The following is a 55,639-nucleotide window of genomic DNA, read 5'->3' as shown; positions in this document are numbered from 1 at the left end:
GCGCTCTCGGTGACCGACCGCTTCGTCGTCATCGAGCGCGGACAGATCGTGCTCAGCGGAGATGCCGAGGACGAGTCCGACCGCACGCGCTTGCTGACGGCCCTGGCGGTCTGACGCCACGGCCAGGACCGCCAAGCCCGCTCCGCAACCCGGACGTCCGGCCGAAGGTGGCGAGCCCGCCCGAGGCCGGCGGCGTGGCCGCATGCAAATCCTGCAGGTCAGGCAAGGCGTGCCCGGCCCTCGACCACGCCGGCAGATTCGCGGAAGACCAGAGCAAGCCGGGATCGCGCGCGGCGCTGCCGAAAGGTGGCTCACTGGCCTGCGGATACGGCGACGGCGCTGGGAGGGGATCGCGTTGAAGCTGCCTTTGTGGGGGAGCGCCTTGAGCGCCACGCTCCTCGTGCAGGTCGTGAGCTCCTTCGCTGCCGCAGCCGTTCCTCTTCTCGGTCCGATCCTGACACAGCGCTGGAATCTGCCGCCGGAAAGCATCGGCTATGTTTCCTCCGCCGTCTCGATCGGCATCTGCTGGTGCCTGGCCTGCGGCGGCCCGATGCTCGACCATCACGGCCCGATCCGGACCTTGCAGATCGGCCTGGCGGCGATGTGCGTCGGCCTGATCCTGCTGTCGCAACCGGTCGCCATGCTCGGCTTCGCCGGCGCGCTCGTGCTCGGCCTCGGTACCGCGCCGAACAATCCGGCGGGCAGCACGATGTTGATGCGCACCGCGCCGCCCACGCATCGCAACCTGATCTTCTCGATCCGGCAAGCCGGCGTCCCGCTTGGCGGAACGATCGCCGGCCTCTCTGTGGCCCCGGCTGTCGTCGGACTCGGCTTTGTCCATACGATCTGGCTGATCGCGGCCATCGTCCTGCTCAGCCTGCTGGCGGTGCAGCCGTTCCAGAAGCGGCTCGATGTGGAGAGGGGGCCTGCGAACCGGCGCTGGGTCCGGATGTTCCTGTCGCCTTCGGCCGTGCGCCGCGCGGCCGACGTCATCCGCTCGCACCCGACCTTGCCGCTGCTCACCGGCATGGGCATCTCGTTCTCGGTCGCCCAGACCAGCGTCCAGGCCTTCACCGCCACTTATCTGGTGACACAGCACGGCAAGAGCCTGGCGGAAGCCGGTTACTTCATGGCCGTCCTGCTCGCCGCCAGCACGGTCTCGCGGATCGCCCTGGGCTGGCTGGCGGATCGCTGGCGCCGCGGCCTGCTCCTGCTCGGCCTGCTCCTGCTCGCCGCGAGCGCCGCGGTCGTCCTGCTCGTCTGGTCGGCGACGGGACCATCATGGGCCCTGTACTGCTCGGTCGCCTGCATCGGCGCGACGTCGCTGGGATGGAACGGGGTCTACATGGCCGAGCTGGCGCGGCTGGCACCGCCCACGCAGATCGGCGATGTCACTTCCGCGGCGAACCTCTTCGGCTTCACCGGTTCGTTCTGCGGCCCCCTGATCTTCGCCTTCATCGCCAGCCGGACGGCGAGCTTCGATTGGCCCTATCTACTGGTCGCGGCCCAACTGGCCGCCTGCGGCGTCTTCGTGCTCTGGCGGCGCAACTGGCGCTGAGGCTCCAGCGACGTCAACTGACCTGGACGCTCTCGCTCGTCCCGCTGCTAGAGCAGTTTCGCAATTCTCCGAATCGCGGAACTGCTCTAGGCCTTTGTTTTATCGCATTTTCTTCACGCGAACCGGTGTCCACTTCGCTCGAAAATGCTCTAGGCCTCGCCATGGTCAAGGGCGACTATCGCATGGACATCTGGAGCGGACGGCCGACGCAGCTTATCGACATATAGGCGTCGTCTTGGCGCCCTACCGGGTGAATGGCTTCGCCAAGCTCGGTTAGGAGGATTCCAGTAGCCGCGACGTGCACTTCGGCGCCGAGCTGATCGGGTTCCTGGGCTCGGGATTCGCCTTCCAGAGCGCCAGGCCCGAGCGCAATGTGGCGCTGATCTCTGTCGGTCCCGACATCCGCATTGCCCCTGTCGCCACGCTCGGAGCCGGCTTCGATGGCGAGATCTCCGCCAGGGCGGAGTGCAATGCCGGCCCTGCGACATTCGAGATCGTGTTCCGAGGGCGCATGCGCCTGAAGACGGCAAACCTTCTGAGCAGGGGTCATTGCCAAGGCTTACGCTAAGCCGTGGTCATTCCCCGAAATTTTCTCACAGTACGATGAGATTTTGTTGGTGTAACATGTCATCGAATGTGAATTATATCACTTCCGAATAGTGAAGAATATCACATGTGTTCAGATTGCAACATGAAGTGACTCTATTAGATCGTGTGAATAACTTCACCGTCGAGAATTTCTGAAAACAATACCAATCGTGTGGGTTGATTCAAACGGACTCAGCCAAGGCGTAAAGCCAATTCAATTGGAGGTATTGATGAAGAGCTTCGTTTCAGCATTGGGCATGGTTACGGCGGCCTTCGCCGTTGCCACCAGTGCCGGCGCTGCCGATCTTCCGTCGCGAAAGGCCGCTCCGGTCGAGTACGTTCGCGTTTGCTCCGCCTACGGCGCGGGCTTCTTCTACATCCCGGGCACCGACACCTGCTTGCGCGTTGGTGGTCGTGTCCGTGCTGAGTACACGGTCGGCTCGCGCTTCGGCAACAGCCAGGACTCCTACGGCACCCGCGCTCGCGGTCGCTTGAACGTCGACGCCCGCACCGCGACCGCCTACGGCACGCTGCGTACGTTCTTCCGGTACGAGCTGACCAACAGCTCGAACTTCTACAACGGCGCGCTCGACGGCAACCAGGGCATCATCGCCCCGGGCACGGTCCGCACCTCGCAGACCTCGACCGCTTCGAACCTCGATCTGGCCTTCATCCAGTTCGGCCCGATCACCGCTGGTCGCGCTCAGTCGTTCTTCGACTTCTATGCGAACGACTTCGGCTTCTCGACGATCCGTACGGCTGACTCGCGCCTCAACCTGTTGGCTTACACCGCCACCTTCGGTTCGGGCTTCTCGGCCACCGTGTCGCTCGAAGACCGCACCACCGGCACCGGCTCGCGTGACAGCTTCGCCGTCACGACCCGCACGATTGCCGGCGCTCGTGTCCGCACGGAAGCCGATGGCACGGCCACTCTTCAGTCCCTCGACTTCGGTCGTGCGGTTGCGATCGGCGGTCAGGACTTCCCGGACATCGTTGCTTCGCTCCGCGTCGATCAGGGTTGGGGTTCGGCTCAGCTGTCGGGTGCCTTCCGTCAGAACCGCGTCGGCGCTCTGACCGTGACGCTTCCGGGTCAGGATCCGTTCGTTGTCGGCGGCACCCGTGGTGGTGACGACTATGCCTGGGCCATCCAGGGTGGCGTGAAGATCAACCTGCCGATGCTTGCGGCTGGCGATCACCTGTTCCTGCAGGCCGCCTATGCTGACGGCGCTCTCGGCTACATCGGCTACGGTGGCGCTGCCGGCACTGGTCGTCTGACCCGCATCACGGTTGCCGACATCGGCTTCGATCCGGTCACGGGCAACGTCAAGAACTCGACCGGCTGGTCGGTTGTTGCCGGTCTGCGTCACTTCTGGACCCCGCAGCTGCGTTCGGAGCTCTACGGTTCGTACAGCCAGCTCAGCCTCGGCCACACCGCTCGTGCGGCCTTCTACGCTCCGGGTGAGGTTGTCCGCGCTCTGGATCCGAAGGAAATCCTGGTCGCTGGCAACCTGATCTGGTCGCCGGTCTCGGGTCTCGACATCGGTGTCGAGGTTCTCTACGCCCGCACCGAGTACAAGGCTCGCGTTGTTCCGACCAACGATCTCGGTGTTCGCGCCGGCGCTGGCATCAAGAGCGACGACGCTTGGGCTGGGCGCCTCCGCATCCAGCGCGACTTCTGATCAAGACGGGTCCTCGGCTTCGGCCGGGGACCCTTTCGTTTTGCGGCTTGCCGCTCGGAGAGCTGGCCGACAGCCGTCCACGCTTCACCTGGAAGCGCAGACCGTTTCGTTCGGGGTCGGAAGATGAACGGCGAACAATGTCGCAGTGCACGCGCGATGATGGGCTGGTCGATCAAGCAGCTCAGCCGCCAGATTCGCGTGAATGAGAGCACGATCAGCGATTTCGAGAACAAGGATCGTGTCCGGCTCGAAACGAAAAACAGAATTCGATCGCTGTTCGTGACAAATGGGATCGAGTTCATCGAGGACGACAGTGGCATCGGCCTTAAGCGCCGGCTCAAGCTGGATGAATATCTCACTCGAAACGAAGAGCGAGTGTCGCGCCGCGTGTTTGCGGAGCTGGAGTCGTTCAGCATCGACGCCACCGGCTGATCGCGCTGGCCATACCCCCCATTTGGGTGGTTCGCGGACACCAGCTTCATTGGATAAGCCGGAGCGAAATCGAAGGCTGCGGGACTGAAATGCACGTCGCACCCGCCGGGTTTGCAAGCCGGCGAGGGCGTAAGCCGGGGGAATTCGTCGTCGGGTGCGCGATCCGCAGCGCGACGTCTGGATGTGTCGGAAGGGGAGGGCGTCATAATCGTGGGTGCGCAAGAGAAGAGCCGGGACGGCGGGGCCACCCACACGATGCCTATGGGGTCTGCCATGTTCGCGGCTGCGCCTCGGGGGACGGCCATGTCGATGGCAAGTCGGACAGCGGCGCTGGTTCCGCTGCCAGGCTTGTCGCTGGGAGGGCGCTTTCCCAAGCGACAGTTCGCCAAGGGTTCCTTCATCAAGCAGCCAGAGGACAAGACGAACGCCGTCTACCTGATCGAGGCAGGAAAGGTGGCGGCCTTCTTTCTGGGCCCCCAGGGACACGACGTTCCGTTCCCGGAGCTGGAAGCGGGGGATTTCGTCGGCGATCTATCGGCATTCGACGGCGACGAACCAGCAACCTATTTCCAGGCCGTCGAGGACACCACTGTCCTTGTGATGAGCCAGGGGCAATTCCGCGAAACGGTGCGGAACCTGCCGGAATTCGCCGAGCTCGTGACGAAGACATTGTCCCGTCGCTTGCGGACGATGCGGCGTCTCTACCTTGAGAATAGATTGCTGCCGATGAAGATGCGGCTCTATTCGGAACTGCTCCGTTACGGTGTCCGGGACGAGCGGGGGCGGCTGCGCATTTCGCCGATGCCGACGCACGCTGAACTGGCTCGCAAGATCGCGTCGCAACGCGAGACGGTCACGAAGCAGATGAGCCAGTTGATGAAGATGGGGATCATCGATAGCTCCGATGGGCTCATCACGATCGCGGACGAAGCGTATCTACGTGCGGAGATCAGCAAGGCTCTGGGGGGCAGCGATGCTCAATAGGAACTCCTGCTGTGATTTTATTCACAGATTTTAGTGCCCAATTCGTTAGTATCCTGCTTGGTTGGTAGCCGAATTGGTTCTCAACCTCCAAAAGAGTAGACTTGAGGGAGGCGGACCAGGAATCCGTCTCCCTCTTTTACCTCAAGCATTGGCGGACAAGGGCGGGTGCCGCACTTCACGGACGGTAACGCGATCGCCATTGATCTCCTCGTCGCCGCGGCTGGCATTGCCGATGAGGGTTTTTCCTAATGACTGCTAGCTTCGAACAATCCAGCCCGCCGGGCATGGTCGCGAACGAGCTCCAGTCCGAATGCCGTCGGTCGCATGGCAGGCGCACGATCGTGGATCTCGATGCCTGCACGCGCCCCGAAGAGGCGCTTGCCGTAGCAGATCAGGCTTTCCAATGACTGCATGATGAAGACGATCGTCGGCAGCACCTCGCGATAGCTTGCCTCGGCCGTGATCTCGTCACCCGAGACGAAGCTCTCATAGATCGCCACCGTGAGGTCGATCAGCTCGGGCGCGAGGATCATGCCGACGCAGCCGGCGCGCAGGTTCTCGATCAGCTCGAGCCCGCCGCGCCCGTTCATCACCGGCAGCCTGCCTTCGGTCGTCTCGATCAGCTGCCGGATCTCGGTCGCCGGCCCCTCGCCCTTCACCAGCCTGATGTTCGGATGCTGCGCGACGAGGCTGCGAATATCCTCCGCCGACAGGCCGCGGCCTATATAGGCCGGCGCGTTCTGGATCGCGACCGGCAGGCTCGTCGCATCCGCGATCCGGCCGAAGAAGCGGATGTATTCAGTTGCAGCGAAACTGCCGACCATCGGCGGCTGCAGGATAACCCAGTCGGCCTTGGCCGCCTCGGCTGCCCTGACCAGCTCGACCTGCTCGGCGACCGAAGTGCCGTAGATGGTGAAGCCGAGCGGCTTCAAGCCCCCGACATCCTCCGAGGTCCATTCCATCACCGTGCGCCGCTCCGGCACGGTCAGCTTGGAGACTTCCGTCGCAAGGCCGAGCGCCGCGACGCCATGGGCGCCATGCTCCAGGCAGATCTCGACCTGCCGTCGCATCGCTTCTCGGTCGAGGCGCTCCTGTGCGTCGAACAGCGCATAGAGGATCGCATGGATGCCGGTGAACGCGGTCTGAGTGGTCATGGCCGGGCCTCGCTTCAATGATCAGATGTTAAACATCAGATGAATGCTTGCACGCAAGCCCCGGACATGACAGTTTCCCGCCACGGGAGAGAAAACGGGCCATGGCGCGAGGCAGCAAGCCAGGAAAGATCGGTATGATGGTCGCAGCGCTCGGCGCCGCGATCGTGCGCGGCGAGATCGCCTCGGGTACCGTGCTGCCAGCCGAACCGGAGCTCGCCGAGCGCTATGGCGCCGGCCGTAGCGTCGTCCGCGAGGCCGTGAAGATCCTCGTCGCCAAGGGCTTGCTCAGCGTGCGCCCGCGCCATGGCACGCAGGTTCGCCCGCAGCATGACTGGACCCTGCTCGACCGCGAGGTGCTTGGCTGGATGCGCAGCGAGGACGGGCTCGACCGTGCGCTGCTGCTCGCTCTGGAAGAGACGCGCGAGATCATCGAGCCGGAGGCTGCGGCCCTGGCAGCGATCCGCGCGACGCCCGCGGACCTCGCCAGCATCCGCGCGGCGCTGGCCGCCATGCAGGCCGACCAGGACGATCCGCAGGCGGCCATCGCTGCCGACAAGCGCTTCCACCTGGCGATCCTCGACGCCACCAACAACCCGATCCTGCGCAGCTTCCGTGGCGCGATCGACACGATCCTGAGCACGATGTTCGATTTCACCGTCGACGTCTTCGCCGGCAACCTCGCCAACCATGCCGCAGTGGTCGACGCGATCGCCGATGGCGATGCCGAGCGAGCGAACCAGGCGATGCGGCGGGTCCTCGGCTACACGCGCCGCCACATGCTCTCCAACCCTGCTTTGGCGGGTGGAACCGATCCAAACAAAAAAACTGCACCAGGAGAAACGCCATGAAACTCGCAAAATTGCTGCTCGCTGCCGCCGTCGCGGCGGTGTCGCTGCCCGCCTTTGCCGCCTGGCCCGAGCGCCCGATCACCCTGGTTGTGCCCTGGGCCGCCGGCGGTGGCACCGATGCGGTCGCCCGCGTCCTCGCGGCCGGGCTGGAGAAAGAGCTCGGCAAGCCGGTCAATGTCGTCAACCGCACCGGCGGCGGCGGCGTGGTCGGCCATACCGAGATGGTCAACGCCAAGCCCGACGGCTACACGATCGGCCTCGCGACGGCAGAGGTCACGACCTATTACTGGTCGAACACTGCTCCCTTCACCTATGAGAAGCTCACCCCGGTCGCGTTGGTGAACTTCGACTCGGCCGCCTTCAACGTCGCCACGAACTCGCCCTGGGCGGACCTGCGTGCCGCGCTCGACGACATCAAGAAGCAGCCTGTCGGTCACTACAAGCTCTCCGGCATGGCAGCTGGCGCCGCCTATCACCTCGCCTTCGCCGGCCTGCTCCAGCTCGAGGGCATCAATCCCAAGAGCGTCACGGTCGTGCCGAGCCAGGGCGCGGCGCCCGGCTTCCAGGAACTGGCTTCCGGCGGCGTCCAGATCGTCCCGTCCTCCCTGCCCGAGGGCAAGCCGATGTTCGATGCCGGCCGCGTCAAGTCGCTGGCGGTGATGTCGAAGGAGAAGATCGGCGCGTTTCCGAGCGTGCCGACCGTCAAGGACGCGATCGGCAAGGAGTACGAGGGCGGCACCTGGCGCGGGCTCGCCGCCCCGGCCGGCCTGCCGGCCGATGTGACGGCCCGCCTCGTCGAAGCCACCGAGAAGGTCGCAAATTCCGAGGCCTACAAGTCGTTCCTCGCCGAGCGCGGCTTCGGCTACGCCTTCGCCAAGGGCCCGGCTTTCGGCAGCTTCCTCGCTACCCAGCACAAGAACAACGGCGAGATCATGGGCGCGCTCGGCCTGCGTCTGCGCCAGTAGTCGATCGCTCTTCGGACTGTTTCAGGGCGCGGCGGCTTCGCCGCGTCCCGTTTCCATCGCGCACACCGAGCACGCCATGAAGTTCAACGATCTCTTCGGAGGCCTCGTCTTCCTTGTCCTGTCGGGCCTGGTGGCGGCTGCGTCCTGGAACCTGCCGAATCCGTCCGAGCAACCGCTGGGGCCCTCGGCCTTCCCGCTGATCCTGTCCGGACTGCTGGCGCTCTGCGCTGCGATCCTCGCCGTCAACGGTGCCCGCGCGACGCAGGCCGGTCCGCTGGTCGGCCTTGCCGACTGGGCCCGCAGCGGCAGTGCGCTCGCGCGCCTGCTGCTGGTGCCCGCGGCGGTGATCTTCTACATGCTCGGCGCCGAGACGCTCGGCTTCCTGATCTGCGCGCCGCTGATCCTCGTCGTCCTTTTCCTCGCGGGTGGCACCAGGCCGTTGCAGGCCATCTGGCTTTCTCTCGCGGCCGCTCTCGTCATCCACTCGATCTTCTATCTGGCCCTCGGCGTGCAATTGCCCTGGGGACCGCTCGAACCCTTGCGCTGGTAAGCCGCCATGCTCGACGCCTATGTCACCGCGCTGGGGATGGTGCTCGATCCCTATGTGCTCTTCGTCATCACCGCCTCGGCGATCTACGGTCTCGTCGTCGGCTGCATCCCCGGCCTCTCGGCGACGATGGCCACTGCGCTGCTGGTGCCGCTGACCTTCTTCATGCCGCCGGTGCCGGCGATCGCTGCGATCGTCACCACCTCGACCATGGCGATCTTCTCCGGCGATATTCCAGGCTGCCTCCTGCGCATCCCCGGCACGCCGGCCTCGGCGGCCTATGTCGACGATTCCTATCAGATGACGCTGAAGGGCAAGCCGGAACTCGCGCTCGGCATCGGCCTCTGGTTCTCGGTCCTGGGCGGGCTGTTCGGTACGGCGGTGATGATGGTGGCTTCTCCGGCCATCGCCGATTTCGCGCTCGGCTTCGGCTCGGTCGAGTTTTTCTGGATCGTCATGCTCGGCCTCGGCGGCGCCGTCTTCATCGGCTCCTCGACGCCGCTGAAAGCCTGCATCTCGCTTCTGATCGGCCTGCTGATCGCGATGGTCGGCATGAACAACCCGGCTGGCCAGCCACGCTTCACCTTCGAATCCACCGAGATGCTCGGCGGCGTCTCGCTGATCCCGATGATGGTCGGCATGTTCGCCTGTTCGGAGGTGATGCGCCACATGGTCTCCGACGGCAGCGCCCCGCATGCCGTGGTCCAGAAGATCGGGCCGATCTTCGCCAATATGTGGCGCCTGACCAAGCAGTATCCCTGGCAGCTCATCCGCGGCAGCGCGCTCGGCACCATCATCGGGATCCAGCCGGGCAGCGGCGCCGACATGGCGGCCTGGATGTCCTATGCGATGAGCAAGCGCTTCTCGAAGGAGCCGGAGAAGTTCGGTACCGGCCATCCGGAAGGGCTGATCGAGGCCGGCGCCTCCAACAACTCCTCGCTGGCGGGCGCCTGGATCCCGGCCCTGGTCTTCGGCATCCCCGGCGACTCGATCACCGCGATCGCCATCGGCGTGCTGATGATGAAGAACATGGCGCCGGGGCCGACGATCTTCGTCAACAACCCCGAGAACGTCTACGCGCTCTTCCTGGTCTTCGTCATCGCCAACCTTTTGATGCTGCCACTCGGCTGGGCGATCATCAAGGTTGCGACGCGCGTGCTCTCGGTTCCACGGCGCGTGCTGATGCCGATCATCCTGCTCTTCGCCATCGTCGGCTCCTACGCGATCAACAACTCGCTGTTCGACGTCGGTGTCATGCTCGCTTTCGGCGTGCTGGCCTTCGTGCTCGAAGAAAACGACTTCCCGGTCGCGCCGGTGATCCTCGGCGTCGTGCTTGGACCGCTCTTGGAGGAGTATTTCATCAACTCGATGATCAAGTCAGACGGCAAGCTGATCGGCCTGGTCGACCGGCCGATCGCCGCCGTCCTCGCTGCCATCACCATCGGCATCATCGGCTGGACGATCATCGCCTCGGTGCGCGCGTCCGGCCGAACGGAAAAACTCGCCGGCGAATGAGCTGCGCGCCTGGCGCGGACACTGAAGGGAACTCTCTAGCGGGTTTGAGCCGGGAGCATTGCCAGCCTAAAGACTGTTCGCCAGGGCTACGAAAAAGGCGTCGTCGTTGATTTCCAGGCGACGCCGGTAGCCTGGCTTGGAGCGGGCGCTCAGCACCACGACCACCAGGCGCTTGCGCGGGTTGATGTGGATGAACTGCCCGTAGATGCCTTCGGCCTGGAAGGTGCCCTTCAAGGCGGGATCGTTGAGCACGGGGATCCACCACATGTAGCCATAGGGGATCAGCGTCTCGCCGATCCGGTAGGGCGCCCCGGCTTCGTCCCGCCAGCCTTCTGGCAGCAAATCTTGCGAGCCGGTCCGCCCCTGGTCGAGGACGAACTGGCCGAAGCGGGCATAGTCGCGCAGCGTCGCATGCAGGCCGCTCCCGGCGATGCCCATGCCGCCGGGGCTCTCGCACCACCACGACGCGTCGGCCTCCATGCCGATCTTCGACCAGACCTTCGTCGAGAGGTAATCGGCGAGAGTGGTGCCGGTCGCATGTTCCAGCACCAGGCCGGCGAGATAGGAATCGCCGGTGTTGTACTTCCAGGAACCGCCCGGCGGCGTCTCGGCGGGCAGGCTCTCCATATGCCTGACGATGCCGCCCGGCTCCCAGTTCATCTGGGTGTCCATCAGCAGGCGCCGGTCGGAGGTCGGGTCGGCATAATCCTCGTTCCAGCGCACCCCGGTCGCCATGCGCAAGAGCTGGCGCACCGAGACCGCGGCATAGAGCCCGCCGAGCGGCACGTAGCGTGTCACGGGATCGTCGAGGTTTTCGATCGCGCCCTCGCGCAGCGCGATGCCATAGAGCGTGGCGGTGACCGATTTCGCCAGCGAGCAGGACTTCCACTGCGTCTGCGGCCCGATGCCGAGCGAATAGCTCTCCTCGATGACGGCGCCGTCCTGGAGCACCATCAGCCCAGCGACGCGGTTGACCGAGAGATAATCGTAGAAATCGAAGGTTCGGCCGTGATCGCGGATTTCCAGCGGCGGCAACCCGCGGCCGGCATCGGGGAGCGACGAGACGGTAGCCCCCCGCTGCACCACACGCGACGGAAACCAGCCGGCCTCCTGCGACATCGCCGCGACCATCTCGTCGGGCCGCAGCGTGCCGTCGTAATAGCGGCGGATGTGCTCGCGCGCGGCAGCGTCCATGCCCGTTCCCTGGGTCATCTTCGATCCTCTCGAAACCCGTTCCGCTCTGCCATCGTCGTCATCAGAGCGGGGCATGCGGTGCCGAATAGGTGCCGCGGACGAAACGGTCCAGCCTGAGCGGCGCCAGGATCGCGGCCGGGGTCTCGCCTCTGGCCAACCCGGCGACATGTCGGCCAACCGTAGGAGCGAGCCCGAAGCCATGGCCGGAGAAGCCGGTGGCGACGATGAGTCCACCGATTTCGGCTGGTGCATCGAGCACCGGCAGCGCATCCGGCAGGACGTCGATGCGGCCTGCCCAGGATTTGACGATCTCGAGGCTGGCAGCTCCGGCGAAGAGCTCGCGGACGGTTGCTCCCGTCTGCGCTGCGAGCGTGGCGTTGGGCAGGATGCGCGGGCGCCGCGCTATGGCGCACTCACGATCCGGCACGGCCAGGCGTTGGTGGAGATCGTCGACGAAAGGACGCCCCAGTCGCAGCGAGAAGCCACCGCCATGGCGCAGCAGCCCTGGCAGGAAGAAGCGGGCGGCCCGGAAGGAATCGAGGGACAGGTCGATATCGGAGGTCGAATCGGCCGCAATGATGCAGGAGCCGTCGGCCCGTTGGCGCAGGCCGATGCCGAAACCGCAGAAGCAGGCCTCGCTCAGCGGCGGCAGCGGCGCAGTCAGGGAGACGGTGCTGCGCACGCTCTGCTGCGGCAGCGACAGTCCGAGCGGGGCGAGGAGCCGGTGGCTCTGGGCGCCGGCAGCGCAGACCACGGCGCCACAGCGGATCAGGCCGTGCTCGGTCTGAACACCGCTGACAGCCCCGCCGGAGGTTTCGATGGCGAGTGCACCGCAATCCTCGATGATGCGGACGCCGCGCCTTGCCGCGGCCCGGGCGAAGGCCAAGGTCGCCAGCACCGGCTCGGCCTGCCCGTCAGTTGCGGTGTAGAGCGCGCCTTCCGCCCTGCCGTCCAGCGACGGCAGCAAAGCGGTGACCTCGCCGGCGGAGAGCAGCCGGGCATCGCGAGCGGTATCGCGCGTTTTCTCGTGCCAGCCGGCGAAGGCGGCCATTTCCTTCTGCGTCGCGGCGACGAAGACGCAGCCGGTCCGGCGCCAGCCGACGGTGGTCTCGAGCTCGCGCTCCAGGTCCGGCCACAACGCGAGCGCCTCAACGGCGAGCGGCAGCTCCATTGGATCGCGGTACTGCGTCCTGACGAAACCCCAGTTCCGGCCGGATTGCTGCGAAGAGACCTTGTCGGCATCGAGCAGCACCGTGCTCAGCCCGGCGCCGGCGAGATGGAAAGCGGCGGCGGCACCGATGATGCCGCCGCCGATGACGACGACATCGGCCTGCCCAGGGAGGGAATCGGCAGCCGCGATGACGTCATCGGGAACGTGCGAGCGCAGGCTAAGCATCGACATCGACGATGGCGTCCATGTCCATCTCGACCAGGATGTCGGGATCGAAGAGGCCAGCCTCGACCGTGGTGCAGGCCGGCTTCACCTCCCTGAAGGTCTCGGCGAACACGGCCATCACCGCCTCGTAATCGGCCGCGCGGGCGATGAACATGCGCACGCGGACGACATCGGTGAGCCCTGCTCCGGCCTGGGCGAAGGCGGCCGCGGCGTTGCGGAAGAGCTGGCGGGTCTGCTCCGCCGCACCCTCGGCCAGCGTGCTCGTCGCATAATCGTAGCCGGTCGTGCCCGACAGCATTATATGCGCGCCGACGACGACGGCGCGGCTGTAGCTGTACTGCGCCTCGAAGGCGCTGCCGGATGAGATGTTGCGCCGGCGCGGCGCTTGCAAACCGGTCCCGCTCATGGGTGTTGCTCCGCTGATCTGTTCGGGCCAAGGCAAGCCCCGACGCGGCGGCGATGTCGATTTCAATAATTGGGGGCGGGGCTCAGGGAATTCGGCCCGTCCGCGTGCTGCCCAGCGACCCAGCTTTTGAGGTGCCGGCCCCCAATTATTGAAATCGACTGCGGGTCGGCGCGGTGCTGTCGTTGATCCTGCCGGTGGGTGGCTGCCGGTGGCCGATGACCGGAAAGCTGGTGCGGGGACGATGCGGGTCGACGTGATCATTGTAGGCGGCGGGATCGCGGGAGCATCCGCGGCCTATTTCCTGTCCCGGCACGGATCGGTCGCGCTGATCGAGCGCGAGGAGCAGGCCGGCTATCACAGCTCGGGCCGCTCGGCCGCGCAGTTCACTGTCGGGATCACCGCTCCGACTATGCGGCGCATGGCGCAGGCGAGCCGCGCTTTCCTCGAAGCGCCGCCGGTCGGCTTCTGCGCCCATCCGATCATGACGCCGCGCGGCTGCCTGACGGTCGCCGCCGCCGGCAAGGAAGACAGATTGGCGCGGCTGGAGGAGCGCATCCTCTCTGTCGGCGCCAGGGCTGAACGATTGGACGGCCCTTCGGCGCTCGCGCTCTTTCCGGCGCTTCGGCCGGAGAGGGTCCATGCTGGTATCAACGAGCCCGATGCCATGGACATCGATGTCGACATGCTGCTGCAGGGTTATCTGCGCGGCGCCAGGGCGAACGGCGCGACGATCGTGCTGAAGGCGGGCGTCGAGGTCATCCGTCGCGACGTAGCCGGCTGGACGGTAGCATGGCCCGGCGGCGCGGCGCAGGCGCCGCTGCTGGTCAATGCCGCCGGCGCCTGGGCCGACGAGATCGCCGGCATGGCCGGCGTCGCCCCGCTCGGTATCGTGCCCAAGCGCCGCACCGCTTTTACCTTCGCGCACCAGGCCGACTACGACGCCCGCGCCTGGCCGCATGTCAGCACTGTCGATTACCGCTGGTATGTGAAGCCCGAGCCCGGCTGCCTGATGGGCAGCCTCGCCGATGCGACGCCGACCACGCCGGGCGATGCCTATGCCGACGATCTCGATGTCGCGCAGGCGATCGATAATATCGAACAGGACACCAGCTTCCGGATCGGCCGGCCGCTGAGCCAATGGGCCGGCCTGCGCAGCTTCGTCGCCGATGCGGAACCGGTCGCCGGCGCGCGGCCGTCGGAACCGGGCTTCTTCTGGCTGGTGGGGCAAGGCGGCTGCGGCATCCTGACTTCGCCGGCGATGGGAGAGGTGACGGCGGCCCTGCTCGCCGGGCGCGCGTTGCCGGCCGTCATGACCGAGCTCGGTGTCACGGCCGCAGAGCTGTCGCCGACCCGAAGCAGCCTGGAACGGTCCGGCTGAACCATCAGCCGAGCAGACATGACCGAGGCTGAACACAGCCCGGACACAATGAGGGGAGATCGACATGACGGACCCTGACAACCGCAGGACATATCAGAGCCGGCGCGAGGTGCTGGCGCTCGGCCTCGGTGCTACCGCGCTGGTCGCAGGAGGTGCGCAGGCGCAGCCGCGTCCGCCGCAGCAGCCGAAGGGCCAGGTCGTCGCGGGCCTCTCGCAAGAGCCGACGGTCTTCAATCCGCTGATGCCGGGCAGCGAGGTCGACCAGGGCGTCTGGTGGCAGCTCTTCAGCCCGCTCTGGTTCGTCGATCCCGACGGCAGGCTCGTGCCCGATCTCGCCAGCGAAGTGCCTAGCATCGGCAATGGCGGCCTCTCGGCCGACGGACTGAGCTGGAAGATCAAGCTGCGGCGGGACGCGAAATGGCATGACGGCACGCCGTTCACCGCCGAGGACGTCAAGTACACGTTCGACCTGATCAACACGCCCGGCTTTCGCGTGCGTAACCGGGTCGGGCACAGTCTGGTGCGCGACATCAAGGTGGTCGCGCCCGACGAGATCCACTGGCGCATGGAGAGCGCCTATTCGCCCTATCTTTCGATCCTGGCGCTGACCTTCATCGTGCCCAGGCACATCCTGGAGAAGGCGCCCGACCCGAATACGGCGCCGTTCAACGGGGCGCCGGTCGGCACCGGCCCATTCCGCTGGGGCGAGCGCGCCGCGGGCGACCATCTGCTGCTGCGGGCCAGCACCACCTATCATGGCGACGGCCCATATCTGGAGCGCATCGTCTTCAAGTACATTCCGGACCTGACTGTGCTCTACACGCAGTTCCGCACCGGTCAGGTCGACTATCTCGGCATCGGCGGCATTGCGGCGCATTTCGTCAAGGAGGCGCAGGGTCTGCGCGGCCGACGGATCTCGCGCTCGCCGACGCCGTTCATCGAGCATATCGCGCTCAATCTCGAATTCGGCCCCTTCGCCGACAAGGCGGTGCGCGAGGCGCTCTATCTCGCCATGAACAAGGCGGCGCGGATCGACGCGCTCTATTACGGCCTGCCGGTGCCGACCGAATCCTTCCTGCCGCGCGAGTCCTGGGCCTATGACGACGGCCTGCCGGCGCATCGCCACGATCCGGTCAGGGCCAACGCCATCCTCGACGCGGCCGGCTGGGTGCACGGCGCCGACGGCATCCGCCAGAAGAATGGCATGCGCCTCGAATTCTCCAACTCGACCACGGTCGGCAATCCCGGTCGCGAGCAGTCGCAGCAATTGCTGATGCAGGATTGGCGCGCGATCGGCGCGAGCTTGCGCATCAACAACATGCCGGGCGCCGTGATCTGGGGGGATTTCTGGCAGAAGTCGAAGTTCGAGTCGGTGATGGTCGGCTCGAACTTCATGATCGGCAACGATCCCGACGTGACGCCGCGCTTCGCCTCGACCGCGATCCCGGCCAAGGCCGGCGCGGGGCTCAACACCTCCCAGTACAGCAATCCCGAGATGGACCGATTGCTCGCCGCCGGCGCCAGCCAGTTCGACCCGCAGGAACGCAAGACAATCTACGGCCAGATCCAGCGTATCATCCGCGACGACCTCGTCCTTTTGCCGATCTACCAGACCGTGCTGGCCGAGGGCATCAAGGAAGGTCTGCAGGGCTTTGCGCCGAACATCAACTGCTCCTCGAGCTGCTGGAACATGCGGCGCTGGTACTGGGCGGCGTGACCGGCTGAGATGGGGCCGTTCCTCGCAAGGCGACTCTGGCAGTCGCTGCTCCTCCTCACGATCGTCTCGGCGATCGGCTTTGCCATCCTGCACCTGGCGCCCGGCGGGCCGATGTCGCAATTCGCCCAATCGGCCCAGATGACGCAGGAAGATCTCGACCGGATCAGCCGCGAGCTCGGTCTCGATCGGCCGCTGCCGGTGCAGTATCTCGATTGGCTGCGGCGCATGCTGACCGGCGACTGGGGCCGCTCCTATCGCGACAATGCCCCGGTCTGGAGCGTCATCGCCTCGCATCTGCGCGCGACCTTCGAATTGATGGCGGCCTCGACCTTGATCGCCATGCTGCTCGGCTGCGCCATCGGCATCCTCGGCGCGATCCGACGCTATTCGATCTTCGACATGGCGGCGACGGTCGGCGCCATGATCGGCCTGTCGATCCCGACCTTCTGGTTCGGCCTGATCGCGATCTATTTCTTTTCGGTCGAGCTCGGCTGGCTGCCGGCCGGCAACCGCCAGACGATCGGCGACGGCTCGCTCGCCGACGTGCTGCACCATATGATCGCGCCGGTCCTGGTCCTGGCCCTGGTCGAGACGGCGATCTGGGCGCGCTTTACGCGCTCGGCCGTGCTCGACGTGGTCGGCCAGGATTACATCCGCACCGCCCGCGCCAAGGGCCTGCCGGAGCAGGCGGTGCTGCGCCGTCATGCCCTGCGTAATGCCTTGCTGCCGCTGATCACGCTCGCCGGCCTGCAGTTTCCGACCCTGCTCGGCGGGGCGCTCGTAACCGAGACCGTATTCACCTGGCCGGGCATGGGCCGGCTCTTCCTCGATTCGATCGAGTACCGCGACTATCCGGTGGTGATGGGCATCCTGATGCTGTCGGCGCTGATGGTGCTGATCGGCTCGCTGATCGCCGACATGCTCTACGCGGTCGCCGATCCACGCATCAGGCTGGGCTGACCATGAGCGCAGACGTATTCCAGTTGCCGATCGATTCCGAAAGCCTTGCCCGGAAAAGCGGCTGGAGCCGCTTCCGGCGGCACCGGCTCGCCATGGCGGGCTCGGCGGTGATCCTCATCCTGGCGCTTACCTGCTTCCTCGGCCCGTTTCTGCTGCCGTTCGACGAGACCCATATCGACGTGATGAACCGGTTCGCGCCGCCGCTGGCGGGCGCGCATCTGCTCGGCACCGACGAACTCGGCCGCGACATGCTGGCTCGCCTGATGATGGGCGGGCGCATCTCGCTCGGCATCGGCTTTACCGCGATGGCGATCGCGATCGCCATCGGCACCGGTGTCGGCATGATCGCCGGCTATCACGGCGGCGCCGTGGGCTCGCTGCTGATGCGCTTCGTCGACGCGATCCTGTGCTTTCCGACGATCTTCCTGCTGCTGGCGCTGGCGGCGCTGGTCAAGCCGGGTCTGACCTCGATGGTCCTCCTGATCGCCGCGACCTCCTGGATGAATGTCGCGCGCATCGTCGAGGCGCAGATCAAGTCCCTGCGCGACCAGGACTATGCCATGGCGGCGCGCTCCTTCGGCGCCTCGCATCTGCGGGTGATGCTCCGCGAGCTCCTGCCCAACGCCACGGCGCCGATCGTCGTCGCGGCGACGCTGAACGTCGCCCGCGCCATCCTGCTCGAATCCTATGTCAGTTTCCTCGGCTACGGCATCCAGCCGCCGGCCGCGAGCTGGGGAAACATGCTCAATAACGCCCAGATCTACCTGACGAGCGCGCCATGGCTTGCGATCCTGCCCGGGATCGCCATTACACTGGCGGTGACGAGCTTCAACTTCACAGGAGACGGGCTGAGGGATGCGCTCGACCCGCGCATGGACATCCGATGAGACGGGCGGCCGCGACAGCACCGCGCCCGAGCCCGCAGCCATGACCCGCCGGCTGCCCTCGCTCAATGCCTTGCGCTGCTTCGAGATCGTCGCCGCCCAGCTCAGCATCAAGAAGGCCGCAGCGGCGCTCAATGTCAGCGAGAGCGCGGTCAGCCGGCAGGTCAAGATCCTCGAGGACCAGCTTGGCACGCCGCTGTTCCAGCGCACCCACAACGGGCTCGAGATCACCGATGCCGGCCAGCGCCTTGCGCTCAGCGTTAAGGAGGCGTTCGATCACATCGCCGAGGCGATCACGCCGTTCCGCGCCGAGCAGGAGACGGTCACGATCAAATGCCTGCCGACCTTCGCGCTGCGCTGGCTGCTGCCGCGCCTGAAGGCGTTCCAGGAACGGCACCCGCTGGTGAAGGTCAGCGTCCAGACCCGGCTGAACGACATGACGCTCAACGATGCCGACGCCGATCTCGGCATCCGCTACGGCATGGGCAACTGGCCGCTCGATTGCGTCACCGAGCTCTATCCGGAATGGATCCTGCCGGTCTGCGCGCCATCCTATGGTGGCGGCCGCTTCTCCGGCGCGGACCTGCCTGAGGCGACGTTGCTCCATCCGCTGCCCGACCGGCGCGACTGGCGGACCTGGTCCGAGAAATCGGGAATGCAGATCGAGACCCGGCATGGGCTCGATTTCGATGCGCTCGACATGGCGCTGAGCGCCGCCGAGGCCGGGCTGGGTGTCGCCATGACTGATGTCGTCCTCGCCCATGAGGCGATCCAGGACGGCAGGCTCATCGTGCCGCTGCGCAAGGCCGTTCCGACCGGCATTTCCTATTACCTCGTCCGGCCGCCGGGCATGCGCCGGCGCCGCGAGGTTAAGCTGGTCGACGAGTGGATCTGCGACGAGATCTCTGCCGCACGCGAACTGGTCAGGCGCTACGCCGCCTGAAGGCGCCTGCCTCTAATTTTCAGAAGCCCCCCACGAATAAACGCGGTCGACGGTCGAGGCCGCACCGCGCTACCGCATCGCTCGATCATGAGATGACGTCGCGCGAGCGTTCGTGCGGCGCTGTCGGTGTGCTCGCGAAAATGCATTGATTGAAGTAATTATAAAGTATTCGTTGCAAAATTGGCACGTAGATCTGCGATCTATTGATCGTATTGCATTACAACGTCCGCGTGCTTTTCTTTTTCGCCCGTGACGAACAGGGTCCCCCGCCAGCTGGAATCAACTCCGGCGGCGGTCCCGGGGTCTCGTTATGCCGAAAATTCGTCTCGCAATGTTGCCATCTCGGTCGGTTCCCTGCGGTGCTGCCGGGCGCGCAAGGCTCGCGCTGTCCTTGCTGGCGGGCACGGCCCTTGCCGTCCTCGCCGCTTCGGCAGCAAGTGCCCAGGAGCGCAATGACGGTCAGGTACGGCTCGACGAGATCGTGGTCGAAGGTCCGGCCCGCGCCTCCGGCGTGCCGGCGCCCTTCGCTGGCGGCCAGGTCGCCCAGGGCAGCCGGCTCGGCCTGCTCGGCAATGCCGAGACGCTGAAATCCCCGTTCAGCACGACGAGCTACACCGGCGAACTCGCCCGCAATCTCCAGGCCTCGACGGTCGCCGACGCGCTGATCCTCGATCCGTCGGTGCGCAGCTCGCATCCCACGGGTGGCACCGTCGATTCCTTCAATATCCGCGGCTTTCCGGTCGGCGAGGGCAATAGCGGCGAGATCGCCTTCGACGGCGTCTATGGCGTCGCGCCGAACTATCGCGTCTTCACCGACTATGCCGAGCGCATCGAGGTGCTGAAGGGCCCGGCGGCGGCGCTGACCGGCATCGCGCCCAATGGCGGCGTTGGCGGCGTGATCAACGTCGTGCCCAAGCGCGCCGAGGGCAATCTCACCCGCGTCGGCGCCGAGTTCTCGTCGCGGGCCTATGGCGGCGCGACCTTTGACGTCGCTCGCCGTTTCGGTGCTGGCCGCGAGTTCGGCGTGCGCGTCAACGGTTCGCTGCGCGGTGGCGATACGGCGGTGAACCGGCAATCCGAGACGACCGGCATCGGCTCGCTGGCGCTTGATTATCAGGGCGCGCGCTTCCGCAGCTGGCTCTATGCGCTTGCGCAGCGGGACGAGCTCGACGCGCCGAACCGTCCGTTCCTGATGACGCGGGGCCTGCGCGTCCCCTCGGCCCCAAGCGGGCGCGAGAACGTCATCCAGCCTTGGGAATGGTCGCGCATCGATGATCGCTCGGTGCTGTGGAAGAACGAATTCGACCTCACCGACAACATCACCGTCTTCGGCAATGCCGGCGGCTCGCAGACCCGGGTCGAGCGCTTCTTCGGCCTGCCGACCATCCTTAACGCCCGTGGCGATACCAGCCACACGCCGCAATATTTCGATCTCGGTGTCAGCCGACAGAGTTACGAAGCCGGCATCCGCGCCCGCTTCGAGACCGGCTTCGTCAAGCATTCGCTGACGCTGCAGGCCTCCTATTATCGCGAGACGCTCGAACGGGCCCTGACGAACGGCACGGCCGTCCTCTCGAACATCTATGCGCCGAGCTGGAGCGCCACGCAGTTTGCGAGCCGCGCCCCGCGCACGCGCCTCTCCGACAGCGACCTGACCAGCTTCGCGCTGGCCGACACGATGTCGGCCTTCGACGACCGCGTCATGCTGACGCTCGGTCTCCGGCGCCAGTCGGTCGCGACCAACAATTATGCGGCGGGGACTGGCATCCTGACCTCGGCCTATGACGAGAGCGCCACCACGCCGATGGTCGGCCTCGTGCTGCGGCCGCTGGATTACCTCTCGGTCTACGCGAATTACGTGGAGGGCCTGAGCCGCGGCGACGTCGCCCCGACCACAGCGAGCAATGCCGGCGAGACCTTCGCACCTTACCGCACCAAGCAGTACGAGGCGGGCGTCAAGCTGCAGTATGGCAGCTTCGGTGCCTCGCTCGCCGGCTTCCAGATCAGCAAGCCCAGCGGCGAACTGAATGGCGGCCTGTTCTCCGTGACCGGCGAGCAGCGCGTGCGCGGGCTCGAGCTCAGCGTCTATGGCGAGGTCACGCCGCAGCTGCGCCTGTTGGGTGGCGCCTCCCTACTCGACGGAAAGCTGACCAAGACCGCGGTTGCCGCCAATACCGGCAACCGGCCGATCGGCGTTGCGCCGATCCAGCTCAATCTCGGCGCCGAATGGGACGTGCCCTGGCTCAGGGGCCTGACGCTCACCGGGGCTCTGGTCTACACCGGCAAGCAGTATGTCGATGCGGCCAATACGCAGTCGTTGCCGGACTGGACGCGGTTCGACCTTGGCGCGCGCTACGCCACCGAGATCGCCGGGCGCAAGACCGTGTTCCGCGCTACGGTCCAGAACGTCGCCGACACCAAGTACTGGTCGAGCGTCGCCTCCTTCGGCACCTTCTATGTCGGCGCGCCGCGCACCTTCCGGCTGTCGATGTCGATGGATCTTTGAGCATGCGCTGGGCCGGGCTCAGCGCTGTGACCGCCCTGCGCTGGCTTGCGCTCTTGCTGCTGACCTGGCTCGCGCTCATGCCGGCGCGCGCGGTGGCGGAGATCGTCACAGTGACCGACGTGGCGGGACGACAGGTCTCCGTCACGGTTCCCGTCCGGCGCGTCATCCTCGGCGAGGGCCGACAGATCCACGTCACCGCGGCGCTGGACCGCGATGACCCGTTCGGCCGCATCGTCGGCTGGGGCGAGGACTTCGAGAAATCCGATCCCGACACGTATGCCGCCTATGTCGCGCGTTTTCCGCAGGAGGCGGCGCTGCCGCGCTTTGGCTCGCCCGGTCGCGGCGCCTTCGATATCGAGAAGGCGATCTCGCTGCAGCCCGATCTCGTCGTGCTCGGCGCCGAGATGCAGCGCCCGGCCGAGGAGATCCGCCTGGTCGAGCGGCTGGCGGCGCTGGGCATCCCGGTCGTCTATGTCGACTTCCGGCATGCGCCCTCGCGGAACACAGAGCCGTCGCTGCGCCTGCTCGGACAGCTCTTCGGCAAAAGCGAGGTCGCCGAGGCACTGATCGCCTTCCGGGCTGCGGAGATCGCTCGCGTGACGGAGCGGCTGGCCGCGGCCGGTCCACTCGCCAAACCACTGGTCATGCTCGACCGGATCCCCGGCTATTCCGACGAATGCTGCCTGACCTTCGGCAATGAGAATTTCGGCGCCATGGTTGCCGCAGCAGGCGGCATCAATCTCGGCAGCGAGCTGCTCCCCGGCACGTTCGGGACGATCAATCCCGAGACCATCATCGTGCGCGATCCCGACGTGGTGATCGTCACCGGCGGCAACTGGGAGGCGCTGGCGCCGAGCGGCGCCTGGGTCGGTCTCGGTCCCGGCGCCGATCTTCGCAAGGCGCAGGAGAAGCTCGCCGCGCTGGCGGCGCGGCCGGCCTTCCGAGCGACGAAGGCGGTCAGGGCCGGCCGCGTCCACGCGATCTGGCACCAGTTCTATACGAGCCCCTACCAGTTCGTGGCGCTGCAGCGAATTGCCCGTTGGCTGCATCCCGGGCTGTTCGCCGATCTCGATCCTGACGACACGCTTCGCCGGCTGCACGCGCGTTTCCTGCCGATAGCCTATCGGCCGGGATACTGGATCGATATCGAGCGTTAGCTGCATGGGAGCCGGAAGACGTGGAAACCAGCACCATCGTCATTCGACCGCCGGCCCAGGCCTGAGAGCTGCGAACGGCTAGCTGCAACCCTGCAGGCCTATGTCGGTGCTCGAACGGGCCAGCGGCGCCGGAGCCTCGTTCCCTCTCGGACGCGATATCACCGACGGCCTCGCTCCAGGGTGCTCGCCATCGTTGACGAGTATGGACGCGGATGGCCGCGCATCTGGCGCGGACTTTGGCCGGGACGGGCACCGCCCATCTGGCAGCCCCCTTCGTTGGCGCGCGGTGGGTGGCTTCGTGACGGGCTCCAACAGCGGAGCGAACGCGATGGTCGCCACCACCCAAGCCGAGATCGTCCGTTCGCTCGGCGTGGACGTGCTGTGGTTCATGGCGATCCACGCGGCGCCGCCTCGCTGCGAAGCGCGCTGGCCGATTATCTGGCTCAGGACCGGGGCCTCGTGGTATCATCCGGCGAGTTGCTGGTGACGTGCGGGAGCCAGATGGGCCTGTTTCTGGCCGCGACTGCGATCCTGGACGCCAGCCAGGTGATCGCAGTGGAGAACCCGGGCTATTCGCTCACCTGGGCGGCATTCCGGGCCGCCGGCGCGCGGGTTGTCGGGGTGCCCGTCGATTCGCAGGGCATCGACATCGGCAAGCTCGCAGCCCTGGCGGAACGCGAGCCGGCCCTGAAGGCGGTCTATGTGACGCCGCATCACCGGTATCCGACCACCGTAACGCTCGGGGCTCCTCGGCGAGGATAGGCTGGTAGACCGCACTCGTTTCCGGATCGCCGCAAGCAGCCGCCAGTGACTGGGGCAGCGTTGCACCACAAGCGGACTTTAGCTCTCTGCCCAAAAGCAAATTCTAAGGCGCAGCGACGGAACGACCGGAAGCGACCCTTCTGGGATTGCGCGGAGGTCCGGCTCCTGGTGGGCCGATTGATTCGAAAGGAGAGGCCGAGATCGGGGCTGTCTGCTTGCCGGCGGATTTCCGGAAATGCAGGATGATCTTCGGCGCGGCTGTTGCCGATTGTGTTACTTCTTTGGCCGAGAGCGCGCGGTGAGCTTGTTTCCGTCGGGATCGCGAAGGTAGGCGACGAACGCTCCATTCGGGCGCTCGCTGGGTGGGCTCTCGATCGCCGTCCCGCCATGCGTTGTGCCGGCCTTGTGCCACGCGAGAACATGGTCACGGCTCGCAGCGGCGATGCCGATAGTCCCACCGTTGGCCGCGGTTGCTGGATTGCCGTCGATCGGCTTCGTGATCATCAGCCGACCGTCGTTGTGGGCATAGATCAACCTGCCCCTGGCATCCATTTCGCCCGGCTCGCCTCCCAACGCGGCGAATGTGGCGTCGTAAAAAACTCTGGCCCGCTCCAAGTCGTTGCTGCCTATCATGACGTGAGTGAACATATTTTTCTCTCCGAAAAGGGCCGGGCGGACATTCGGCCTGTGTTCGCCGGCCTCCGGTGCGGTCCGGAAGGAGCGTTTCAGACCTTGTGAGGGCACGGGAAGGGAGCAGGATCACAGTGCGCTTCCGCCCCCTGTCGTCCTTTGAAGCTAGAGCTCAATCATCAGGCGGCAATCGCCTTTTGAACCGACTCGTATGGCTTGTTGAGGCTCTCGGCGACCTGGAGGTTTGTGATTCGGCCTCGATGCACATTCAGGCCGGCGGCGAGGTGCGGGTCTTCTTCAATCGCCTTCAGGCCACGTGCCGCCAATGCCAGGCCGAACGGCAGCGTGGCGTTGTTCAAGGCATAACTCGATGTGAGCGGGACAGCTCCGGGCATGTTGGCGACGCAATAATGAATGACCCCTTCGATCTCGAAGGTCGGCGAAGCGTGCGTCGTTGGTCGGGATGTTTCGAAACAGCCGCCTTGATCGATCGCAACATCGACGAGCACCGCTCCGCGCTTCATCCGCGAAAGCTGTTCGCGGGAAACGAGACGGGGGGCTGCTGCGCCCGGAATGAGGACGGCTCCGATCACAACGTCGGCCGCGAGCACCTCTTCTTCGATGGCCTGTTGGGTAGAAAAGCGCGTTCTTACGCGACCACCGAAATGCTCGTCCAGTTGCCTGAGGCGGGGGAGAGACCGATCGAGAATGACAATGTCAGCTCCAAGCCCAGCGGCCATCCGGGCGGCGTGTGTCCCAACCACCCCACCGCCAATGATGGCAACGCGCGCAGGCGCTACGCCCGGCACGCCTCCGATCAGCATGCCTCGGCCACCCGCGTGCCGCTGCAGGCACGATCCCGCTGCTTCGATCGAAAGTCGACCGGCAACTTCGCTCATGGGAGCGAGCAGAGGGAGGCCGCCAAAGCGATCCGTCACCGTTTCATAGGCGACCGCGGTTACGCCGGAATTCAGCAGGCCTGCCGTCTGCTCCGGATCCGGAGCCAAGTGCAGGTACGTGAAGAGAATTTGTCCTTCGCGAAGCTGGGTCCATTCCGACGGCTGAGGCTCTTTGACCTTCACGATCATCTCAGCCTTGGCGAAAATCTCGGCAGCGGTTGCCGCGATGCGTGCGCCGGCAGCTTCGTAAGCCTGATCTGAGGCGGAGATGCCAGCACCGGCATTCGTCTCGACAAGCACCTCGTGCCCCGCAGACACGTACTCTCGCGTGGCTTCCGGCGTCAGGCCGACCCGATATTCATGGACCTTGATTTCCTTGGGAACCCCCACGCGCATTTTACCCTCCCGAGTTTGGAGCAGCGATAGTAGCGCATGAGCTCGAGCTAATTCCGACGAATTGCGGTGAGACTGCTGTCAATTTCGTCGGATTCAAGCGACGAATGCGGATATTGTACCAGTATCATGCGCAAGCGCGGCCGTAGCCGCAGGAACACACTATGGCTCTAGATCATCTGTCGCGTGTCCTTTTGTCCGAACTCGTCGAAGATGGCCGCGCCAGCCATACCAAGCTCGCCGAGCGCATCGGCTTGTCCGCCACAGCCGTGGCCCGACGACAACGCGCCTTGGAGGAGGAGGGCGTGATCGTCGGCTATCACGCGCTATTGAGCCACAAGGTGCTCGGTCTAGGGGTAACCGTTATCATCAGATTGGCTCTGAACAGCCAGAGCGAAGACGCCCTTTCCGCATTCGAAAAGGCCGTCGCCAAATGCCCCTCGGTTCTGAGGTGTTTCCTAATGTCGGGAGAGGACGATTATTTGCTCACTGTCGTCGCCCGAGACGTCGAGGACTTTGAGCATGTTCACAAGACGCAATTGTCCCGACTGCCGCACGTTGCGCGGATCCAATCAAGCTTTGCGCTCCGTCAGGTCATAGAGAGGCCCGTGCTACCTCCGCTCCAATCAGGAGAGGGGCGCCACGGCCAAGCCGACCGATAGCGAAGGACGCCCCGGCAGATGACGTGACTTGCCAACGGTTCTCAAGCGCGCCGGGCTGGACCTCCTGAAGCCTGGGTCTGCCGCCAACCGCGACGTCCGAGCCAGTGACGAGCCCATCCTTTCAATGGAGCGCCGGACGGCCGGCCCGAAAACTCGCGCTGCAAAGGGGCACGGTCGAGTAGCGCCACAACCGGACATTGAACCTCAGCCTGAACCGGACATTGCGAACTTTACGTCCCGAGGTCGGCGCTGAATAGGCGCCAGTCACTCCAGGGCAGCGGACGGCATCAGTGCCCTTCCCGCGCGAGGGTCGACGCCGCGGTTGCGACCAGCGCTCCGATCGCCGGCAGGAAGCCGTCATCCTCGGCGACGGCCTCGCCCTGGGTGAAGACCGTGAGCAGGAATTCCTGCCCGCCGGGCAGGATCGCACGCAGCGTGTCGTGCCGGCGGAAGGAGGCGCGGTCGTCGCCGAGCCAGCGCGTGCGCCCGGCCTTGGACCAGATCTGCGTGCCCTCGGGCAATGTGTCGCCGAGGTAGCCGAGCAGTTGATAGGCGCCGCGACCGCGGTCCGGATCGTTGGCGTCGCGGGCGAGATGGTCGCGGACGACGGCACGGCGCGCCGGCGGCAACAGGGCGGAGTCGTTGAAGATCTCGTGCATCAGCCGCGCCATCGCGATCGGGGTCAGGCAGTTGTGGCCGGCGGGCGAGCGGTCGAGCGCCATCTTCTCCCGGCCATAGCGCAGATCGTCCATCAGCTTCTGGTTGAGATTGATGCCGGTGAGCTCCGGCCAACCGAGCCCGGCGAATATCCGATTGATCTCCTCGCGGCGCTCGCACCAGGCGTTCATCTCCTGATCGTCCAGCAAGGTGTCGCCGGTCGTGCCTGTGAGCAGGTCAATGATGTAGTTCGTCGCGGAATTGGACGACCACAGGATCATGTCGCGCATGGCACGATCGAGCTCGCCATGGGCGGAGAGCCGCCCGTCCTCAAGTCGCAATTGCGCGGCGACGAGATGGAACACCTTCACCAGTGAGCAGGGATATGCGCGCCAGTCGGCCCGCAATGCCGCGCCTTGCGCCCTGCCGCCCGCCTTGCCGGGCTGGGTCAGCACATAGGCGAACTGCTCGAAAGGGATGCCGCGCGCGGCATAGATCGGCGCGGCATGGGCTTCGATCAGCGCGCCGATTCGCTGCAGTTCGGCATTTTCGGTGAAGAAGCTCATGGCCGTCTCGCGAAACAGGGCGGAAAGGAAGGCGCGTCAGCCCTTGGGGCGCAGCGCGGTGTCGAGGCCCTCGCCGATCAGGGCGAAGGTCACGCCGGTGTAGACGATGGCGAGTCCGGGAGCGGTCGCGATCCACCAGGCGTCGAACAGGAACTGGCGCCCGTCGGCGATCATCAGCCCCCATTCCGGCGTCGGCGGCTGGATGCCCAGGCCGAGGAAGGAGAGCGAGGTCACGGCCAGGATCGTCAGCACGACGTCGGCCATGGCGAAGACGATCGCGGGCGTGACCGCATTGGGCAGGATATGCGCGGTGACGATGCGGCGATCGGTCGAGCCGAAACTGCGCGCCGCCTGGACATATTCGAGCTCGCGCAGCACCAGCACCTCGCCGCGGGTGATGCGTGCGAAGGAAATCCAGTTCACCAGCAGGAAGGCGAGATAGAGATTGGCCTCGCCGGGCCCGAGCACGCCGACGATGGCGATCACCAGAACATGGAACGGGAAGGCCCAGAAGATGTCGGTGATGCGCATGATCACGGTATCGACCCGCCCGCCGACGAAGCCCGAGAGCGCGCCGATCGCGATGCCGAGGATGGCGGGCGCGGCGACGCAGATCAGCGCGACCCGCAGGTCGACCAGCCCCCCGGCCATGACGCGCGAGACGACGTCGCGGCCGAGATCGTCCGTGCCGAGCCAATGTTTCGCCGAGGGCGGCTGCAGCGTGTTGCCATAGTCGACCAGGAAGGGATCGTGCGGCGTCCAGACCTGCCCGAGCCCGACGAACAGGCACAGCAGCAGGAGCATGGCGAGGCCGACGAGGAGCGTCGGATCGAGGCGGCGCTTGCTCATCGCGTCAATCCAGCCGGATGCGCGGATCGGCCAGCGCATAGGCGATGTCCGTCGCGAGATTGATCAGCACGACCAGCACAGCGAAGACGATCGTCAGCCCCTGGATCATCGGATAGTCGCGGGCGAAGATCGACTCGACGAAGAGCGAGCCGAGCCCAGGCAGGGCGAAGACCGTCTCGATCACCACCGTTCCGCCGATCACCCAGCTCGTATGGGCGCCCAGCACCGAGATCGAGCTGATCAGCGCATTCGGCAGCACATGGACGCGCATGGTGCGGCCGATCGCATTGCCCTTGGCACGAGCCGTCGTGACATAGTCCGACCCGAGCACGTTGAGGATGCCGCTGCGCAGGCTGCGGATCGTCAGCGAGGCCGTCGCCAGAGCGATGACGAAGGCAGGCAGCGTCAGGTGATGCAGGCGCGAGAGGATGCCGGTGCCGTAGCCCGAGGTCGGAAACAGCGGCACCCAGATGGCGAGGACGACAACGAGCACGAGCCCAAGCCAGAAGGAGGGAATCGCGAGCAGTACGGTGAAGAGGAGCTTGATCAGGATATCGGGTGCCCGGTCGCGCCGGATCGCCGACCACAGCGCCAGCGGGATGGTCAGCACCACCGCGATCACGGTCGAATAAGCAACGAGCCAGAGCGTCGCCGGCAGGCGTTCCAGCACCAGCGCCATGACCGATTGGCCGTAGACGACCGAGCGCCCGAGGCTGCCGGAGAGGATGTCCCCGAGGAAGAGCAGATATTGCCGCCACAGCGGCAGGTCGAGCCCGAGCCGCTGCTTCATCGCCGCGATCTCGTCCGCGCCGCCGCGTGCGCCGAGAAGCAGCGTCGCCGGGTCTCCCGGCAACGCCCGCAGCAGGAAGAAGCAAGCCAACGTGATGCCGAACAGCACCGGGACGAGCTGGACGAACCGCTTGAAGATATAGGTCAGCATGGGGGCGGGCCTAGATCATCGCGCGTCCAAACGGACGCGACCACGATGATCTATCACATTGTTTTAGCATCGGATTCTTCCGAAAAGTGGTTTTCACTTTTTGGTCCGATGCTATAGGCCGCCCTCTCCTCACTTCAGCTTGACGTCTTCGAGGCGGAAATTGCCGGTCGGCAGTACCTCGAAACCGCTGACAGTGCTGCGATAGGCATAGGAGGTGCCGGGATAGAACAGGAAGATTGAGGGCGCACCGTCATGCGAGAGCTTGACCATCTCCTTGAACATCGCGCCGCGCTCCGGCCCGTCCTTGGTGGCGCGCTCCTTCTCGTAGAGCTCGTTGACACGCTCGCTCTTCCACTCGGTGTGATAGGAATTGGCGCGCTCCGGGTTGACGATCAGGAAGCCGGCCATCTGGTCGGGGTCGATCGTGTCGCTCGAGGCATATGAGATGGCCATCTCGTAGTCGCCGGCCTTGGTGGTCGACCAGTGCGTGCCGCCCTCGACCAGGCGGATCTCGGCGGTGACACCGATCTGCGCGAGCGCGCTCTGCAGCGCTTGGCCGAGCTGGCGATGCAGCGGCCGGCCGGAATGCACCAGCAGCGCGGCCTTGAAGCCGTCGGCATAGCCGGCTTCCTTGAGCAGCGCCTTGGCTTTGGCGATGTCATGGGTGTAGGGCTTAAGCTCGGGATCAGCATAGGCCATCAGCGGCATCGGCGAATTCGCCACCTTGCCGGCGCCATAGAGCAGGGCCTTGACCAGGCCTTCCTTGTCGATGGCGTAGTTCAGCGCTTGGCGAACACGGACGTCGTCGAACGGCTTCTTCTTGGTGTTCAGCAGCACGAAATCGGTGCGCAGCACATTGGCGACGGCAGTCTTGATGGTGCCGGCGCGGCCGAGGCTCTGCATCTGGTTGAGCGGAATCTCGAGGGCGGCATCGATCTCGCCGGCCTGCAGCTTCAGCACGCGGCTGTTGCCTTCGGGCAGGACGAGAATCTCGGCGCCGTCGAGGCTCGGCTTGCCAGCCTGCCAGTAATGGGCGTTCTTCTTCAGCGAGAGGCCCTGTCCCTTGTTCCAGGCCGCCACGGTGAAGGGGCCGGAGCCGAGCGGCTTCTCGAAGAACTTGTCGGGCGCCGCCTCGAACGCCTTCTGGGGCAGGATCGCCGAGGAGAACAAGGCGAGGTTGTTGAGCAGCGGCGTGAACACCGTCTTCAGCTTGAGCACCACAGTGCGCTCGTCCGGCGTCTCGATCGCATTGATCCCGGCGAAGAAGCGCTTCCAGCTCGACGCGTCGCTGCCGGCGCGCTTCAGCGAGAAGGCGACATCGGCGGCGGTGACGGGCGTGCCGTCCGAGAACTTCGCGGCCCTGAGCTTGAAGCTATAGGTCAGGCCGTCATCGCTGACCGTCCAGCTCTCGGCGAGACCGGGCTCCAGCTTGGTGGCATCCGTGCTCGGGCGCAGCAGGGTATCGTAGATCAGCAGCTGCGCGTGGATCGACGGGTTGTCGCTGGTCGCGATCGGGTCGAGCGAGACGAGGTCCTGCGTCTGCGCCAGCTTGAGAACGCCCTGCGCAAAGGCGCTGGAGGGCGCGACAGTCAGCGCCGGACCGAGAATGGAGAGGGCAAGCGCGGCAGCCGACACCATGGAGCGGAATGTGGTCATGGATATCCCCTGATCTTGGCCGCTCTGCCTCGGCGGCGGCAGCTTGCAACCTTCCATGGGCGCGCCTAGTCTCGCAAATGAAACATTCGGCAAGAATATCAACCAAATGGAATAGAGTGGATGAGGCTGGGCGCGCTGCAGGTGGTCGATGCCTTCGTCCGGCTCGGCGGCACGGGCGAAGCGGCACAGGGGCTGGGCGTCAGCCAGTCGGCCGTGATCAAGTCGTTGCGCCTGGCGGAAAAGGAGCTCGATCTCAGCCTCGTTGCGATCGTCCAGGGGCGGCTGACCCCGACACCCGAGGCGCTGGAATTGAACCAGCTCGCGCGGCCAGCCTTCGGCGCGTTGCGCCGGGCGCATCATGAAGCCGACATGATCCGCGTCGGCATGGCCGATCGCCTGCGGATCGCGACCGTGCCGGGCCTGGCGCACAGCATCCTGCCGCCCGCCATCACCGGCGCGCGCCGCGACCTGAGCGATCGGGCCGCCGTCGAAGTGATGTTCGACCATGTCCGCGATCACCTCAGCGCCAACGAAGTCGATCTCGCGATCTCCTACGGTCCGATGGCGACCGAGGGATTGCGGGATATCGTGCTGCGCAGCAGTCCGCTCGTCTGCGTGCTCGATGAGAGGCATCCGCTCGCCGCCCACGACAAGCTGTCGCGCGAGGCCCTCAAAGGCCAGCGCCTGATCAGCTACGGGCCCGACGGCATCAGCCTGGCCGACAGCTTTCAGGACGCACTGGGCCGGGTCGGCCTGTCAGACCAGATCGCGATCACCGTCCGTCATACGGACAGCGCCTGCCATCTGGCGCGCGAGGGCGTCGGCATCGCCGTCGTCGACGGCTTCGTCATCAGCAGCAGTCTGACGCAAGGGCTGGCGGTCCGTCCGCTCGATGAGAGCCCGCTTGTCACGGCCTTCGCACATCACCGCGACGGCGCGCCACTCGACCATGCTGCGCGCATCCTGCTGGAGCATCTCGTGGGAGCGGGCGGATGAAGGCATTGACGCCATCCCATGCGACGGTCCTGCGCACCGTCGACCGATGCGGCACCACAGTCGAGGCTGCCCGGCAGCTTCATCTGACGCAATCGGCCGTCAGCAAGATCATCGCCCGCAGCGAAGCGGCCCTCGGCGTCCCGGTCTTCGATCGCAGCGAGGGCCGCCTCGTCCTGCGTCCCGAAGCCCAGGGCCTGATGTCGGCGCTGGGGCAAGTCGAGGACGAATGGCGTGCCCTGCGTGGAGCCGTCGGCGACGTACGGTCCGGACGCGCCCTGCCGCTGCGGATCGCATCGACGCCCAGCATCGGCCAGGGCCTCATCGCGCAGGCGATCCGGCGGCTGGTGACGGACTATCCCGAGGCCCGCATCGAGCTGATCATGGGCGACGCGCCGACGGAGTTGTCGAAAGGCGCCGCCGATCTCGGCGTGATGTTCTCGCCCCGCGTCACCGACGACATCGCCCTGACGCCCTTCGCGCAGGCGTCGATCATCGCCCTGGTGCGCGAGGACGATCCGCTGGCGCGTCGCGGCCGGGTCAGCTTGCCTGAGCTCCGGAGCCATCGGCTGATCTGCTTCGATCGCGAGAAATCGCCGCTGGGCTGGCTGATCGCGCGCGCCCATGAGCAGGCTGGCCTCGACTATGCGCCCTTCATGACCGTGCCCTACAGCATTTCCGCTGCCCATCTGCTGGCGCGCCAAGGTGATGTCATCCTGATCGACAGCCTGCTGACTCAGGCCCAGCGCTTCGAGGGATTGGTCAGGCTGGATGTGACGCCGGAATTGCCGATCAGCATTTGCCTGATGACGGTGCGGAGCCGGCCTCTGACCCGACTGGCGGCGCGCTTCGTCGAGATACTCGTAGGCGACCGGAAGCCGAGCTAACTGACTTGTTACCCAGGTCGCCGCATCGAACTTTACCGGGACTGCGTTGCGCCAGAAGCGGACCCTGGCCTTCCGCCCGGACGCGGACATCCAGGAAAGAGCCTCGCGGCCCGGCTTCGCTCTCGGGCTATCCGACGACGACCGCCCCGTTAGCAGGTGTTCGCAAGAAGCGAGCTGACATGTGAGCCCGCCTTCCTAATAGGTGGGGGGCGTGATCGCGCTCACGATTTCGCTCGGCTCCTTCGAGGCGTTCCGGAATCGGTGCGGCTCTCGGCTGTCGAAATAATAACCATCTCCGGGCTCCAGGATCGATGTCCGGCCACCAACAGTCACCTCGACAGCGCCGCGGATGACCATGCCGCCTTCCTGGGCCGAGTGGGAGAAGGCCTCGCCTGTATCAGCTTCCGGAGCATAGGTTTCGTGCAGCATCAGCATTGATCGGTTGGGAAACCCCGATCCGATGACGCGATAGGATATGGCGTCAACCCGGCCGATCTCTGTCATGTCTGCCGCGCGGCAGAATGGATTCGGCGGCGAGACAGTCTGAAAATCCAGAAAAAAGCCCGACAGGGTCGTACCGAGCGCGTCGAGGACGGCATGCAGCGTGTCGAGTGACGGGCTGATCAGATCACGCTCGATCAGTGAAATCGAGGAATGCGAGATCCCGGACCGCAGCGCGACCGCGCGCACGCTCAATTTGCGACGCGAGCGCAATTCGCGAAGCCTGTCGCCGATTTTCATGGTCGCCCTTCGCCTCCGAGTGCCCCCTTCGCCAGCCCCCACATCTAGCGCGAATGGTGAATATCCTCAACATGAGCGCCGCGCCGTCTTGCGTGCTGCGTCGGAAGCGCCGCCAATGTCAGTGCTTCCCCACGACCCAGGCAGACCCTTCATGACGAAACTCGACCCACAGCTTGCAAGCCGGCTGACACACATCAAGCAGCCCGGCCGCAGCGCATGGAGCGACAATGCCCCGGTCGAGGCGACGGTGAAGCAGATCCTCGACGCGGTACGGCAATCGGGCGACGCGGCGCTGCGCCACTATTCCCGCCAGTTCGACAAGGTCGATATCGAGACGTTCGAGGTCAGCGCCAGGGAGCGCGAAGAGGCCGTCGCGGCGCTCGATCCACAGACCCGCGCCGACACCGAATTCGCGATCGAGCGCGTGCGATCCTTCGCCCAGGCGCAGCGCGACACGATCCTGCCGCTCGACGTCGAGCCGCTGCCCGGCCTGCATCTCGGGCACCGCATCATCCCGATTGCCCGTGTCGGCGCTTATGTGCCCGGCGGGCGCTACCCGCTGCTCTCGGCTCCGATCATGACGATCGTTCCGGCGAAAGTCGCCGGTTGCGACGAGGTCATCGCCTGCCTGCCGCCGGGCGCGCATCAGGCGATGATCGCCGGCTGCCACCTCTCGGGCGCCGACCGCATCTTCCGCGTCGGTGGTGCGCAGGCGATCGCCGCCATGGCTTACGGTACTGAGAGCATTCCGGCGGTCGACAAGATCGTCGGGCCGGGCAACGCCTATGTGAACGAGGCCAAGCGCCAGGTGTTCGGCCTCGTCGGCATCGACCAGCTCGCCGGCCCCAGCGAAATCTTCGTCGTCGCCGACGACACGGGCGACGCGGTCACCATCGCTGTCGACCTCCTTGCCCAAGCCGAGCACGATGTCCGCACGCGCGTCGGCCTGATCACGACCGACCGCGTGCTCGCCGAGGCAACGCTGGCCGAGGTCGAGCGCCAGCTCGGCAATCTCTCGACCGCGGGCGTGGCAGCCGAGGCCTGGCGCGACTATGGCGAGATCGTCATCTGCGAAGACGAGGCCGCGATGCTGGCCTATTCCGACCACATCGCCGCCGAGCATCTCGAGGTCCACACCAGCGATGCCCAGGCGACCGCTGGTAAACTGCGCAATTACGGCTCGATCTTCATCGGCGTCGCAGCCAGCGTGGTCTATTCCGACAAATGCTGCGGCACCAACCACACGCTGCCGACGATGGCGGCCGGACGCTATACCGGAGGCCTCTGGGTCGGCTCCTATCTCAAGACCTGCACCCATCAATGGCTGGACGAGCGCGGTGTCGCGGCGGTCGCGCCGCCTGCCATGCGCCAGAGCGCCAGCGAGGGGCTGGAGGGCCATCGTCGCGCCGCCGCTCTGCGGCTGGCTCCCGCGCAATTGCTGCAGGAGATCGGTGCCTGAATTCGACGGACAGGTCTGCGGAAGCTCTGGCGCGAAAACGCGATCGGGGTTCCAATGATCGGCAAGGACTGGTTCGGCGTTCGCGAGGGGCGAATCCCGGGACGGCAAACACAAGGGAGACCAACATGGCCAATTTCAAACAGGTGATAGGCTCCGCCGGCCTTGCGGCGGGGTTGATGCTGTCGGCCGTCGGGGCCGCTTCCGCGCGCGACCTCACCGTCGTGTCCTGGGGCGGAAACTACCAGGACGCGCAGCGCAAGATCTATTTCAAGCCCTTCGCCGACAAGACCGGCAAGCCGGTGCTCGACGAATCCTGGGATGGCGGCGTCGGCGTCGTGCAGGCCAAGGTCAAGGCTGGCGTGCCGAACTGGGACGCCGTGCAGGTCGAGGCCGACGAACTCGCGATCGGCTGCGCCGACGGCATCTACGAGAAGATCGACTGGGCCAAGCTAGGCGGCAAGGACAAGTTCCTCGACAGCGCGGTCAGCGATTGCGGCGTCGGCGCGATCGTCTGGTCGACGATGCTGTCCTATGATTCCGATAAGCTGAAGACGGCGCCGACCTCCTGGGCCGATTTCTGGGACACCAAGAAATTCCCGGGCAAGCGCGCCCTGCGGCGCGGCCCCAAATACGCCCTCGAATTCGCTCTGATGGCTGATGGCGTTGCTGCCAAGGACGTCTACGCGACTCTGCGGGCCGCCGGCGGCGTCGATCGCGCCTTCAAGAAGCTCGACGAGATCAAGGGTGACATGATCTGGTGGGAATCCGGCGCCCAGCCGCTTCAGCTCCTGAAGTCCGGCCAGGTCGTGATGACCTCGGCCTATAACGGCCGCATCAGCGGCATCAACAAGACCGAGGGTACCAAGTTCAAGACCGTCTGGCCCGGCAGCATCTACGCCGTCGACAGCTGGGTGATCCTGAAGGGCAGCCCGAACAAGGATGCGGCGATGGATTTCATCGCCTTCGCCAGCCTGCCCGAAAACCAGTCGAAGCTGCCGCAGGACATCGCTTATGGCCTGCCCAACAAGGCTGCTGCCGCGGCAGTGCCGGCCGATCTTGCGGCTGATCTGCCGACCTCGCCCGCCAATCTCTCGGGCGCGATCTCGATCGATATCGACTTCTGGAACGATAACATCGAGGACCTGACCAAGCGCTTCAACGCCTGGCTCGGCAAGTAGTCCAAGCCTCAAGGCTTGGCGCAAGCCGAGACGTATGGTCACAATGGCTGGCGCATCGCGCCAGCCATTCAGGTGAAGGACTTCCATTTGCCCGGTTCGGCAGCGTTCATCCGGTTCGAAAACGTCAGCAAGGCGTTCGGAACGGCCAAAGTCGTCGATGCGCTCGACCTCCATGTCAGGCAGGGCGAATTCGTCAGCCTGCTCGGCCCGTCCGGCTCGGGCAAGACCACGCTCCTGATGATGCTGGCCGGGTTCGAGGCGCCAACGGGCGGCGCGATCCATGTCGATGGCAAGCGCGTCGAACGGCTGCCGCCCTACAAGCGCGACATGGGCGTGGTGTTCCAGAATTACGCGCTCTTCCCACATATGACAGTCGCGGAGAACATCGCTTTCCCGCTGAAGATGCGCGGTGTCGGCAAGGCGGAGCGCGAGGCGCGGGTGACACGCGCGCTCGATCTCGTCCAGCTCGGCCATCTCCAGGATCGCAAACCCGCGCAGCTTTCAGGCGGCCAGCAGCAGCGCATCGCTCTCTCGCGCTCGATCGTCTATGAGCCGAAAGTCGTGCTGATGGACGAGCCGCTCAGCGCGCTCGACAAGCAGCTGCGCGAGCATATGCAGCTCGAAATCCGCGAGCTGCACCGCAAGCTCGGCCTGACCGTCATCTTCGTGACCCATGACCAGGGCGAGGCGCTCACCATGTCCGATCGCGTCGCGGTGCTGAACCGCGGCAAGATCGAGCAGCTCGATACGCCGGCCGGCCTTTATGATCGCCCGCGCACGCGCTTCGTCGCCGAATTCATCGGCGAGACCAACCTGCTCGCAGGTACCGTCTCAGCCCGGACGGACGGCGTTGCCACGGTCGCCCTCGCCAATGGCGGCTCGGTCTCCTGCACCGCGCCTGATGGGTTCGCCGCCGGCAGCCCGGCCCTCGTCTCGATCAGGCCGGAAATGCTGCATCTCGGCAACGACCCGGCAGCCCTGAACGCGCTGCCGGTCACGGTCGAGGACGACGTCTACCACGGCGACCATGTCCGCGTGCATCTCTCCTGCCAGGGCCAGGGCCAGCGCCTCGTCGCCAAGGCCGGACGCCGCGACGTCGTCCTGCCCGTCGGCTCGCAGGCTTTCGCCAGCTTCAACCGCGACGATTGCACGCTGGTGGCGCCATGACCGTTGCGCGCCTGAAGGCGTCGCTCCTCGTCCTGCCGCTGATCGTCTTCCTCGGCCTGTTCTTCGTCTGGCCGCTCTGGATGATGATCGCAACTTCTGTGCAGGGCGGCACGGTGCGCCTGACCTTCCCGGCAACGGCCGTGGCGATCGCGCAGTGGAACGGCGACGGCCTTCCCTCTCCGGAAGTTCAGGCGGCGCTGATCCAAGATCTGCGCGCCGAGGTCGTGCAGGAAGTCTTCGGCGACGCCGTGCGCAGCCTGAACAGCCAGCAGGCGGGCTTCCGCACCTTGCTGCCGCGCACCGTCACCGCGCTGCGCAATGCCGGTGCCGACGCCGCCCCCAAGCTCGAAAGCATCGATCCGCGCTGGGGCCAGCCGCCCTTCTGGCTCGCGCTGAAGCGCGGCATGCCGCCCTATACCGACGCCAATCTGCTTGCCGCCGTCGATCTCAAGCGCAGCGATGACGGCACGATCGCGCATGTCGCGCCGGATATGGCGGTCAACCGCGCGATCATGCTGCGGACCTTCATCATCGCGGCCCAGGTGACGCTGGCCTGCGCCGCGATTGGGCTGCCCTTCGCCATGCTGGCGGCGAGCCTGGTTGGCTGGAAGCGCAACCTGCTGCTGCTGGCGGTGCTGCTGCCGCTCTGGACCTCGTTGCTGGTCCGCACCGCCGCCTGGATGATCCTCCTGCAGGATCAGGGGCTGATCAATCAGATCCTGAAGGCCCTCGGCCTGATCGATGCCTCGCTGCCGCTGATCTACAACCGCACCGGCGTGCTGATTGCCATGACGCATGTGCTTCTGCCATTCATGGTGCTGCCGATCTATGCCAGCCTGATCGCGATCCCGCGCAACCTGATGCCGGCGGCCGCCGCGCTCGGCGCCCGCCCCTTGCAGGCCTTCCGGCATGTCCTGCTGCCGCTGGCGATGCCCGGCCTGCTCTCGGGCTCGCTGCTCGTCTTCATGGTGGCGCTCGGCTACTACATCACGCCGGCGCTGACCGGCGGCGCCGGCGACCAGATGATCTCCTCCGTCATCGCCTTCTACGCCACCGGTACTGCCAATTGGGGCATGGCCGGCGCTCTTGGACTGTTCCTGCTGGTGCCGACGACGGTGCTCTATATCGTCTATGGCCGGCTCTCGCGCACCCCCCTGGGGCAGGCATGAGCGCGGTTTCGCCAAGCCTCGCGGGCACACCCGGTGCGCTCGCCTTCGGTGCGGTGCGGCTGGCTTTCGCGGCGCTGGTTGTGGCGTTCCTGCTGCTGCCTCTGGTCGCGATCCTGCCGCTCGCCTTCACCGACAGCGTCTTCCTGACCTATCCGATCAGCGGTCCCTCACTACGCTGGTTCGAGACGCTGGCGACCAGCGACGCCTGGAAGCGCTCGATCGTCAATTCGCTGATCATCGGCTCCGGCGCGACGGTTCTCTCCACGGTGGTTGGAACGCTTGCCGCGCTCGGCCTGCGGCGCGAGCTCGTGCCGTTCTCCGGCGTGCTACGCTCGATCTTCCTGCTGCCGATGGTGGTGCCGGCCGTGGTGCTCGGCGTCGGCATGCAGATCCTCTATGCCCGCATGGGCCTGGCGAGCAGCTATCTCGGCGTGATCGTCGCCCATGCGGTGCTCTGCGTGCCGTTCGTGCTGGTCAACGTCTCAGGCTCGCTTGCGAGCATCGATCCGGCGCTGGAGAAGGCGGCCTCGAGCCTGGGTGCGCCGCCAACCGCGGTCTTCCGCAATGTGACCCTGCCACTCGCCATGCCTGGTATTCTCACTGGCGCGGTCTTCGCCTTTGCGACCTCGCTCGACGAGGTCGTGATCACGCTTTTCGTCGCCGGTCCCAACCAGACGACCATGGCGCGCCAGATGTTCGCCTCGATACGCGAGAACATCAGCCCCGCCATCGCGGCCGCCGCGTTTGTCATCATCGTCCTGACCTTCGCGCTGCTCCTTGTCGTGAAGGGAGCTTCGCTGTTCCAGCCGCAGCGCAACAAGCAACGACCTCAGCAAAAATAGATTGTTGAGGAACCGTCGCGGCCGGGTGCAAATGCGCCGATTGCCGACGTTGAGACGCCGCCAGAAGCGGACATTGCCTTTGGAGCAACAAAGGCCAGTTTACGACCCAACTACGAGATTCGTGGAGGCGCTGGGGCGGCAGTGCCTTCTGGCCGTGACAACCGCATGTTCGTCGAGGCGGTGTTGTGGATCGTGCGCGCTGGCTCGCCCTGGCGCGACTTGTCCGAAGCGTTTGGCGACTGGAACAGTGCCTTCCACCGCTTCAGCCGCTGGAGCCACAAGGGCGTCCCTGCCTGACCTCACGGCAAACCAGTCAGGAGCTTCAATGTCTTCAGTGAACCAATCGCCGAAGAGGCTGAGCAGCCCACCTAGATCAAGGGACAGCTCGCTAGGTTGCTGGTGTTCCAATGGAGCACCGGCATCGATGGCACGGTTCTCATGGTGGACAGCATGTGGATGGCAAACGATAAAGCCCGCCGGAGAGGCGGGCTCTAATACAAGTTAAGTTTTTGAAAGAAAATGGCGCGCCCGAAAGGATTCGAACCTCTGACCCTCAGATTCGTAGTCTGATGCTCTATCCAGCTGAGCTACGGGCGCGTGGCAGCGAAACGGTCTTGAAGGCCGTCATCGGCTGACGGATGCGGATTTAACGGCTCCCGCTGTGCTTGGCAAGCCCGATTTGCCGACTTCCTTCGCTTTCTTGTCGAACCTTGTGACAAGCGGTGGCGAAGGGACTTTCAGCCCCGCTTGTTGCGCAGGAGCAGCGACTGCAAGGCATCCTGTCCTGCCCCTTCATCGCTCGCCCCGCTGTCCGGCGCAGCCAAATGGCGGCCGCCATGCCGCGATTTCGGCAGTTTCTCGGCGATGCCGTAGAGCTCCTCGCGCCGGTCCATCTCGCGCCAGACTTCGCCGGGCGTGATGCCGAGCTCGCTCCAGAGCACGACGAGATTGTAGATGAGATCGGCGCTTTCGCGGACCACCGCCGGGCGATTGTTCTGCACCGCCTCGATCCCGACCTCGACCGCTTCCTCGCCGAGTTTCTTGGCCATTTTCGGCGTGCCTTCGCGGATCAGCTTGGCTGTTCGCGACAAAGCAGGGTCGCGGCCGCGGGCCGAAAGCACGGCCGCGTAGAGTTTCTGCACCGAATCGGTCATCGATCCAGAATCGGGCCGCCATGTAAGGATTTCATGACGGTCCAGCCGCTTGCGCCGGGCGCTCATCGCGCGATACCCGCGAACTGGCGGACCACCTCACGGTAGACCTCGCGCTTGAACGGGATGATCAGCTCCGCCGTCTCCGCGAGCGGCACCCAGCGCCAGGCGTCGAATTCGGGCTTGTGGCCGCCGCCGGGGCTCTGGATGTCGATCTCGCTCTCGTCGCCATCGAAGCGGAAGGCGAACCATTTCTGTGATTGGCCCCGATATTTGCCGCGCCAGGCCTCCCTGCCGATCTCGCGCGGCAGATCGTAGCTCAGCCAGTCCGGCGCTTCGGCGAGTAGGGACACCGAAGAGACATTGGTCTCCTCGCGCAGTTCGCGGTAGGCCGCCTCGATCGGCTGCTCGCCGGCATCGATGCCGCCCTGCGGCATCTGCCATTCATGACCGGGCGCGGTGTGCTCGCGCTGACTGCGATTGGCCCTGCGGCCGACGAAGACGAGCCCGGCCGGGTTGAACAGGGCAAGGCCGACGCAGGGGCGGTAGCCGGCGGGCGGTTTTGTCATCGCAGCGAACCGGTGGTGGAGGGGTTGCGGAAGCCGCGGGCGGCGCTGACGGGTACGAGGACCAGGTTCTTGCCCTCGAGCGTGCGGGCCCAGCGAGTGATGCGCTCGACCGTGACGGGCAGGGCGCTGGCGGTGGCGACGGCCGCGCCCTGGTCGCGGGCGAGCGTCTCGAGGCGCTGCAGCTCCTTGTCGATGGTCTCAGGCCGCGGGACGGTATCGAGCGAAAGATCGGCCTTGAGCGCCGGGATCCGCGCGCGCGTCGCTGCGGAAGCGAGCAGGCTGCGCGGCGAGGAGCCGTCGTCGACGACCATCAGCCCGCGTCCGGCGAGCTCGCGCAGCAGCGGCGTCAGGGCCATGTCGTCGGCGGTGAGGCGGCCGCCGAGGAAATTGACGATGCCGACATAACCGGAGAAGCGGCCGAGCACCCATTGCAGCCGGTCGAGATTGTCGTTGCCCTTCTGGCCGGTGAGGAGGGTATGCGGACCGGGATCGTTGTCGGGATAGTCGAACGGCTCCATCGGCACCTGCAGGAAGACCTCGTGGCCTTCACCGCGGGCGCGCTGGACCGTCTTCTCCAGCTCGGCGCCATAGGGGGCGAAGGCGAGTGAGACGGGGCCTGGCAGGCGCGCGATCGCCTCGCTGGTCGAGCTCTGGCTGATGCCGAGCCCGCCGACCAGGATGGCGATCCGGCCGGCCGGCTTGCCGGCGGGGGCAGGGCCGAGCGGGCGGGCATAGACCTGCGCCGGCGCTGCGCCATCCGGGCCGATCTTCGGCAGGAGGCCGTGCCGGGTGCGCTCGACCAGGCGCTTGTCCGGCGCCGGAGCGAGCTTGACCGTGCCATCGTCGGGGACGGTGATGATGATAGCGCCGGGCGCGTCCGAACCCGGGCGGACGACGGTGACGCCGGATTCGGTTTCGAGCTGGCTGGCGCTGGCCGGGCCGCGCCGGTCATCGCGCTGGGTGGGCTCGGGCGGAGCCTTGGCGATGTCGGGTGCGACAGGGCGCTCGCGGATCATCGCAGTCGCGATCGGTTCGCCGCCATTGGGATCGCGTTTCAGCGCCGCGTAGAGGATGAGACCGACGAAGAGAGCCGCCAACCCGCCGGTCAGGCCACGCCAGAGCCAACGCCCATAGGGCTTCGGCGCGCGCGTGCGCTTCGCCTGCCCGAGCGGCTGGTCGAGTTCGCTGAGCGGCAATCCGGCCAAGAGGCGCCGTCCTCTTCGACGTCACAACATCTGCGAATCAGTTCGCAGCGCTAGAGTCGGATGATTCGAGCCGGAATCAATCGCCAATCGGCCGCAAGGGAAACAATCTCCTGCGGCCGTTGCGCAAGTGCCGAATAGCTGGGGTCGGAAAGGGCCTGCGGGCTCAGTCGGCCTTCTTTTCTCCGTCGGACTTGCCGGCCTCAGGGGCCGGGGCGGGCGTGGCAGGCGCCGGCGTTGCGGGCAGGGCAACGTCCTTCTTGCCGCGCAGCAGGTTGAGCGCCGCGGCGAGCTGGGTGTCCTTGGCCGGATCGATCGGAACATAGGACGGCGAGCCGGCCTGCTCCTCCTTGCCGTCGCCATTGCGCAGATGGCCCTTGAGCGAGGCCTCGCCCTTGTTCTCGACCTTGTCCTTCAGCTCGGCCGGCACGTCCTGGATGATCTCGATGTCGGGCGTGATGCCCTTGGCCTGGATCGAGTTGCCGGACGGGGTGTAGTAGCGCGCCGTGGTCAGCCTGAGGCCGCCATTGTCGCCGAGGCGGATCACGGTCTGGACCGAGCCCTTGCCGAAGGAGCGCGAACCCATCACGGTGGCGCGCTTGTGGTCCTGCAGGGCGCCGGCGACGATCTCGGCGGCGGAGGCCGAGGAGCCGTTGATCAGCACGACGACCGGCTTGCCCTTGGTCAGATCACCCGACTTGGCGTTGAAGACCTGGGTCTCCTCGGCGTTGCGGCCGCGGGTCGAGACGATCTTGCCACGCTCGAGGAAGGCATCGGAGACCAGCACCGACTGGTCGAGGCGCCCGCCGCGATTGTTGCGCAGGTCGATGATGTAGCCCTTGATCTTGTCGAAGCCGATCTCGGCGTTGACCTTGTCGAGCGCCTTGCGCAGGCCCTCATAGGTCTGCTCGCTGAAGGTGCCGATGCGGATATAGCCGACATCGCCCTCGACGCGCTCCTCGACAGCGGGGACGACGATGTTCGACCGGGTCAGGGTGAATTCCAGCGGCTCGGTCTTGCCGGTGCGCTCGATCGTCAGCTTGACCTGCGTGTTGATGATGCCGCGCATCTTCTCGACGGCCTGGTTCAGGCTGAGGCCCTTGACCTCGTCATTGTCGATCTTGCGGATGATGTCGCCGGCCAGGATGCCGGCCTTGGCGGCGGGCGTGTCGCGAATCGGCTTGGCGACCTTGAGAACCTCGTTCTCCATCGTCACCTCGATGCCGAGCCCGCCGAACTGGCCGCGCATGTCGATGTCCATGTCGCGGAAGCTCTTGGCATCGAGATAGCCAGAGTGCGGATCGAGCGAGGAGACCATGCCGTTGATGGCGGCCTCGATCAGCTTCTGCTCGTCCGGCTTCTCGACATAGTCGGTGCGGATCTTCTCGAAGATGTCGCCGAACAGGTTGAGGCTGCGATAGACCTCGGCCGAGGCCGCGACCGCACTGGTCGAGGAGAAGAGCTTGGTCTGGGTCACCACACCGGTGAGCCCCGCGCCGGCGATGGCGCCGACCAGAACGAGAGAAACCTTGCGCATCATCCGCGAGCCTTTTCGCCTTGCGATTTCGTCCACCACGGCGTCGGATCGATCGAGACGCCGTCTTTCCTGAACTCGATATAGAGGACCGGCTCGCCGGTCCCCGCTCCCACATTCGTCGCGGCCGCTTCCGCAGTCTCGCCCATCACCGCGACCGGCTCTCCGGCCAGCACAAACTGGTTCAACGATACGTCGATGCGCTGCATGCCCGCCAGAAGAACATAGTAACCATTGCCGGCATTGAGGATCAAGAGTTGGCCAAAGGAGCGGAACGGCCCCGCATAGACCACCCAGCCATCGGAAGGTGACGAAACCACGGCATTGGCGCGTGTGGAAAGCGAAATTCCACGCGTTGCGGCGCCAACTTCGTCAGCCGCGCCAAATCCACGCAATTGTGAACCGGCGACCGGCAAGGGCAGCATGCCGCGCAATTCCTGGAAGGCCGCCTTGGGCGCGAGCCGGGCCGGATCACGGAAGGCGAGCTGGGCCATGCGCTGGCGCTGCTCCTGGGTCTCCGCTTCGAGCGCGCGGCGGGCGGCATCGGCGGCGCGATTGGCGGTGGATATGTCCTTTTCGATGCGCTCGACGAGATCGCGCAGCGTTCTTGCCTGCGCCGCGAGTTCGCCGCCGGCGGCCCGTTGTGCCTCGATGTCCTGGGCAGCGCTCGTCTCGCGGGTGCGCCTGGCTTCGATCAGCGAGGCCAGGCGACGGCGCTCGCCCGCCAGCCCCTCCATCTCGCCGGCGATGCTCTTGCGCTCCTCGGCGATGGCTTCGCGCAAGCGCACCAATTCGGCGAGATCGGTGCCGAGGATGGTGATCTCCTGGCGCAGATCGGGCACGACGGCGCCGAGCAGCATCGAGGCGCGCACCGCTTCGAGAATGTCCTCCGGGCGGACCAGCACGGCCGGCGGCGGCCGGCGGCCGATGCGCTGCAGCGCCGCCAATACCTCGCCGATCAGGCCACGCCGGCTCTCAAGCGAGCGCCTGATCGCCGTCTCGCTGGTCTGCAGCAGGGAGAGACGCTGTTCGAGCCCGGCGATGCGGCCTTCGGCGGCCTGGGTTCGGGCGGTGGTCTCGAGCAGGGCCTGGTTGAGCTTGGTCCGGTCGGCGCGGATGCCGGCGATCTCGGTCTCAAGCTTGGCGCGAGCCTCGGCGCTGCCGGCGAGCCGCTCCTCGATCGCCTTGAGCTCGGCCTCGCGGGCGCGCTTCTCCTCGCGCTTCTGCTCGGTGTCGCGGGCGCTCTGGTCGGATTCAGGGGCGGGGGCGGTTTGAGCCGCTGCATGGCCGGCCGACAGGCAGGCGCAAAGCAGCACCGGCCAGAGCCGGAGCGTGCGTGCGATTCGAATCAGCCGGGAACGGCGGGTCATGCGCGATGATAAGGATGTCCGGCCATGATCGTCATCGCTCGATAGAGCTGTTCGAGCACGAGCGCACGCACGATCTGATGCGGCATGGTCAGCGCACCGAAGGAGAGCACCAGCGCGGCACGCTCGCGCAGTTCGGCGTCGAGCCCGTCGGCGCCGCCGATCAGCAGGGTCGCGGCCGGCGTGCCGGCGTCGCGCGCTGCCGCAAGGCGATTGGCGAAAGCGTCGCTGTCGAGGCTCCTGCCGCGCTCGTCCAGGGCGATGACGAGGCCGGAAGGCGGCAGGCGCTCGCCGATCAGCTTCGCCTCCTCGCGGCGGCGTTCCTCGGTGCGCCGACCGCGGCCCTCAGTGAGCTCGATGACCTCAGGGCCACTCAGGCCGAGCCCGCGGGCCAGGCCTTGTGCGCGTTCCTGATAGCGGGCGCAGAGATCACGTTCCGGCCCGTCCTTGAGACGGCCGACCGCGATGACCGACAAGCGCACGGGACCCTGGACTCAGCCGTCGAGGCGCTCGCGCGGCCGATCGGCGCCCCACATCTTCTCGAGATTGTAGAACTGGCGCACTTCCGGACGGAAGATGTGGATGATCAGGTCGCCGGTGTCGATCAGCACCCAGTCGCAGGCGGGAAAGCCCTCGACCTTCGGCGTCTCATGGCCGGCCTTCTTGAAGGCTTCGACGAGGCTGTCGGAGATCGAGGCGACATGGCGGTTGACCCGGCCGGAGGCGATGATCATGGCGTCGGCCAGCGAGGTCTTGCCGACGAGGTCGATCACGGTGGCGTCCTCGGCCTTCATGTCGTCCAGGACCTGCAAGGCGAGCGCGATGCTGCTCGCGGCGGGGTTCTCGGTCATGGCGGCCGGGGGAAGCGGCTCGGTGCCGGCTTCGCCGATGGATTGACGGTTCAGAGCCGTATCCTCACGTGACGACGCGCTCATGGCGCGACGTCCCAATTTAGGCGTCGGAGGGGGCAAGTTCAATTGGTTTCGGCGAGTTCGCGCAGATAGGTCGAGGATAGATCGGAGCGCCGGCCGTGCAGGAAGATCCAAGCGGGCGGGGTTCGCACCGGCAGAGCCGCGCCCTGATTCTCCGACAAACGCCAGCGCGCCATCCAGTTGGCAGCGGGCGAGGCGATCGAGCGATGGGTCGAGCCGGGGCGGTCGATCACCGCGATCGGCATCATTCGGGCGATGGCGCGCCATTCGTTCCAGCGATGGAAATTCGCGAGATTGTCCGAGCCCATGATCCAGACGAAGCGTACGCCGGGGCAGCGGCGCTTCAGCTGGCGCAGCGTGTCGGCTGTGTAGCGGGTGCGCAGGGTCGTCTCGATGCCGGTGACGTTGATGTGGCCATGGTTGGCGAGCGCACGGGCCGTTGCGATGCGCTGCGTCAGCGGCGGCAAGGCGTGATTGTCTTTTAGCGGGTTGCCGGGCGTGACCAGCCACCAGACGCGATCGAGCTGGAGCCGGCGCAGCGCCGTCAGGCTCGCCATGCGGTGGCCGTCATGGGCGGGGTTGAAGGTGCCGCCGAACAGCCCGATGCGCAGACCGGGGGCGTGCGGCGGCAGGCGTAGCTCCTCGGCGCTCACGGGCGGACCTGACCCTGGCCATGGACTCGGTATTTGAAGGAGCAGAGTTGCTCGACGCCGACCGGGCCGCGCGCATGCATGCGGCCGGTGGCGATGCCGATCTCGGCGCCGAAGCCGAACTCGCCGCCATCGGCGAACTGGGTCGAGGCATTGTGCAGCACGATCGCCGAATCCACCTCGGCGAGGAAGCGGGTCGCAGCCGCCTCGTCAGCAGTCACGATCGCGTCGGTGTGGTGCGAGCCATAGGTCTCGATATGCGTAATCGCCGCGTCGAGGCCGGGCACTGTCTTCACCGCGATGATGCGGTCGAGATATTCGGTGCGCCAATCCTCTTCGCTCGCCGGTGTGACGCGCGGGTCGGCGGCGAGCGTCGCCGCGTCGCCGCGCACGGCGCAGCCCTCGTCGAGCAAGGCGGCGACCAGTGGCTTCAGATGCGTCGCCGCGCAGGCTTCGTCGACCAGCAGCGTCTCGGCGGCGCCGCAGACGCCCGTGCGGCGCAGCTTGGCGTTGATGAGGATCGCGCGGGCCATGGCGAGATCGGCCCCGGCATGGACATAGACATGGTTGTTGCCGTCGAGATGGGCGAAGACCGGCACACGCGCTTCTTGCTGGACGCGCGCCACCAGGCTCTTGCCGCCGCGCGGCACGACCACGTCGACGTTGCCGTCGAGCCCCTTGAGGATTTCACCCACGGCGGCGCGGTCGCGGCTGGGCACGAGCTGGATCGCTTCGCGCGGCAGACCAGCGGCTGCGAGGCCATCCTGCATGGCGGCAGCGATCTCGCTGGAGCTGCGGAAACTGTCGGAGCCGGCGCGCAGGATGGCGACATTGCCGCTCTTCAGGCAGAGCGCGCCGGCGTCCGCCGTGACATTGGGGCGGCTCTCGAAGATCACCGCGACGACGCCGAGCGGCGTAGCAACGCGCTCGAAGATAAGACCATTCGGCTGGGTCCAGTTTGCCAGCACCTTGCCGACCGGGTCGGGCAAGGCGGCGATATCGGCGATGGCCTGGGCGATCGCTTCGAGGCGAGCATCGTCCAAGGCGAGGCGGTCGATGAAGGAAGCAGCGAGGCCGGCAGCGCGCGCATCGGCGAGATCCAGCTGATTGGCGGCGAGGACCGCCGGAGCGCGCTCGCGCAGGGCCTCGGCCATCGCGGCGAGGGCGCGGTTGCGCTGCTCGGCCGGTGCTGTTCCGACGCGCCGCGCCGCAGCGCGGGCACCCCGGCCGAGCCCGTGCATCAGCGCGGCGACATCGCCGTTCTCATTATCGGGCGCGGGGACGCGCTTGGCGTTCTGCCGTGCGTTCTCTTGGGTCATCGCCACCCTGAATTCTGCTTAGGCATCGGGATCGTAGCCGAGGCGCAGCGCCATGTCGTCCCGGTGAATCATCTCGGCGCGACCGGGATAGCCGAGCACGGCCTCGATATCGCGGGAGGCCTTGCCGAGCACACGCACGGCCTCGTCGGCGTCATAGGCGACGAGGCCGCGGCCAAGCTCGCTGCCATCACTCGTTCGGATCATCACCGCGTCGCCGCGGCTGAAGGTGCCCTCGATCCGGGTGACGCCGACCGGCAGCAGGCTGGCGCCGCCACGCAGGGCGCGAGCGGCGCCGTCGTCGACATGCAGCGTACCGCGCGGTTCGAGCGAGCCGGCGATCCAGGTCTTGCGGGCGGTGGCGGGCGTCGAGGCGCTGAGGAACCAGGAGCAGCGCGCGCCCTGCGCGACCGCGCGCAGCGGATTCTTGGCCCGGCCGTCGGCGATCAGCATATGGGCGCCGCCGGCGGTGGCGATCTTGCCGGCTTCGATCTTGGTGCGCATGCCGCCGCGCGAAAGCTCGGAGGCAGCGCCGCCGGCCATCGCCTCGATCGCAGGCGTGATCGCTGCGATGACAGGGATATGCCTGGCGTCCGGGCTGGAGAGGGGCGGAGCGGTGTAGAGACCATCGATGTCGGAGAACAGCACTAAGAGGTCGGCCCCGGCCATGGTGGCGACGCGGGCGGCGAGCCGGTCATTGTCGCCATAGCGGATCTCGGACGTGGCGACGGTATCGTTCTCGTTGATCACCGGGACGGCGCGCAAATCGAGCAGGCGCCCCAGCGTCGCGCGGGCATTCAGATAGCGCCGGCGCTCCTCGGTGTCGGCGAGGGTGAGCAGGATCTGGCCGGCATTGAGCCCGTGATGGCCGAGCGCTTCCGACCAGTTGCGGGCGAGCGCGATCTGGCCGACCGCTGCCGAAGCCTGGCTTTCCTCGAGCCGGAGCGGGCCGGCCGGCAGCTTCAGCACGGTGCGGCCGAGCGCGATCGCGCCGGAGGAGACGACGAGCACATCGGCGCCGCGGCCATGCAGTTCGGCGAGATCCTCGGCGAGCGCCGCGAGCCAGGCATGGCGCAGGCGACCCTGCGCCCGGTCGACGAGCAGGGAGGAGCCGACCTTGACGACGATGCGGCGGAACTGATCGAGGGCAGGCAGGTTCACGGGCGGACCGGGCTTCGGATGGGCAGGATAATGCCCGCCGCCGTTCCTTGGCCAAATTGCCGGCGTTGTAAAGCAGCGCGGGCGCAATGCTGTTGTGCCGGGCGCGGTGTCCTCTACAGCGGCGCGGTAACCACGCGTGCTGTCCAGTAGAGCTGATAGGCGATGTGCAACAGGGCCATCGCGAGCTGCAGGCGCTTGTTGGCGTAGAGCGAGGCGAGCAGGCAGAGCCCGAGGCCGAGCGGAACCTGAATGAGATAATCGGCGCTGTAGTGACTCCACCGCGCCGGCCCCTTGAGGGCGGTGTCGACGATGTCGAGGACGAAGATCAGCGCGAAGAGCCCGAAGAACCAGCGTCGCCGGTTGAGAAAGTAGTCCTCGTAATCGGCGTATTCGTCGAGATCCTCGGGAAACAGCAAGGCGCAGAGCAGGAAGAGCGTCAGCGCGTAGACGATCAGGAAGATGAAGGTGCCGAAGGTCAGGCTCGGCAACCGGGACAGCGCGAACTCCCACCACCAGAACAAGGCGAGCTCTGCCAATAGGGAGAACACCCAAAGCAGGTGGATGACCGAGAGGCGGTGGCGCTTGGGATGCTGGATCAGCCGGGCGATGCCGGTCAGCAGCCGGGTGATGCCGAGGCCGATCACCATGCCGATGACGATGCGGATATGGGGGAAGAGCTCGTTGGCGGCTTGCGAATCCATGATGCCCGGTGCGATCGAATGATGGCTCAAGGGTGCATGGCGGGTCGTTCCATGCCAAGGGGCCGACCTTGCCGCGGGTTCACTATGCGCCGAGCGGGATACGATTAGGGGTGGCGCTGGTCTGGGATTTCTGCTACCGCGGCGCACAAATCCTAAGGGTCGGGCGTTGCCTGACCCTTTTTCCTTCCATCCTGCAAAGCTGGAGACACGGATGCAGGTTCTCGTGCGCGACAACAATGTCGATCAGGCCATTCGCGTTCTGAAGAAGAAATTGCAGCGCGAAGGCGTGTTCCGCGAGATGAAGCGTCGCGCTTCCTATGAGAAGCCGTCCGAGCAGCGTGCTCGCGAGAAGGCCGAGGCCGTCCGCCGCGCCCGCAAGCTCGCCCGCAAGCAGGCTCAGCGCGAAGGTCTGATCGCCGCGCCGAAGCCGAAGGTGCTCAAGCCCCGCGCTGCCAGCGCAGCGGCCCCGCGCTGAGTTCAGTACCAAAAACCCGCGAGTTGCCGTAAGCGCAGCGCGCGGGCGGCATCTTCGCCCATGTAAACCCCGAGAAGGCCCACCTTGAAGAACCCGAACGACCGCCATTTCACTGATCGCCAGGCCAATTCCGCGAATGCGAAGAAGGCCCTGCTGGAGCGCTTCAAGAAGCGTCCCGGACCAGACGATCCGGTGATGGTGCAGCGTCGGGCCGAGCGCGAGGCGATCGCCGCCGCGCGGGCCGAGCGCGATGCCAAGAAGGAAGCCGAGCGCCTGGAGGCCGAGCGTATCGCCGCCATCGAGCAGGCTGCGCGCGAGGAGGCCGAGCGCCTGGCCGAAATCGAGCGCGAGGTGCAGCGCAAGGCCGAGCAGGCCAAGCGCGATGCCGAGCGGCCGCGTCGCGTCCTGCTCGAGGCCGTGCAATACATGGAGATGCGGGTCGCCGGTAAGCGCCGCTGACCGACGAAGTCTCGATCGAACTCGTTTGATCGCAAAAGGCGCCGCACCTCGTGCGGCGCCTTTTGCTTGTCGCCTGGCTGTGGTGCTGTTTCTTTCCACTATGGAATAGCACTCGTTCCAGTTGAGAGCGATATCCGTTCTGCTTGCAACTAAAGTGCTACGACTTCCCGGCTTGCTATCTCCCCGTACCGCCGGAACTCTCAGGGCCACCGGCCATCAGAGCCGAAAACAATGCTCGCCGGCCTCAACGGCGCCATTTCTCTGGGGAGAGAACCATGACGTCCGAAGCGACGAAGACGCGTGCCAATCGACGCAACTTCCTGAAGGTTGCGGGCCTTGCTGGTGCCGGCGCCATCGCGATGCCGCAAGTCAGCCAGGCGCAGACCGTGACCTGGAAGTTCCAGTCGACCTGGCCGACCAAGGACATCTTCCACGAATTCGCCGGCGACTTCGCCAAGCGGGTCAACGACATGTCCGGCGGGCGCCTGAAGATCGACGTGCTCGCGGCCGGCGCCGTCGTGCCGGCCTTCCAGATGCAGGATGCGGTCGCGGCTGGCATCCTCGACGGCGGCCATGGCGTTTCCGCCTACTGGTACGGCAAGAACAAGGCGTTCTCGCTGTTCGGGACGCCGCCGGCCCTGGGCTGGGACGCCACCAACTTCCTCGGCTGGATGAACCATGGCGGCGGCTATGATCTCTATAACGATCTCGTCCAGAACCAGCTCAAGCTCAATCTGGTCGGCTTCTTCTCGGGGCCGATGCCGTGTCAGCCGCTCGGCTGGTTCAAGAAGGAATTGAAGACCGCCGACGACTTCAAGGGCCTGAAATACCGCACCGTCGGCCTCGCCGCCGACCTGATGCGCGAGATGGGGGCGGCGGTCACCATCCTCGCCGGCGGCGAGATCGTGCCGGCGCTGGAGCGTGGCGTCATCGACGGCGCCGAGTTCAACAACCCGTCCTCGGACTCGATCCTCGGCTTCCAGGACGTCGCCAAGGTCTACATGCTGCAGAGCTATCATCAGGCGGCGGAGAGCTTCGAACTGCTCTTCAACAAGACCAAGTTCGACGCGCTCTCGCCCGAGCAGAAGGCGATCATCAAGTACTCGGCTGAATCGGCCTCCTCCGACATGATCTGGAAGGCGCTCGACCGCTATTCCAGGGATCTCGAGATGCTGCGGGGCAAAGGTGTCAACGTCGTCGCGACGCCGGAAGCGATCCTGAAGGCGCAGCTCGCCGCCTGGGACAAGGTGCTGGAAAAGCTTGGCGGCGAGAGCCCCTTCTTCAAGAAGGTGGTCGACAGCCAGAAGGACTGGGTCAAGCGCACCGTGTCCTATCAGCGCGTCAACGAGCCCTCGCGCGACCTCGCCTTCAACCACTTCTTCAAGAGCTGAAGGCCGCTGCTTCGCCCAAGCCTGCGCCCGCCATCCCCGTGGTGGCGGGCGTTCCTTGCCAATCCGAACAGCAGGCGACGCACGCGGATGAAACTGATCCTCGCGATCGACAAGTTCAACACCGCCATTGGCAAGCTCGCCGGCTGGACGATCCTGATTCTGACGCTGGCGATCAGCTACGAGGTGTTCTCGCGCTATGCGTTGCGGGCTCCGACCGAATGGGCCTTCGACGTCAGCTATATCCTCTATGGCACCCTGTTCATGCTGGCCGGGCCCTATGCGCTCGCCCGCAACGCGCATGTGCGCGGCGATTTCCTCTATCGCGAATGGAGCCCGCGGACGCAGGCCAAGTTCGATCTTGCGCTCTACATCCTCTTCTTCTTTCCCGGCATCATCGCGCTGGCCTGGGCCGGCTACAAATTCGCGGCCTTCTCCTGGATGATCGGCGAGCATTCCTCGAACTCGCCGAACGGGCCGCCGCTCTACCATTTCAAATCGCTGATCCCGATCGCCGGCGTGCTGATGACCGTGCAGGGGCTGGCCGAGGTGGCGCGCTGCGTCATCTGCCTGCGCACCGGTGAGTGGCCGCCGCGGCTGCACGATGTCGAGGAAACCGAGAAGCTCATTCTCGAACAGGCCGCGCAAGCCGCGCCGGATGCGGGGAAGACGGTCTGATGCTGTTCGGTCTTTCCAATCCGGAACTGGGCGTGGTGATGCTCGTCCTGTTTATCGTCTTCATCATGCTCGGCTTCCCGATCGCCTTCACGCTCATGGCTCTGGGCGTAGGCTTCGGCTACTGGGCGATGGGCGATACCGTGTTCAGCCTCGTGGTCCAGCGCACCTATTCGGTGATGGCCAACGACGTGCTGGTCTCGATCCCGCTCTTCATCTTCATGGGCTACATCATCGAGCGGGCGAACATCCTCGACCGGCTGTTCCACTCAATCCAGCTTTCATTGGGCAACGTGCCGGGCTCGCTCGCGATCGCGACGCTGGCGACCTGCGCGATCTTCGCGACCGCGACCGGCATCGTCGGCGCGGTGGTGACGCTGATGGGGCTTCTCGCCTTCCCGGCGATGCTGCGGGCGGGCTACGACGTCAAGCTCTCGGCCGGCGTGGTCTGCGCCGGCGGCTGCTTGGGCATCCTGATCCCGCCCTCGGTGATGCTGATCCTCTATGGCGCGACCGCCGGCGTCTCGGTGCCGAAGCTCTATGCCGGGGCGCTCTTTCCCGGCCTGCTGCTCGCCGGCCTCTACATGCTCTATGTACTGATCCGTTGCTGGCTCAACCCGGCACTGGCGCCGAAGCTGCCGAAGGAGCAGACCGACGTGCCGTGGACGCGGGTGCTCTGGGCGCTGCTGACCAGCTTCTTCCCGCTCACCATCCTGATCATGTCGGTGCTCGGCTGCATCTTCTTCGGCCTGGCGACGCCGACCGAAGCGGCGGCCGTCGGCTCGCTCGGCAGCCTGATCCTCGCGGCCGCCTACCGCTCGCTCACCTTCGGCAAGGTCAAGGACTCGGTGATCCTGACGGCGCGGACCTCGGCCATGGTCTGCTGGCTCTTCGTCGGATCCTTCATCTTCTCGTCGATCTTCGCCATTCTCGGCGGTCACGAGCCGATCAAGAACCTGGTCACGGCCATGAACCTGTCGCCGACCATGTTCCTGATCGTGGCGCAATTGATCATCTTCGTGCTGGGCTGGCCGCTGGAATGGACCGAAATCATCGTGATCTTCGTGCCGATCTTCCTGCCGCTGCTGGAGTTCTTCAAGATCGACCCGCTGTTCTTCGGCATCCTGATCGCCTTGAACATCCAGACTTCGTTCCTGTCGCCGCCGGTGGCGATGGCGCCGTTCTATCTCAAGGGTATCGCGCCGCCGCATGTCTCGATCAACCAGATCTTCGCCGGCGTGATGCCCTATCTGGCGATCGTCGTGTTCGCGATGATCCTGGTCTATGTCTTTCCGGGGATCGCGCTCTGGCTGCCGAAATATCTCTATGGCTGAAACGCAGGATTCAGTCTTCGGAGCGGGCGTCCTGGCCGCAGCGGAAGCTCGGTGCCTTCTCATCCGCGAGGCGGCGGGCGGCGGCATTCGCATCCGGCTTGCGGGCGTCGACGCTGCCGATGATGCAGGAGGCGGCGCCATCCGCAGCGAGGCGATGGACGACGAGCCGGCTGCCGTCGAGCTTGCCGACGCTCGTGCCGGTGGCGTAGCGCAGGATCGCAGCCTGCGGCTTCCCGCCCTTAGGGCCGCGCCATTCGATCGTCCGGCCGGCCTCGAAGAAGGCAGCCTTGTCGGAGATCGTTTCCTGCAGCGCCTTCGTGCCGAATTCGACCGCCGATGAATCGTCGTCGGCAGTCCAGATCACGCTGATCCCAGCCTTACCGGGGCAGCGATGCACCGAAACCGGATCGCCATTGCCCTTATCCTTGCGGCATTTCGCGTAGTCATGGGTCGTATAGCTGCTCGCCCATTGCTCGGCGCGCAGTGGCGCCGTCAGCACGGTTGTAAAGCCGATGGCGAGAGCGACGCGTGCGATCGTCATGGCGAATTTTCTCTGGTCGGCGATGGCTGATCCCACGATATCCAGCGCCTGCCGGCAAGCCGTGGCGCGCAAGCGCGAAGCGGAACCCGACGGCGTTTCGGGAATTTTTTTATGCGACCCGCGCGATTCCGGTCCTGCGACCGACAAGTCTCGTGCATGGCGAACGGTTCGCCACCCGGCTATCCATTCGGAGAATGAACATGACCCGCACCAAGAAGAGCTTCGCCGCCGCCGTCGCCGCCCTGGCGCTGGGCGCTTCCGTCTTCGCTGCCGATGCCGAGGCGCGCCCGCGCTATTATCGTGGCGCCGCGATCGGTGCCGGCGTCGTCGGGGCTCTGGCCCTCGGTGCCCTCGCCGCCGGTGCGGCCAGCGGCCCGGCCTATGGCTACTATGACGACGGCTATGCCCCGGCCTACGCTCCGGTCCGCCGCTGCCACTTCGTCGATCGCGTCAACTACTATGGCGAGGTCATCGGCACCCGTCGCGTCTGCCGCACCTACGACTGAGTTTCTCCCAGGGCCTCCTCCCCGGCCCGACATCCTGGCCCGCCGGTTCGCCCGGCGGGCCTTTTTCATGTCTGAAGGCGCCTCAACCGCCGGTCGACATCGTCAGCGGCGGCTTCACCTCGGCCGGGACCGGCGAGGTATAGCCGCCATCGGCGGCGACCCGCTTCTGGAAATCGGCCTTGGCGGCCGCCATCAGCGCCGGATCGGTCAGCACGGCGGCGCCGGTCGCGGCCATCGCCTTGGCGACCTGGATCATCGCCTTGTGCGCCGCGGGCATCTTGCCCTGCGCAACCACCTGCCAGGTGTGGAAGGGCGTGCCGATCGCGACGGTCGGGGCATGCGCCTGCACGGTCGGGACGACCCAGCTGACGTCGCCGACATCGGTCGAGCCGATCGCCGGGTTGCGCGGGGAATCGA

The 55,639-nt window shown here is 66.0% G+C and carries 56 protein-coding genes, 1 tRNA gene and 1 pseudogene (2 of these 58 running past the window's edge); 33 read left to right on the top strand and 25 right to left on the bottom strand.

The features are described from left to right. From GV161_RS08185 to GV161_RS08165, 5 genes are all read left to right on the top strand, one after another. Positions 1-114, top strand: the final stretch of a protein-coding gene (locus GV161_RS08185) for an ABC transporter ATP-binding protein (RefSeq protein WP_152015181.1). It extends 594 nt beyond the left edge of the window; the window shows 114 of its 708 coding nt (coding positions 595-708); the start codon falls outside the window, past its left edge; it ends in the stop codon at positions 112-114. 268 nt (positions 115-382) lie between these two features. Continuing rightward, positions 383-1,558, top strand: coding sequence for an MFS transporter (locus GV161_RS08180; protein WP_159650192.1), 1,176 nt, complete (start codon positions 383-385; stop codon positions 1,556-1,558). 818 nt (positions 1,559-2,376) lie between these two features. Further along, positions 2,377-3,825: a porin gene (locus tag GV161_RS08175; RefSeq protein ID WP_152015183.1), complete on the top strand. Its 1,449-nt coding sequence runs from the start codon at positions 2,377-2,379 to the stop codon at positions 3,823-3,825. Between the two features lie 123 nt (positions 3,826-3,948). Then, on the top strand, positions 3,949-4,257 hold the full coding sequence (locus GV161_RS08170; RefSeq protein WP_152015184.1) for a helix-turn-helix transcriptional regulator: 309 nt from the start codon (positions 3,949-3,951) through the stop codon (positions 4,255-4,257). 303 nt (positions 4,258-4,560) lie between these two features. Further along, complete coding sequence (locus tag GV161_RS08165) at positions 4,561-5,241, top strand: Crp/Fnr family transcriptional regulator (RefSeq protein WP_159650191.1); 681 nt, start codon at positions 4,561-4,563, stop codon at positions 5,239-5,241. Between the two features lie 245 nt (positions 5,242-5,486). On the opposite strand, the gene GV161_RS08160 is transcribed toward GV161_RS08165, so the two are convergent. Beyond that, positions 5,487-6,395: a dihydrodipicolinate synthase family protein gene (locus tag GV161_RS08160; RefSeq protein ID WP_152015186.1), complete on the bottom strand. Its 909-nt coding sequence runs from the start codon at positions 6,393-6,395 to the stop codon at positions 5,487-5,489. Positions 6,396-6,529: 134 nt separating this feature from the next. Between GV161_RS08160 and GV161_RS08155 the strand changes: the two genes are divergently transcribed. The 4 genes from GV161_RS08155 to GV161_RS08140 all read left to right on the top strand — a co-directional run bounded on the left by GV161_RS08155 (position 6,530) and on the right by GV161_RS08140 (position 10,270). Then, a complete protein-coding gene (locus tag GV161_RS08155; protein WP_244624131.1) occupies positions 6,530-7,243 on the top strand; it encodes a FadR/GntR family transcriptional regulator in 714 nt (237 codons plus the stop codon). Next, positions 7,240-8,208 carry a tripartite tricarboxylate transporter substrate binding protein gene (locus GV161_RS08150; RefSeq protein ID WP_152015188.1) on the top strand — a complete coding sequence of 323 codons (969 nt, stop codon included), beginning with the start codon at positions 7,240-7,242 and terminating at the stop codon, positions 8,206-8,208. The genes GV161_RS08155 and GV161_RS08150 overlap by 4 nt, the downstream gene beginning before the upstream one ends. Before the next feature lie 76 nt (positions 8,209-8,284). After that, positions 8,285-8,758: a tripartite tricarboxylate transporter TctB family protein gene (locus GV161_RS08145; protein WP_152015189.1), complete on the top strand. Its 474-nt coding sequence runs from the start codon at positions 8,285-8,287 to the stop codon at positions 8,756-8,758. 6 nt (positions 8,759-8,764) lie between these two features. After that, positions 8,765-10,270, top strand: a complete 1,506-nt coding sequence (locus GV161_RS08140) for a tripartite tricarboxylate transporter permease (protein WP_152015190.1) — start codon at positions 8,765-8,767, stop codon at positions 10,268-10,270. Positions 10,271-10,336: 66 nt separating this feature from the next. On the opposite strand, the gene GV161_RS08135 is transcribed toward GV161_RS08140, so the two are convergent. From GV161_RS08135 to GV161_RS08125, 3 genes are read right to left on the bottom strand one after another with little or no spacing between them, the layout of a single operon-like run. Continuing rightward, positions 10,337-11,482, bottom strand: coding sequence for a serine hydrolase (locus GV161_RS08135; protein ID WP_159650190.1), 1,146 nt, complete (start codon positions 11,480-11,482; stop codon positions 10,337-10,339). 43 nt (positions 11,483-11,525) lie between these two features. Next, positions 11,526-12,866, bottom strand: coding sequence for an FAD-binding oxidoreductase (locus GV161_RS08130; protein ID WP_152015192.1), 1,341 nt, complete (start codon positions 12,864-12,866; stop codon positions 11,526-11,528). Continuing rightward, complete coding sequence (locus tag GV161_RS08125) at positions 12,853-13,266, bottom strand: Rid family hydrolase (protein ID WP_152015193.1); 414 nt, start codon at positions 13,264-13,266, stop codon at positions 12,853-12,855. The genes GV161_RS08130 and GV161_RS08125 overlap by 14 nt, the downstream gene beginning before the upstream one ends. Before the next feature lie 253 nt (positions 13,267-13,519). Between GV161_RS08125 and GV161_RS08120 the strand changes: the two genes are divergently transcribed. The 9 genes from GV161_RS08120 (at position 13,520) to GV161_RS31100 (ending at position 23,573) form a co-directional block, all read left to right on the top strand. Beyond that, a complete protein-coding gene (locus tag GV161_RS08120) occupies positions 13,520-14,644 on the top strand; it encodes an FAD-dependent oxidoreductase (RefSeq protein WP_201302998.1) in 1,125 nt (374 codons plus the stop codon). A 64-nt stretch (positions 14,645-14,708) separates the two neighbouring features. After that, entirely contained in the window at positions 14,709-16,361 is a 1,653-nt protein-coding gene (locus GV161_RS08115) for a peptide ABC transporter substrate-binding protein (RefSeq protein ID WP_152015194.1), read from the top strand. Between the two features lie 9 nt (positions 16,362-16,370). Continuing rightward, complete coding sequence (locus GV161_RS08110; RefSeq protein ID WP_152015195.1) at positions 16,371-17,321, top strand: ABC transporter permease; 951 nt, start codon at positions 16,371-16,373, stop codon at positions 17,319-17,321. A 2-nt stretch (positions 17,322-17,323) separates the two neighbouring features. Then, positions 17,324-18,208, top strand: a complete 885-nt coding sequence (locus GV161_RS08105) for an ABC transporter permease (protein ID WP_152015196.1) — start codon at positions 17,324-17,326, stop codon at positions 18,206-18,208. 40 nt (positions 18,209-18,248) lie between these two features. After that, positions 18,249-19,148, top strand: a complete 900-nt coding sequence (locus GV161_RS08100; protein WP_159650189.1) for a LysR substrate-binding domain-containing protein — start codon at positions 18,249-18,251, stop codon at positions 19,146-19,148. Between the two features lie 391 nt (positions 19,149-19,539). Continuing rightward, entirely contained in the window at positions 19,540-21,654 is a 2,115-nt protein-coding gene (locus GV161_RS08095) for a TonB-dependent siderophore receptor (protein WP_244624132.1), read from the top strand. A 2-nt stretch (positions 21,655-21,656) separates the two neighbouring features. After that, a complete protein-coding gene (locus GV161_RS08090; protein WP_152015199.1) occupies positions 21,657-22,811 on the top strand; it encodes an ABC transporter substrate-binding protein in 1,155 nt (384 codons plus the stop codon). A 328-nt stretch (positions 22,812-23,139) separates the two neighbouring features. Further along, entirely contained in the window at positions 23,140-23,298 is a 159-nt protein-coding gene (locus tag GV161_RS31105; protein ID WP_244624213.1) for a hypothetical protein, read from the top strand. After that, positions 23,226-23,573, top strand: coding sequence for an aminotransferase class I/II-fold pyridoxal phosphate-dependent enzyme (locus GV161_RS31100; protein WP_244665378.1), 348 nt, complete (start codon positions 23,226-23,228; stop codon positions 23,571-23,573). Before GV161_RS31105 ends, GV161_RS31100 begins: the two co-directional genes overlap by 73 nt. A gap of 273 nt (positions 23,574-23,846) precedes the next feature. Here GV161_RS31100 and GV161_RS08080 read toward each other — a convergent pair whose 3' ends face one another. Beyond that, the gene (locus GV161_RS08080; protein ID WP_152015201.1) at positions 23,847-24,221 is read right to left on the bottom strand and encodes a VOC family protein; all 375 of its coding nucleotides are present in this window, start codon (positions 24,219-24,221) and stop codon (positions 23,847-23,849) included. Between the two features lie 161 nt (positions 24,222-24,382). Beyond that, on the bottom strand, positions 24,383-25,498 hold the full coding sequence (gene ald, locus GV161_RS08075) for an alanine dehydrogenase (RefSeq protein WP_152015202.1): 1,116 nt from the start codon (positions 25,496-25,498) through the stop codon (positions 24,383-24,385). A gap of 161 nt (positions 25,499-25,659) precedes the next feature. On the opposite strand from ald, the gene GV161_RS08070 reads away from it, so the two are divergent. After that, positions 25,660-26,157 carry an Lrp/AsnC family transcriptional regulator gene (locus GV161_RS08070; RefSeq protein WP_152015203.1) on the top strand — a complete coding sequence of 166 codons (498 nt, stop codon included), beginning with the start codon at positions 25,660-25,662 and terminating at the stop codon, positions 26,155-26,157. A 287-nt stretch (positions 26,158-26,444) separates the two neighbouring features. On the opposite strand, the gene GV161_RS08065 is transcribed toward GV161_RS08070, so the two are convergent. The 4 genes from GV161_RS08065 to GV161_RS08050 all read right to left on the bottom strand — a co-directional run bounded on the left by GV161_RS08065 (position 26,445) and on the right by GV161_RS08050 (position 30,825). Continuing rightward, positions 26,445-27,380 carry a serine hydrolase gene (locus GV161_RS08065; RefSeq protein WP_152015204.1) on the bottom strand — a complete coding sequence of 312 codons (936 nt, stop codon included), beginning with the start codon at positions 27,378-27,380 and terminating at the stop codon, positions 26,445-26,447. 36 nt (positions 27,381-27,416) lie between these two features. After that, positions 27,417-28,229 carry an ABC transporter permease gene (locus GV161_RS08060; RefSeq protein ID WP_152015205.1) on the bottom strand — a complete coding sequence of 271 codons (813 nt, stop codon included), beginning with the start codon at positions 28,227-28,229 and terminating at the stop codon, positions 27,417-27,419. Between the two features lie 4 nt (positions 28,230-28,233). Continuing rightward, positions 28,234-29,169: an ABC transporter permease gene (locus GV161_RS08055; protein WP_152015206.1), complete on the bottom strand. Its 936-nt coding sequence runs from the start codon at positions 29,167-29,169 to the stop codon at positions 28,234-28,236. A 129-nt stretch (positions 29,170-29,298) separates the two neighbouring features. Continuing rightward, complete coding sequence (locus GV161_RS08050; RefSeq protein WP_244624133.1) at positions 29,299-30,825, bottom strand: ABC transporter substrate-binding protein; 1,527 nt, start codon at positions 30,823-30,825, stop codon at positions 29,299-29,301. A 120-nt stretch (positions 30,826-30,945) separates the two neighbouring features. Here GV161_RS08050 and GV161_RS08045 point away from each other — a divergent pair, with 120 nt between their 5' ends. Beyond that, a complete protein-coding gene (locus GV161_RS08045; protein WP_152015207.1) occupies positions 30,946-31,821 on the top strand; it encodes a LysR family transcriptional regulator in 876 nt (291 codons plus the stop codon). After that, complete coding sequence (locus tag GV161_RS08040) at positions 31,818-32,705, top strand: LysR family transcriptional regulator (RefSeq protein ID WP_152015208.1); 888 nt, start codon at positions 31,818-31,820, stop codon at positions 32,703-32,705. Before GV161_RS08045 ends, GV161_RS08040 begins: the two co-directional genes overlap by 4 nt. Before the next feature lie 195 nt (positions 32,706-32,900). On the opposite strand, the gene GV161_RS08035 is transcribed toward GV161_RS08040, so the two are convergent. Further along, complete coding sequence (locus GV161_RS08035) at positions 32,901-33,446, bottom strand: cupin domain-containing protein (RefSeq protein ID WP_152015209.1); 546 nt, start codon at positions 33,444-33,446, stop codon at positions 32,901-32,903. 151 nt (positions 33,447-33,597) lie between these two features. Here GV161_RS08035 and hisD point away from each other — a divergent pair, with 151 nt between their 5' ends. The 6 genes and pseudogenes from hisD to GV161_RS08005 form a co-directional block, all read left to right on the top strand. Further along, entirely contained in the window at positions 33,598-34,905 is a 1,308-nt protein-coding gene (hisD, locus tag GV161_RS08030) for a histidinol dehydrogenase (protein WP_152015210.1), read from the top strand. Positions 34,906-35,081: 176 nt separating this feature from the next. Then, a complete protein-coding gene (locus tag GV161_RS08025) occupies positions 35,082-36,083 on the top strand; it encodes an ABC transporter substrate-binding protein (RefSeq protein ID WP_244624197.1) in 1,002 nt (333 codons plus the stop codon). A 72-nt stretch (positions 36,084-36,155) separates the two neighbouring features. Then, positions 36,156-37,250, top strand: coding sequence for an ABC transporter ATP-binding protein (locus GV161_RS08020; protein ID WP_244624134.1), 1,095 nt, complete (start codon positions 36,156-36,158; stop codon positions 37,248-37,250). Then, a complete protein-coding gene (locus tag GV161_RS08015; protein ID WP_152015212.1) occupies positions 37,247-38,419 on the top strand; it encodes an ABC transporter permease in 1,173 nt (390 codons plus the stop codon). The genes GV161_RS08020 and GV161_RS08015 overlap by 4 nt, the downstream gene beginning before the upstream one ends. Continuing rightward, positions 38,416-39,261, top strand: a complete 846-nt coding sequence (locus GV161_RS08010; protein ID WP_152015213.1) for an ABC transporter permease — start codon at positions 38,416-38,418, stop codon at positions 39,259-39,261. The genes GV161_RS08015 and GV161_RS08010 overlap by 4 nt, the downstream gene beginning before the upstream one ends. A 147-nt stretch (positions 39,262-39,408) precedes the next feature. Continuing rightward, positions 39,409-39,549, top strand: a pseudogene (locus GV161_RS08005) (transposase); the annotation flags it as partial. Between the two features lie 232 nt (positions 39,550-39,781). On the opposite strand, the gene GV161_RS08000 reads toward GV161_RS08005, so the two are convergent. The 12 genes from GV161_RS08000 to GV161_RS07945 all read right to left on the bottom strand — a co-directional run bounded on the left by GV161_RS08000 (position 39,782) and on the right by GV161_RS07945 (position 49,844). Next, positions 39,782-39,858, bottom strand: a tRNA-Arg gene (locus GV161_RS08000). A gap of 140 nt (positions 39,859-39,998) precedes the next feature. Continuing rightward, positions 39,999-40,415 carry a phosphoribosyl-ATP diphosphatase gene (hisE, locus tag GV161_RS07995; RefSeq protein WP_152015214.1) on the bottom strand — a complete coding sequence of 139 codons (417 nt, stop codon included), beginning with the start codon at positions 40,413-40,415 and terminating at the stop codon, positions 39,999-40,001. A gap of 62 nt (positions 40,416-40,477) precedes the next feature. Continuing rightward, positions 40,478-40,981 (bottom strand): RNA pyrophosphohydrolase, encoded by a 504-nt coding sequence (locus GV161_RS07990; RefSeq protein ID WP_152015215.1) that lies wholly within the window; start codon positions 40,979-40,981, stop codon positions 40,478-40,480. Next, positions 40,978-42,186, bottom strand: coding sequence for a divergent polysaccharide deacetylase family protein (locus GV161_RS07985; protein ID WP_152015216.1), 1,209 nt, complete (start codon positions 42,184-42,186; stop codon positions 40,978-40,980). The genes GV161_RS07990 and GV161_RS07985 overlap by 4 nt, the downstream gene beginning before the upstream one ends. Before the next feature lie 163 nt (positions 42,187-42,349). Then, entirely contained in the window at positions 42,350-43,720 is a 1,371-nt protein-coding gene (locus GV161_RS07980) for a S41 family peptidase (protein ID WP_152015217.1), read from the bottom strand. Then, positions 43,720-45,087 (bottom strand): peptidoglycan DD-metalloendopeptidase family protein, encoded by a 1,368-nt coding sequence (locus GV161_RS07975; RefSeq protein WP_152015218.1) that lies wholly within the window; start codon positions 45,085-45,087, stop codon positions 43,720-43,722. The genes GV161_RS07980 and GV161_RS07975 overlap by 1 nt, the downstream gene beginning before the upstream one ends. Further along, complete coding sequence (rlmH, locus tag GV161_RS07970; RefSeq protein ID WP_152015219.1) at positions 45,084-45,566, bottom strand: 23S rRNA (pseudouridine(1915)-N(3))-methyltransferase RlmH; 483 nt, start codon at positions 45,564-45,566, stop codon at positions 45,084-45,086. Before rlmH ends, GV161_RS07975 begins: the two co-directional genes overlap by 4 nt. 12 nt (positions 45,567-45,578) lie before the next feature. Then, entirely contained in the window at positions 45,579-45,935 is a 357-nt protein-coding gene (gene rsfS / locus GV161_RS07965) for a ribosome silencing factor (protein ID WP_193219571.1), read from the bottom strand. Between the two features lie 122 nt (positions 45,936-46,057). After that, positions 46,058-46,669 (bottom strand): nicotinate-nucleotide adenylyltransferase, encoded by a 612-nt coding sequence (locus tag GV161_RS07960; RefSeq protein WP_152015221.1) that lies wholly within the window; start codon positions 46,667-46,669, stop codon positions 46,058-46,060. Beyond that, positions 46,666-47,907 carry a glutamate-5-semialdehyde dehydrogenase gene (locus tag GV161_RS07955; RefSeq protein WP_152016206.1) on the bottom strand — a complete coding sequence of 414 codons (1,242 nt, stop codon included), beginning with the start codon at positions 47,905-47,907 and terminating at the stop codon, positions 46,666-46,668. Before GV161_RS07955 ends, GV161_RS07960 begins: the two co-directional genes overlap by 4 nt. Positions 47,908-48,003: 96 nt before the next feature. After that, positions 48,004-49,143 carry a glutamate 5-kinase gene (proB, locus tag GV161_RS07950; RefSeq protein ID WP_193219555.1) on the bottom strand — a complete coding sequence of 380 codons (1,140 nt, stop codon included), beginning with the start codon at positions 49,141-49,143 and terminating at the stop codon, positions 48,004-48,006. Between the two features lie 113 nt (positions 49,144-49,256). After that, on the bottom strand, positions 49,257-49,844 hold the full coding sequence (locus GV161_RS07945) for a hypothetical protein (RefSeq protein WP_152015222.1): 588 nt from the start codon (positions 49,842-49,844) through the stop codon (positions 49,257-49,259). Between the two features lie 211 nt (positions 49,845-50,055). Between GV161_RS07945 and rpsU the strand changes: the two genes are divergently transcribed. From rpsU to GV161_RS07920, 5 genes are all read left to right on the top strand, one after another. Further along, complete coding sequence (rpsU, locus tag GV161_RS07940; protein ID WP_091838241.1) at positions 50,056-50,319, top strand: 30S ribosomal protein S21; 264 nt, start codon at positions 50,056-50,058, stop codon at positions 50,317-50,319. 84 nt (positions 50,320-50,403) lie between these two features. After that, positions 50,404-50,778, top strand: a complete 375-nt coding sequence (locus GV161_RS07935) for a DUF6481 family protein (RefSeq protein ID WP_244543923.1) — start codon at positions 50,404-50,406, stop codon at positions 50,776-50,778. Between the two features lie 275 nt (positions 50,779-51,053). Then, a complete protein-coding gene (locus GV161_RS07930; RefSeq protein WP_152015223.1) occupies positions 51,054-52,169 on the top strand; it encodes a TRAP transporter substrate-binding protein in 1,116 nt (371 codons plus the stop codon). An 87-nt stretch (positions 52,170-52,256) separates the two neighbouring features. Beyond that, positions 52,257-52,844 carry a TRAP transporter small permease subunit gene (locus GV161_RS07925; protein ID WP_152015224.1) on the top strand — a complete coding sequence of 196 codons (588 nt, stop codon included), beginning with the start codon at positions 52,257-52,259 and terminating at the stop codon, positions 52,842-52,844. Further along, positions 52,844-54,175 (top strand): TRAP transporter large permease subunit, encoded by a 1,332-nt coding sequence (locus tag GV161_RS07920; RefSeq protein WP_152015225.1) that lies wholly within the window; start codon positions 52,844-52,846, stop codon positions 54,173-54,175. Before GV161_RS07925 ends, GV161_RS07920 begins: the two co-directional genes overlap by 1 nt. A 10-nt stretch (positions 54,176-54,185) precedes the next feature. Here the strand turns inward: GV161_RS07920 and GV161_RS07915 are convergent, their stop codons facing one another. Next, a complete protein-coding gene (locus GV161_RS07915) occupies positions 54,186-54,716 on the bottom strand; it encodes a hypothetical protein (protein ID WP_152015226.1) in 531 nt (176 codons plus the stop codon). Positions 54,717-54,916: 200 nt separating this feature from the next. Here GV161_RS07915 and GV161_RS07910 point away from each other — a divergent pair, with 200 nt between their 5' ends. Then, a complete protein-coding gene (locus GV161_RS07910) occupies positions 54,917-55,222 on the top strand; it encodes a hypothetical protein (protein WP_244624135.1) in 306 nt (101 codons plus the stop codon). Between the two features lie 82 nt (positions 55,223-55,304). Here the strand turns inward: GV161_RS07910 and GV161_RS07905 are convergent, their stop codons facing one another. Further along, a protein-coding gene (locus GV161_RS07905) for a M20 family metallopeptidase (RefSeq protein WP_152015228.1) crosses the window boundary here: on the bottom strand, positions 55,305-55,639 show its 3' portion. 1,090 nt of this gene lie beyond the right edge of the window; the window shows 335 of its 1,425 coding nt (coding positions 1,091-1,425); its start codon lies beyond the right edge, outside the window; the stop codon is at positions 55,305-55,307.

The sequence above is a fragment of the Bosea sp. 29B genome (genome assembly GCF_902506165.1).
Classification (GTDB): domain Bacteria; phylum Pseudomonadota; class Alphaproteobacteria; order Rhizobiales; family Beijerinckiaceae; genus Allobosea.
Note: the sequence above shows the minus strand (reverse complement) of the source record. Positions and strands in the feature narration are given on the sequence as shown.

Bases quoted from the DNA above. Each gene is read 5' to 3' on its own strand.
- GV161_RS08175 (WP_152015183.1), top strand. From the start codon at position 2,377: ATGAAGAGCTTCGTTTCAGCATTGGGCATGGTTACGGCGGCCTTCGCC.
- GV161_RS08170 (WP_152015184.1), top strand. From the start codon at position 3,949: ATGAACGGCGAACAATGTCGCAGTGCACGCGCGATGATGGGCTGGTCG.
- GV161_RS08165 (WP_159650191.1), top strand. From the start codon at position 4,561: ATGTCGATGGCAAGTCGGACAGCGGCGCTGGTTCCGCTGCCAGGCTTG.
- GV161_RS08160 (WP_152015186.1), bottom strand. From the start codon at position 6,395: ATGACCACTCAGACCGCGTTCACCGGCATCCATGCGATCCTCTATGCG.
- GV161_RS08155 (WP_244624131.1), top strand. From the start codon at position 6,530: ATGATGGTCGCAGCGCTCGGCGCCGCGATCGTGCGCGGCGAGATCGCC.
- GV161_RS08150 (WP_152015188.1), top strand. From the start codon at position 7,240: ATGAAACTCGCAAAATTGCTGCTCGCTGCCGCCGTCGCGGCGGTGTCG.
- GV161_RS08145 (WP_152015189.1), top strand. From the start codon at position 8,285: ATGAAGTTCAACGATCTCTTCGGAGGCCTCGTCTTCCTTGTCCTGTCG.
- GV161_RS08140 (WP_152015190.1), top strand. From the start codon at position 8,765: ATGCTCGACGCCTATGTCACCGCGCTGGGGATGGTGCTCGATCCCTAT.
- GV161_RS08135 (WP_159650190.1), bottom strand. From the start codon at position 11,482: ATGACCCAGGGAACGGGCATGGACGCTGCCGCGCGCGAGCACATCCGC.
- GV161_RS08130 (WP_152015192.1), bottom strand. From the start codon at position 12,866: ATGTCGATGCTTAGCCTGCGCTCGCACGTTCCCGATGACGTCATCGCG.
- GV161_RS08125 (WP_152015193.1), bottom strand. From the start codon at position 13,266: ATGAGCGGGACCGGTTTGCAAGCGCCGCGCCGGCGCAACATCTCATCC.
- GV161_RS08115 (WP_152015194.1), top strand. From the start codon at position 14,709: ATGACGGACCCTGACAACCGCAGGACATATCAGAGCCGGCGCGAGGTG.
- GV161_RS08110 (WP_152015195.1), top strand. From the start codon at position 16,371: ATGGGGCCGTTCCTCGCAAGGCGACTCTGGCAGTCGCTGCTCCTCCTC.
- GV161_RS08105 (WP_152015196.1), top strand. From the start codon at position 17,324: ATGAGCGCAGACGTATTCCAGTTGCCGATCGATTCCGAAAGCCTTGCC.
- GV161_RS08100 (WP_159650189.1), top strand. From the start codon at position 18,249: ATGACCCGCCGGCTGCCCTCGCTCAATGCCTTGCGCTGCTTCGAGATC.
- GV161_RS08090 (WP_152015199.1), top strand. From the start codon at position 21,657: ATGCGCTGGGCCGGGCTCAGCGCTGTGACCGCCCTGCGCTGGCTTGCG.
- GV161_RS31105 (WP_244624213.1), top strand. From the start codon at position 23,140: ATGGTCGCCACCACCCAAGCCGAGATCGTCCGTTCGCTCGGCGTGGAC.
- GV161_RS08080 (WP_152015201.1), bottom strand. From the start codon at position 24,221: ATGTTCACTCACGTCATGATAGGCAGCAACGACTTGGAGCGGGCCAGA.
- ald (WP_152015202.1), bottom strand. From the start codon at position 25,498: ATGCGCGTGGGGGTTCCCAAGGAAATCAAGGTCCATGAATATCGGGTC.
- GV161_RS08070 (WP_152015203.1), top strand. From the start codon at position 25,660: ATGGCTCTAGATCATCTGTCGCGTGTCCTTTTGTCCGAACTCGTCGAA.
- GV161_RS08065 (WP_152015204.1), bottom strand. From the start codon at position 27,380: ATGAGCTTCTTCACCGAAAATGCCGAACTGCAGCGAATCGGCGCGCTG.
- GV161_RS08060 (WP_152015205.1), bottom strand. From the start codon at position 28,229: ATGAGCAAGCGCCGCCTCGATCCGACGCTCCTCGTCGGCCTCGCCATG.
- GV161_RS08055 (WP_152015206.1), bottom strand. From the start codon at position 29,169: ATGCTGACCTATATCTTCAAGCGGTTCGTCCAGCTCGTCCCGGTGCTG.
- GV161_RS08050 (WP_244624133.1), bottom strand. From the start codon at position 30,825: ATGACCACATTCCGCTCCATGGTGTCGGCTGCCGCGCTTGCCCTCTCC.
- GV161_RS08045 (WP_152015207.1), top strand. From the start codon at position 30,946: ATGAGGCTGGGCGCGCTGCAGGTGGTCGATGCCTTCGTCCGGCTCGGC.
- GV161_RS08040 (WP_152015208.1), top strand. From the start codon at position 31,818: ATGAAGGCATTGACGCCATCCCATGCGACGGTCCTGCGCACCGTCGAC.
- GV161_RS08035 (WP_152015209.1), bottom strand. From the start codon at position 33,446: ATGAAAATCGGCGACAGGCTTCGCGAATTGCGCTCGCGTCGCAAATTG.
- hisD (WP_152015210.1), top strand. From the start codon at position 33,598: ATGACGAAACTCGACCCACAGCTTGCAAGCCGGCTGACACACATCAAG.
- GV161_RS08025 (WP_244624197.1), top strand. From the start codon at position 35,082: ATGCTGTCGGCCGTCGGGGCCGCTTCCGCGCGCGACCTCACCGTCGTG.
- GV161_RS08015 (WP_152015212.1), top strand. From the start codon at position 37,247: ATGACCGTTGCGCGCCTGAAGGCGTCGCTCCTCGTCCTGCCGCTGATC.
- GV161_RS08010 (WP_152015213.1), top strand. From the start codon at position 38,416: ATGAGCGCGGTTTCGCCAAGCCTCGCGGGCACACCCGGTGCGCTCGCC.
- hisE (WP_152015214.1), bottom strand. From the start codon at position 40,415: ATGACCGATTCGGTGCAGAAACTCTACGCGGCCGTGCTTTCGGCCCGC.
- GV161_RS07990 (WP_152015215.1), bottom strand. From the start codon at position 40,981: ATGACAAAACCGCCCGCCGGCTACCGCCCCTGCGTCGGCCTTGCCCTG.
- GV161_RS07980 (WP_152015217.1), bottom strand. From the start codon at position 43,720: ATGCGCAAGGTTTCTCTCGTTCTGGTCGGCGCCATCGCCGGCGCGGGG.
- GV161_RS07975 (WP_152015218.1), bottom strand. From the start codon at position 45,087: ATGACCCGCCGTTCCCGGCTGATTCGAATCGCACGCACGCTCCGGCTC.
- rsfS (WP_193219571.1), bottom strand. From the start codon at position 45,935: ATGACCGAGAACCCCGCCGCGAGCAGCATCGCGCTCGCCTTGCAGGTC.
- GV161_RS07955 (WP_152016206.1), bottom strand. From the start codon at position 47,907: ATGCACGGGCTCGGCCGGGGTGCCCGCGCTGCGGCGCGGCGCGTCGGA.
- GV161_RS07945 (WP_152015222.1), bottom strand. From the start codon at position 49,844: ATGGATTCGCAAGCCGCCAACGAGCTCTTCCCCCATATCCGCATCGTC.
- rpsU (WP_091838241.1), top strand. From the start codon at position 50,056: ATGCAGGTTCTCGTGCGCGACAACAATGTCGATCAGGCCATTCGCGTT.
- GV161_RS07930 (WP_152015223.1), top strand. From the start codon at position 51,054: ATGACGTCCGAAGCGACGAAGACGCGTGCCAATCGACGCAACTTCCTG.
- GV161_RS07925 (WP_152015224.1), top strand. From the start codon at position 52,257: ATGAAACTGATCCTCGCGATCGACAAGTTCAACACCGCCATTGGCAAG.
- GV161_RS07920 (WP_152015225.1), top strand. From the start codon at position 52,844: ATGCTGTTCGGTCTTTCCAATCCGGAACTGGGCGTGGTGATGCTCGTC.
- GV161_RS07915 (WP_152015226.1), bottom strand. From the start codon at position 54,716: ATGACGATCGCACGCGTCGCTCTCGCCATCGGCTTTACAACCGTGCTG.
- GV161_RS07910 (WP_244624135.1), top strand. From the start codon at position 54,917: ATGACCCGCACCAAGAAGAGCTTCGCCGCCGCCGTCGCCGCCCTGGCG.